This window comes from Pseudonocardia kongjuensis (genome assembly GCF_039526905.1).
Taxonomy (GTDB): domain Bacteria; phylum Actinomycetota; class Actinomycetes; order Mycobacteriales; family Pseudonocardiaceae; genus Pseudonocardia; species Pseudonocardia kongjuensis.
In genome coordinates, this window is record NZ_BAAAJK010000021.1 from 1 (window position 1) to 51602 (window position 51602).

Annotated in this window: 48 protein-coding genes, 3 tRNA genes and 1 riboswitch; of the genes, 28 read left to right on the top strand and 23 right to left on the bottom strand. The window is 74.0% G+C overall.

All coding sequences use genetic code 11. The features are described from left to right. Positions 1-1097: 1097 nt before the first annotated feature. The 3 genes from ABD160_RS19570 to hrpA form a co-directional block, all read right to left on the bottom strand. On the bottom strand, positions 1098-2300 hold the full coding sequence (locus tag ABD160_RS19570; protein ID WP_344024520.1) for an acyl-CoA dehydrogenase family protein: 1203 nt from the start codon (positions 2298-2300) through the stop codon (positions 1098-1100). A gap of 91 nt (positions 2301-2391) precedes the next feature. Beyond that, positions 2392-2793: a VOC family protein gene (locus ABD160_RS19575; protein WP_344024522.1), complete on the bottom strand. Its 402-nt coding sequence runs from the start codon at positions 2791-2793 to the stop codon at positions 2392-2394. A gap of 44 nt (positions 2794-2837) precedes the next feature. Then, entirely contained in the window at positions 2838-6620 is a 3783-nt protein-coding gene (gene hrpA / locus ABD160_RS19580) for an ATP-dependent RNA helicase HrpA (protein ID WP_344024526.1), read from the bottom strand. 650 nt (positions 6621-7270) lie between these two features. Here hrpA and ABD160_RS19585 point away from each other — a divergent pair. Then, complete coding sequence (locus tag ABD160_RS19585) at positions 7271-8158, top strand: alpha/beta fold hydrolase (protein WP_344024528.1); 888 nt, start codon at positions 7271-7273, stop codon at positions 8156-8158. 206 nt (positions 8159-8364) lie between these two features. On the opposite strand, the gene ABD160_RS19590 is transcribed toward ABD160_RS19585, so the two are convergent. The 4 genes from ABD160_RS19590 to ABD160_RS19605 all read right to left on the bottom strand — a co-directional run bounded on the left by ABD160_RS19590 (position 8365) and on the right by ABD160_RS19605 (position 12366). Beyond that, the gene (locus ABD160_RS19590) at positions 8365-9975 is read right to left on the bottom strand and encodes a GAF domain-containing sensor histidine kinase (protein ID WP_344024530.1); all 1611 of its coding nucleotides are present in this window, start codon (positions 9973-9975) and stop codon (positions 8365-8367) included. Continuing rightward, positions 9975-10697 (bottom strand): response regulator transcription factor, encoded by a 723-nt coding sequence (locus ABD160_RS19595; RefSeq protein ID WP_344024532.1) that lies wholly within the window; start codon positions 10695-10697, stop codon positions 9975-9977. The genes ABD160_RS19590 and ABD160_RS19595 overlap by 1 nt, the downstream gene beginning before the upstream one ends. Before the next feature lie 63 nt (positions 10698-10760). Continuing rightward, on the bottom strand, positions 10761-11588 hold the full coding sequence (locus tag ABD160_RS19600; RefSeq protein ID WP_344024534.1) for a serine hydrolase domain-containing protein: 828 nt from the start codon (positions 11586-11588) through the stop codon (positions 10761-10763). Between the two features lie 97 nt (positions 11589-11685). Continuing rightward, entirely contained in the window at positions 11686-12366 is a 681-nt protein-coding gene (locus tag ABD160_RS19605; protein WP_344024536.1) for an SDR family NAD(P)-dependent oxidoreductase, read from the bottom strand. A gap of 194 nt (positions 12367-12560) precedes the next feature. Between ABD160_RS19605 and ABD160_RS19610 the strand changes: the two genes are divergently transcribed. Continuing rightward, positions 12561-13562 (top strand): MmpS family transport accessory protein, encoded by a 1002-nt coding sequence (locus tag ABD160_RS19610; RefSeq protein ID WP_344024537.1) that lies wholly within the window; start codon positions 12561-12563, stop codon positions 13560-13562. 374 nt (positions 13563-13936) lie between these two features. Further along, entirely contained in the window at positions 13937-14581 is a 645-nt protein-coding gene (locus ABD160_RS19615) for a VC0807 family protein (RefSeq protein WP_344024539.1), read from the top strand. A 33-nt stretch (positions 14582-14614) separates the two neighbouring features. On the opposite strand, the gene ABD160_RS19620 is transcribed toward ABD160_RS19615, so the two are convergent. From ABD160_RS19620 to ABD160_RS19640, 5 genes are all read right to left on the bottom strand, one after another. Continuing rightward, positions 14615-15814 carry an MFS transporter gene (locus ABD160_RS19620; protein ID WP_344024541.1) on the bottom strand — a complete coding sequence of 400 codons (1200 nt, stop codon included), beginning with the start codon at positions 15812-15814 and terminating at the stop codon, positions 14615-14617. Between the two features lie 47 nt (positions 15815-15861). After that, entirely contained in the window at positions 15862-17496 is a 1635-nt protein-coding gene (locus ABD160_RS19625) for an acyl--CoA ligase family protein (RefSeq protein ID WP_344024543.1), read from the bottom strand. 87 nt (positions 17497-17583) lie between these two features. Next, positions 17584-17775 carry a ferredoxin gene (locus ABD160_RS19630; protein WP_344024545.1) on the bottom strand — a complete coding sequence of 64 codons (192 nt, stop codon included), beginning with the start codon at positions 17773-17775 and terminating at the stop codon, positions 17584-17586. A 107-nt stretch (positions 17776-17882) separates the two neighbouring features. Next, the gene (locus tag ABD160_RS19635; protein WP_344024547.1) at positions 17883-18167 is read right to left on the bottom strand and encodes a hypothetical protein; all 285 of its coding nucleotides are present in this window, start codon (positions 18165-18167) and stop codon (positions 17883-17885) included. Positions 18168-18312: 145 nt separating this feature from the next. Continuing rightward, entirely contained in the window at positions 18313-20202 is a 1890-nt protein-coding gene (locus ABD160_RS19640) for an AMP-binding protein (RefSeq protein WP_344024549.1), read from the bottom strand. A gap of 274 nt (positions 20203-20476) precedes the next feature. On the opposite strand from ABD160_RS19640, the gene ABD160_RS19645 reads away from it, so the two are divergent. From ABD160_RS19645 to ABD160_RS19665, 5 genes are all read left to right on the top strand, one after another. Continuing rightward, on the top strand, positions 20477-21745 hold the full coding sequence (locus tag ABD160_RS19645) for a GDSL-type esterase/lipase family protein (RefSeq protein WP_344024551.1): 1269 nt from the start codon (positions 20477-20479) through the stop codon (positions 21743-21745). A gap of 205 nt (positions 21746-21950) precedes the next feature. Beyond that, positions 21951-22169: a hypothetical protein gene (locus ABD160_RS19650; RefSeq protein ID WP_344024553.1), complete on the top strand. Its 219-nt coding sequence runs from the start codon at positions 21951-21953 to the stop codon at positions 22167-22169. A 203-nt stretch (positions 22170-22372) separates the two neighbouring features. Continuing rightward, positions 22373-22445: transfer RNA gene (locus ABD160_RS19655), tRNA-Glu, on the top strand. Positions 22446-22460: 15 nt separating this feature from the next. After that, a tRNA-Asp gene (locus tag ABD160_RS19660) sits at positions 22461-22534 on the top strand. A 37-nt stretch (positions 22535-22571) separates the two neighbouring features. Continuing rightward, positions 22572-22645: transfer RNA gene (locus ABD160_RS19665), tRNA-Phe, on the top strand. Positions 22646-22723: 78 nt separating this feature from the next. On the opposite strand, the gene ABD160_RS19670 is transcribed toward ABD160_RS19665, so the two are convergent. Then, positions 22724-23200, bottom strand: coding sequence for a type II toxin-antitoxin system VapC family toxin (locus tag ABD160_RS19670; protein ID WP_344024555.1), 477 nt, complete (start codon positions 23198-23200; stop codon positions 22724-22726). Beyond that, entirely contained in the window at positions 23109-23357 is a 249-nt protein-coding gene (locus ABD160_RS19675) for a hypothetical protein (RefSeq protein ID WP_344024619.1), read from the bottom strand. Before ABD160_RS19675 ends, ABD160_RS19670 begins: the two co-directional genes overlap by 92 nt. A 538-nt stretch (positions 23358-23895) precedes the next feature. Between ABD160_RS19675 and ABD160_RS19680 the strand changes: the two genes are divergently transcribed. The 10 genes from ABD160_RS19680 (at position 23896) to ABD160_RS19725 (ending at position 35294) form a co-directional block, all read left to right on the top strand. Further along, positions 23896-24672, top strand: a complete 777-nt coding sequence (locus tag ABD160_RS19680; RefSeq protein ID WP_344024557.1) for an IclR family transcriptional regulator — start codon at positions 23896-23898, stop codon at positions 24670-24672. A gap of 119 nt (positions 24673-24791) precedes the next feature. After that, on the top strand, positions 24792-25733 hold the full coding sequence (locus ABD160_RS19685; RefSeq protein WP_344024559.1) for an NAD(P)-dependent oxidoreductase: 942 nt from the start codon (positions 24792-24794) through the stop codon (positions 25731-25733). Positions 25734-25821: 88 nt separating this feature from the next. Then, on the top strand, positions 25822-27336 hold the full coding sequence (locus tag ABD160_RS19690) for an ABC transporter substrate-binding protein (protein WP_344024561.1): 1515 nt from the start codon (positions 25822-25824) through the stop codon (positions 27334-27336). Then, a complete protein-coding gene (locus tag ABD160_RS19695) occupies positions 27333-28271 on the top strand; it encodes an ABC transporter permease (protein WP_344024563.1) in 939 nt (312 codons plus the stop codon). Before ABD160_RS19690 ends, ABD160_RS19695 begins: the two co-directional genes overlap by 4 nt. Further along, on the top strand, positions 28268-30286 hold the full coding sequence (locus tag ABD160_RS19700; protein WP_344024565.1) for a dipeptide/oligopeptide/nickel ABC transporter permease/ATP-binding protein: 2019 nt from the start codon (positions 28268-28270) through the stop codon (positions 30284-30286). The genes ABD160_RS19695 and ABD160_RS19700 overlap by 4 nt, the downstream gene beginning before the upstream one ends. Then, entirely contained in the window at positions 30283-31335 is a 1053-nt protein-coding gene (locus ABD160_RS19705; protein WP_344024567.1) for an oligopeptide/dipeptide ABC transporter ATP-binding protein, read from the top strand. Before ABD160_RS19700 ends, ABD160_RS19705 begins: the two co-directional genes overlap by 4 nt. A 41-nt stretch (positions 31336-31376) precedes the next feature. Beyond that, positions 31377-32204 carry an RraA family protein gene (locus ABD160_RS19710; RefSeq protein ID WP_344024569.1) on the top strand — a complete coding sequence of 276 codons (828 nt, stop codon included), beginning with the start codon at positions 31377-31379 and terminating at the stop codon, positions 32202-32204. 56 nt (positions 32205-32260) lie between these two features. Further along, positions 32261-33547, top strand: coding sequence for a mandelate racemase/muconate lactonizing enzyme family protein (locus ABD160_RS19715; RefSeq protein ID WP_344024571.1), 1287 nt, complete (start codon positions 32261-32263; stop codon positions 33545-33547). Between the two features lie 32 nt (positions 33548-33579). Then, a complete protein-coding gene (locus ABD160_RS19720) occupies positions 33580-34407 on the top strand; it encodes a hydroxypyruvate isomerase family protein (protein WP_344024573.1) in 828 nt (275 codons plus the stop codon). Further along, complete coding sequence (locus ABD160_RS19725; RefSeq protein WP_344024575.1) at positions 34404-35294, top strand: 2-hydroxy-3-oxopropionate reductase; 891 nt, start codon at positions 34404-34406, stop codon at positions 35292-35294. The genes ABD160_RS19720 and ABD160_RS19725 overlap by 4 nt, the downstream gene beginning before the upstream one ends. A gap of 91 nt (positions 35295-35385) precedes the next feature. On the opposite strand, the gene ABD160_RS19730 is transcribed toward ABD160_RS19725, so the two are convergent. Beyond that, the gene (locus ABD160_RS19730) at positions 35386-36015 is read right to left on the bottom strand and encodes a TetR/AcrR family transcriptional regulator (RefSeq protein WP_344024577.1); all 630 of its coding nucleotides are present in this window, start codon (positions 36013-36015) and stop codon (positions 35386-35388) included. 96 nt (positions 36016-36111) lie between these two features. Between ABD160_RS19730 and ABD160_RS19735 the strand changes: the two genes are divergently transcribed. Then, positions 36112-36939 carry an SDR family NAD(P)-dependent oxidoreductase gene (locus ABD160_RS19735; protein ID WP_344024579.1) on the top strand — a complete coding sequence of 276 codons (828 nt, stop codon included), beginning with the start codon at positions 36112-36114 and terminating at the stop codon, positions 36937-36939. A 70-nt stretch (positions 36940-37009) separates the two neighbouring features. Here the strand turns inward: ABD160_RS19735 and ABD160_RS19740 are convergent, their stop codons facing one another. The 3 genes from ABD160_RS19740 to ABD160_RS19750 all read right to left on the bottom strand — a co-directional run bounded on the left by ABD160_RS19740 (position 37010) and on the right by ABD160_RS19750 (position 38306). After that, positions 37010-37384, bottom strand: a complete 375-nt coding sequence (locus tag ABD160_RS19740) for a fluoride efflux transporter FluC (protein ID WP_344024581.1) — start codon at positions 37382-37384, stop codon at positions 37010-37012. Then, positions 37372-37788, bottom strand: a complete 417-nt coding sequence (gene crcB, locus ABD160_RS19745; protein WP_344024584.1) for a fluoride efflux transporter CrcB — start codon at positions 37786-37788, stop codon at positions 37372-37374. The genes ABD160_RS19740 and crcB overlap by 13 nt, the downstream gene beginning before the upstream one ends. A gap of 11 nt (positions 37789-37799) precedes the next feature. Continuing rightward, a riboswitch (Fluoride riboswitch) is annotated at positions 37800-37862 on the bottom strand. A gap of 24 nt (positions 37863-37886) precedes the next feature. Beyond that, positions 37887-38306, bottom strand: coding sequence for a MarR family winged helix-turn-helix transcriptional regulator (locus tag ABD160_RS19750; protein WP_344024586.1), 420 nt, complete (start codon positions 38304-38306; stop codon positions 37887-37889). Positions 38307-38379: 73 nt separating this feature from the next. Between ABD160_RS19750 and ABD160_RS19755 the strand changes: the two genes are divergently transcribed. After that, complete coding sequence (locus ABD160_RS19755) at positions 38380-38865, top strand: MarR family winged helix-turn-helix transcriptional regulator (protein WP_344024588.1); 486 nt, start codon at positions 38380-38382, stop codon at positions 38863-38865. Here ABD160_RS19755 and ABD160_RS19760 read toward each other — a convergent pair. The 4 genes from ABD160_RS19760 to ABD160_RS19775 form a co-directional block, all read right to left on the bottom strand. Continuing rightward, on the bottom strand, positions 38837-39793 hold the full coding sequence (locus ABD160_RS19760) for a hypothetical protein (protein ID WP_344024591.1): 957 nt from the start codon (positions 39791-39793) through the stop codon (positions 38837-38839). The genes ABD160_RS19755 and ABD160_RS19760 overlap by 29 nt on opposite strands. A gap of 57 nt (positions 39794-39850) precedes the next feature. Continuing rightward, positions 39851-40483, bottom strand: coding sequence for a MerR family transcriptional regulator (locus ABD160_RS19765; RefSeq protein WP_344024594.1), 633 nt, complete (start codon positions 40481-40483; stop codon positions 39851-39853). Positions 40484-40493: 10 nt separating this feature from the next. Continuing rightward, the gene (locus ABD160_RS19770; protein WP_344024596.1) at positions 40494-41045 is read right to left on the bottom strand and encodes an ATP-dependent Clp protease proteolytic subunit; all 552 of its coding nucleotides are present in this window, start codon (positions 41043-41045) and stop codon (positions 40494-40496) included. Between the two features lie 82 nt (positions 41046-41127). After that, on the bottom strand, positions 41128-42219 hold the full coding sequence (locus ABD160_RS19775) for a sigma-70 family RNA polymerase sigma factor (RefSeq protein ID WP_344024598.1): 1092 nt from the start codon (positions 42217-42219) through the stop codon (positions 41128-41130). A 207-nt stretch (positions 42220-42426) separates the two neighbouring features. Between ABD160_RS19775 and mftR the strand changes: the two genes are divergently transcribed. Further along, the gene (gene mftR / locus ABD160_RS19780) at positions 42427-43065 is read left to right on the top strand and encodes a mycofactocin system transcriptional regulator (protein WP_344024600.1); all 639 of its coding nucleotides are present in this window, start codon (positions 42427-42429) and stop codon (positions 43063-43065) included. Between the two features lie 73 nt (positions 43066-43138). Here mftR and ABD160_RS19785 read toward each other — a convergent pair whose 3' ends face one another. Beyond that, positions 43139-43822, bottom strand: coding sequence for a hypothetical protein (locus tag ABD160_RS19785; protein WP_344024602.1), 684 nt, complete (start codon positions 43820-43822; stop codon positions 43139-43141). 668 nt (positions 43823-44490) lie between these two features. On the opposite strand from ABD160_RS19785, the gene ABD160_RS19790 reads away from it, so the two are divergent. The 7 genes from ABD160_RS19790 (at position 44491) to lon (ending at position 51528) form a co-directional block, all read left to right on the top strand. Further along, on the top strand, positions 44491-44694 hold the full coding sequence (locus ABD160_RS19790) for a cold-shock protein (protein ID WP_068796724.1): 204 nt from the start codon (positions 44491-44493) through the stop codon (positions 44692-44694). A gap of 351 nt (positions 44695-45045) precedes the next feature. Beyond that, positions 45046-45555 (top strand): bifunctional DNA primase/polymerase, encoded by a 510-nt coding sequence (locus ABD160_RS19795; protein ID WP_344024608.1) that lies wholly within the window; start codon positions 45046-45048, stop codon positions 45553-45555. A gap of 328 nt (positions 45556-45883) precedes the next feature. After that, on the top strand, positions 45884-47230 hold the full coding sequence (locus tag ABD160_RS19800; RefSeq protein WP_425563637.1) for a DUF445 domain-containing protein: 1347 nt from the start codon (positions 45884-45886) through the stop codon (positions 47228-47230). Between the two features lie 155 nt (positions 47231-47385). Beyond that, positions 47386-47922 carry a helix-turn-helix domain-containing protein gene (locus tag ABD160_RS19805; RefSeq protein WP_344024609.1) on the top strand — a complete coding sequence of 179 codons (537 nt, stop codon included), beginning with the start codon at positions 47386-47388 and terminating at the stop codon, positions 47920-47922. A 5-nt stretch (positions 47923-47927) separates the two neighbouring features. After that, the gene (locus ABD160_RS19810; protein ID WP_344024611.1) at positions 47928-48656 is read left to right on the top strand and encodes a hypothetical protein; all 729 of its coding nucleotides are present in this window, start codon (positions 47928-47930) and stop codon (positions 48654-48656) included. 165 nt (positions 48657-48821) lie between these two features. Then, positions 48822-49130: a DUF2516 family protein gene (locus tag ABD160_RS19815; RefSeq protein ID WP_344024613.1), complete on the top strand. Its 309-nt coding sequence runs from the start codon at positions 48822-48824 to the stop codon at positions 49128-49130. A 67-nt stretch (positions 49131-49197) separates the two neighbouring features. After that, positions 49198-51528 carry an endopeptidase La gene (lon, locus tag ABD160_RS19820; protein WP_344024615.1) on the top strand — a complete coding sequence of 777 codons (2331 nt, stop codon included), beginning with the start codon at positions 49198-49200 and terminating at the stop codon, positions 51526-51528. Positions 51529-51602 lie beyond the last annotated feature (74 nt).

Below are 51602 nucleotides of genomic sequence, written 5' to 3' on the forward strand. Positions count from 1 at the left end.
CCGCGCGCCGCGCCGGACCGCGCCGCGCCGGACCGCGCCGCGCCGGGCCGTGTCGCCGACCCGCGCCGTGTCGGGGCCGGGCCGCGCCACCCTGCCCGTGTCGCCCTGCCGCGCGTCGCGCCGCCCGATGCCGCGCACCGCCTGGCGCGGCGGCGTGTCGCGCGACGCAGTTCGGAGTCCCGCGGCGCTCCACGTCGCACACCTTGCTTCGCCGAGATGCAGATCAGCGGGCCGGGGAGATCAACAATTCCCGCTGAGCTGCATCTCGGCGGGGTACGGGGTGTGGTGGGGCTGGACGGGGCGGTGAGCGACGGCGGCGCGGGGTCGGACGGTGCCACGCTGAGCAGATCAAGGCGGCGCTCCGGTGTGGCGCTCTACCGCCGCGGCGCTGTGCCGCGCGAACCGTGCGGCTCTGCGCCGTACTGCGCTGCACCGTGCACGCAGCGCTGTGCCGAGCCGGCGGCGCGCGCTGAGCCGCGCTGAGCCGGGCCGAGCGGGGCCGAGCCGCGCCGTACCGACCCGGGCCGAGTCGAGCCGCGCAGTGCCGAGCCGCGCAGTGCCGAGCCGCGCAGTGCCGCGCCGACCCGGGCCGGGCTGGGCCGCGCCGAGCCCTGCTGTGTCGAGCCGGGCGCGCCGTGTCGAGCCGCGCCGAGCCCGCCGAGCCGCGCGGAGCCCGCCGAGCCGGGCGCACCGACCCGGGCCGGGCAGTGCCGCGCCGAGCCGAGCCGAGCCGAGCCGAGCCGTGCAGTGTCGAGCCGCGCCGAGCCGAGCGCGCCGGGCCGCGCCACCCCGCACCCCGTGCCCCGCCGAGATGCAGATCAGCGGGCCGGGGAGATCAACAATTCCCGCTGAGCTGCATCTCGGCGGGGCACGGGGTGCGGGGTGCGGAAGGGGCGCGGAAAGGCCGGGGTGGGACGGGGCAGGGCGAGGTGCGGAGGGGCGAGGTGCGGAGGGGCGGGGCGCGGAGAGGCCGGGGTGGGACAGGGCAGGGCAAGGCGAGGTGCGGAGGGGCGAGGTGCGGAGGGGCGGGGTGCGGAGGGGCGGGGTGCGGAGGGGCGGGGTGCGGAGGGGCGGGGTGCGGAGGGGCGGGGCGGGCGTCAGGCGAAGGCGCCGATGCCGGTGATGTCCCGCCCGACGATCAGCGTCTGGATCGTCTCGGTGCCCTCGAAGGTGTGGATCGCCTCGATGTCCGCCCAGTGCCGGACGACGTGGTGCTCCAGCAGGATCCCGTTGCCGCCGAGCAGGTCGCGGGCCTCGGCGAGGATGGTGCGGGCGGTCCGGGTGTTGTGCATCTTGGCCAGCCCGGCGACGGTCGGGGAGAGTTTCCCGGCCTCGGCGAGCCGGGCCGTCTGCATGCAGTACAGCTGCATCCCGGTGAGATCGGCGAGCATCCGGACGAGGCGCTGCTGCACGATCTGGAACCCGGCGAGCGGCTTGCCGAACTGCTCGCGTTCCTTCGCGTAGCGCAGCGCGGCGTCGTAGCCGGCGGTGGCGTGCCCGAGCGCCATCCAGGCGCAGGTGCTGCGGGTGGTGGCGAGCACGGCGGCGCAGTCGGCGAAGGTGCGGGCCCCGGCCAGCCGGTTCTCGTCGGGCACCCGGACGCCGTCGAGGGTGATGTCGGCCTGCCACAGCGCGCGCAGCGACACCTTGCCGGGGATGACGGTCGCCGAGTAGCCCTCGGCCGGGGTCTCGACGACGAAGCCGAGCACGTTGCCGGAGTCAGTGTCCCGGGCCCAGACGATCACCAGGTCGGCGACGGTGCCGTTGCCGATCCAGCGCTTGGTGCCGCGCAGCACCCAGCCGTCGCCGTCCCGGGTGGCGGTGGTCGCCAGGGCGACCGAGTCCGATCCGTGCTCCGGTTCGGTCAGCGCGAACGCGCCGAGCTTGTCCATCGTCGACATCGACGGCAGCCAGCGCTGTTGCTGCTCCTCGGAGCCGCACATCGCGATCGCCTTCATCGCCAGCCCGGCGTGCACGCCGAGGAAGGTGCCCAGTGAGCCGTCGCCGCGGTGCAGCTCCATGTGCACCAGGCCGAGCGCGAGCGGGCTCATCCCGGCGGCGCCGTAGCCGGTGATGTCCTCGCCGACGATCCCCAGCTCGGGCAGCCTGCGGAACAGGTGCCAGGGCAGCTCGGCGCGCTCCCAGTAGTCGTTGATGTCGTGCAGCACCTCGGTGTCGACGAACCTGCGGGTGTCGGCGAACCGCTGCCACTGCTCGTCGGTGAACTGGTCGCGCACCGAGAAGAAGTCGGTCCCCAGTGCCTCGCCGAGCTCGGTGTACGGGGTGGTCGGTGCGGACATGGTGCGCGGCCCCCTCGCCGTCGGAGTCGGCATCGATCCTCACACCGCCGCCGCGGGCCCGCTCGGTGACGCGCCGGGCCGCCCGCCCCGATCAGGCCTTCACGAGGCAGAACGGATGGCCGATCGGATCGAGGAAGACCCGGAAGCTGTCCGGTGCGGGCTGGACCTCGTGCCGGCGCGCCCCGATCGCGAGCACGGCCGCCTCGCCCGCGTCGAGATCGGGAACGTCGAAGTCGGCATGACCGCGCTGCGGGCGCTCCTGGCCCGGCCACTCCGGCGGACTGAACCCGCCCTCGGCGATCTGCTGGAACGCCAGCGTGGGGCCGGCGCCGCCGGAGTCGAGCTCGACCCAGTCGGCGTCGGTCTGCTCGGCGATCGGCCAGCCCGTCAGTCGTGAGTAGAACCGGGCCAGTTCGAGCGGATCGGGGCAGTCGAGGGCGAACAGTGCGAACCTGGCGATCGGCGGGCCGGTGCCCGCGGGACTGGTGCTCATACCGGGCAGTGTGCCGCCGACCCCCGACAGAATCCGCCGGATTCTCAGGCCGGCGGGGGCAGCTCGTCGATCGCGCGCTCGACCCGCTGCACGGAGACCGGGTAGCGGGTCCGCATCGGGTGCGCGTACAGCGACACCCGCAGCTCCTCGATCATCCAGCCGATCTCGCGCAGCCGCGGCGAGGGCTCGGTGCCCGCGGGCAGGGCGGCGAGCAGACCCCGGTACTCGGCCTCGACCGGCGCCAGCTCCGCGGTCCACCGGGCGTCCCGGCCGGGATCGGCGCGCAGCTTCTCCAGCCGCAGCTCCAGGGCCTGCAGGTACCGCTTGACGTCGCCGAGCCGGACGGCCCCGGCGTCGGTGACGAAGCCGGGCCGGACCAGCCGGTCCATGATCGCGGTCGCGTCGGCGACCCCGTCCCGGGTGGCCGGGCCGCGCATGTCGGCGAGCGCCGCACCCACCCGGTGCCAGACCTCCAGGACGCCGCGGACGGCGTCGAGCACCTGCAGGGTCGTCGCGGGCAGCCGCATCCGCAGCAGCTCGGCGAGCCGGAGGTACTGCGCCTCGTCGAACGGGTCGCCGCCGCCCCGGCCGATCAGGTGATCGGCGGCGGCCGTGGTGCAGTCGTCGAGCAGCGCGTCGAGCGAGCCGTGCGGGTTGCGGGACAGCGCGAGCCGCGCCCGGTTGTCCAGCCCGCGCTGCACCTGGCGCCCCGGGTTCGGGGTGGCGAGCAGCAGCAGCCGGCGCACCCCGCGGTGGTGCGCGGGATCGCGTTCGGCGGCGGTGGCGTAGACCCGGACCTCGGCGGTGGTGCCGCGGTCGCGCAGCCCCGGATAGCCGGTGACGACGTGCGCGCCGCGCCGGATCGGCAGCTCCCGGGGCAGCCCGCCGATCGTCCAGGAGGTCAGCCCGGTCGCCTCGATCCCGGTGCCCGCCGCGGCCAGCTCCGCGCGCACCTTCGGTGCCAGCTCGCGGCGCAGCCGGTCCAGGTCGGTCCCGCGGGCCAGCTCGACGTCGTTCTCGTCAAGAATCCGGAAAGTGACGGTGAGGTGGTCGGGGAGCCGTTCCAGCTCCCAGTCGTCCCGCCGGATCTCGACGTTGCGCATCCGGCCCAGCTCGCGCTCCAGGCCGTCGAGCAGCGGTTCGTCGGTGTGCCCGCGCAGCCGGCCGAGCACGGCGCGGGCATGGTCGGGTGCCGGGGAGAAGTTGCGGCGCAGGTTCCGCGGCAGGGTCCGGATGAGCGCGGTGACCAGCTCCTCCCGCAGTCCGGGGACCTGCCAGGTGAACGGCGTCGGGTCGACCTGATGCAGCGCCGCCACCGGGACGTCGACGGTCACGCCGTCGGTGTGGTGACCCGGCTCGAACGCGTACGACAGCGGCAGCGACAGCCCGCCCGCGGCCACGTGGTCGGGGTACTGCCCGCGATCGACCTCGCGCGCGGCCTCGGTGGCGAGCAGGTCCTCGGAGTAGTCGAGCAGGCCGGGGCTGCGCTGCGACTCCTCGGACCACCAGCGGTCGAAGTGCTTGCCGGACACCACCGAGGCGGGCACCCGCTCGTCGTAGAACGCGAACAGGGTGTCCTCGTCGACCACCAGGTCGCGGCGGCGGGCGCGGTGCTCGAGCTCCTCGGCGTCGTCGAGCAGCTCGCGGTTGGCGTGGAAGAACCCGTGCCGGGTCTCCCAGTCGCCCTCGACGAGGGCGTGCCGGAGGAACAGGTCGCGGCTCACCTCGGGATCCACCCGCCCGTAGGCGACGGTCCGATCGGCGACCAGCGGCAGCCCGTGCAGCGTGACCCGCTCGGTCGCCACGGCGCTGCCCCGCTTGCGTGACCAGCGCGGTTCCGAATACGTCTTCTTGACGAGATGTCCGGCGAGCGGCTCGACCCACTCCGGCTTCACCGGTGCGACCGTGCGCGCCCACAGCCGGGTCGTCTCGACGAGCTCGGCGGCCATCACCCAGCGCGGCGGCTTCTTCGCGAGCCCGGAGCCGGGCCAGATCGCGAACTTCGCGCCGCGCGCGCCGAGGTAGTCCTTCGGGCCCTTGCGGTCCTTCTTGGCGGCGGCCCTGCCGGTCCCGGACTTCTCGGCGAGCGGGTCCTGCATGCCGACCTGGGACAGCAGCCCGGCCAGCAGCGACTGGTGGATGACGTCGGCGCGCCCGGTCCAGTCGGGATCGGAGTCGGCGCGGTCCATCCCGGCGCTGCGGGCGGCCTGGCGGAGCTGGCCGTGCAGGTCCCACCACTCGCGCACCCGCAGGTAGTGCAGGAAGTCCTCGCGCAGCTCGCGGCGGAACCGGTTGCCCGACAGCGCGTCGCGTCGTTCCCCGAGGTGGTCCCAGAGCCGCAGGAAGGCGAGGAAGTCCGAGCCGTCGACGGCGAACCGGCGGTGCTTGTCGTCGGCGGCCTGCCGCTGCTCGGTGGGCCGCTCCCGCGGGTCCTGCACGGACAGTGCCGCGGCGATGACGAGCACCTCGCGCAGGCAGCCGTTGCGGTGCGCCTCGACCAGCATCCGGCCCAGCCGCGGATCGACCGGCAGCCGGGACAGCGAGTGCCCGACCGCGGTCAGCGAGCGCCGGTCGGGCCGCAGCGCGCCGAGCTCGTGCAGCAGGTCCAGGCCGTCGGCGACGGCGCGCCGGTCCGGCGGTTCGACGAACGGGAACTCGGAGATCTCGCCCAGGTCCAGCGCGATCATCTGCAGCACGACCGACGCCAGGTTGGTGCGCAGGATCTCCGGATCGGTGAACTCGGGGCGGGCGTCGAAGTCGTCGGCGGAGTACAGCCGGATCGCGATGCCGTCGCTGGTCCGGCCGCAGCGGCCGGACCGCTGGTTCGCCGACGCCTGGGAGATCTTCTCGATCGGCAGCCGCTGCACCTTGAGCCGGCGCGAGTAGCGGGAGATGCGCGCGGTCCCGGTGTCGACGACGTAGCGGACGCCCGGGACGGTCAGCGAGGTCTCGGCGACGTTGGTCGCGAGCACCACCCGGTTGCCGGTGTGCGGCTGCCAGACCCGCTGCTGCTCGGCCGTCGACAGCCGGGCGTAGAGCGGCAGGATCTCGGTGCCCGGCAGGTTGCGCCGTTCCAGGGCCTCGGCCGCATCGCGGATCTCGCGCTCACCGGGGAGGAAGACCAGCACGTCGCCCGGGCCCTCACGCTGCAGCTCGACGACCGCGTCGCCGATCGCGTCGTCCAGCTGCCGGTCGGGATCGGCGTCCGGGTCGTCCGGGTCGACGACGGGGCGGTAGCGCACCTCGACCGGGTAGGTGCGGCCGGAGACCTCGACGATCGGCGCGGGCTCCTGCTCGCCGCCGAAGTGCCGGGCGAACCGCTCCGGGTCGATCGTCGCCGAGGTGATGATCACCTTGAGGTCCGGCCTGCGGGGCAGCAGCCGGGTCAGGTAACCGAGGATGAAGTCGATGTTGAGGCTGCGCTCGTGCGCCTCGTCGATGATCAGCGTGTCGTACCGGCGCAGGTCCTTGTCGCCGGCCAGCTCGGCCAGCAGGATGCCGTCGGTCATCAGCTTGACCATGGTGTCGTCGCCGACCTGGTCGGTGAACCGGACCTTCCAGCCGACCGTGCTACCGAGCTCGACGCCCAGCTCCTCGGCGATCCGGGCGGCCACCGTGCGCGCGGCGAGCCGGCGCGGCTGGGTGTGGCCGATCATGCCGTGCACCCCGCGGCCGAGCTCCAGGCAGATCTTCGGGAGCTGTGTCGTCTTCCCGGAGCCGGTCTCGCCGGCCACGATCACGACCTGGTTGTCCCGGATGGCCTCGGCGATGTCCGCGCGCCGCGCGGACACCGGCAGCGTCGCGGGATAGCTGACGGGCGGCGCCACACGTGGGCGGTCGCCGCGGTCGGGACCGCCGCGACCACCCACGTGGGTGGGGCCGGGCGCCGTGACGGCAGCGCTCCGGCCCCGTGGCCCGCGGCGGCGCGGTCGGCGCTGCTGCTCACGGGCCGGACGGCCGCGCGCGGCGCCCTCCGTCCCGGGGGCGGCCTGCGCTGCGGCCTCGTCATCGATCGTCAGGTTGCTGATGTCGGTCTTCCGGTCCGCGGAGTCCCGGCGGGGACGGCGCGGACGCGGGGGCCTGCCGCTCCCGCGTGCGGGACGGTCGTCGGCGGACGGGGCGGGTTCGCTGGACATCGTTCACTCAGTGTGCCTGCTCGCCCGGGACCGGGCGGACGCCGACCATGGTGATCGGGCTCGCAGCGAGGAGCAATCGGATTTCGGAGGGATGGATGAGGTGTCCGAACCGGACGCCGGTCGCCTCGCGGCGAGTGGCGCACCGCGGCTCCTGCCGGACGGTATTCCGCGGCGGCTGTTCTCTGTTGCGGCCCGGGGACTCGGCGTCGCCCGGCTCGGACAGTCGTTCCAACAGGCGGGTGCGCCGGATCATTCCCGGCCGAGCCCATGCCTGGTTCGGAGCTTCCCGACCGATTCGTGACCGGATACGCTCTTCTGGTCATCCCGTCACGAGGAGTGTCATGACCTTGGTCCCGGCGGGCAGCGCGGCCACCACGATCGACCTCGACGGCGGGCGGGTCCGGCTGCTGCGCTCGACGGCGCGGCCCGGCCCAGGGCCCGCCGGGACGCCGCTGCTGCTGGTGCACGGCGGGGGAACCGACAACTCGGCGATCTCCTGGTTCCACGCGTTCGAGGCGTTCGGAGCCGACCGTCAGGTGATCGCCCTCGACCTCCCCGGGTTCGGCGGGACCAGCGGGATCGAGCCGGCCGGCGATCCGCGGGAGACCGCCGATCTGACCGCCCGGGTGGCCGGCCGCCTCGGACTGACCCGGGTGGTCGCCGTGGGGGTGTCGATGGGCGGCGACGTCGCGCTCAACCTGGCGCTGCGCCACCCGGGGCTGGTCGAGGCGCTCGTGCTGGTCGGGCCGGGCGGGCTGGTCCCGGTCCTGCGCAACCGGCGCACCCAGATCGCGGCCTGGCTCCCCGCGCAGCTGCCCGAACCGGTCCTGCTCGCCGCGGCCCGGATGTCGACGCCGTTCGTCCGGGCCGCGCTCCGCAGCGTCGTCGCCGATCCGGACGCGCTGCCGCCGCAGGTGGTGCGGGAGTTCCTGCGGGAGGCCCGGCGACCGGACGGCTTCCTCGGGTACCTGCGCTACAACCGTGCCACCCTCGGGCCCCGGTCGATGCGCAACGACCTGCAACCGGTCGTCGGCCGAATCGAGGTGCCCGCCCTGTTCTTCCACGGCGCCGACGACCGGTGGGTCGATCCGGAGGGGTCCCGGCGGGCGGCTGCGCAGATGGCCCGGGCCCGGCTGGTCCTGGTCCCCGGGTGCGGGCACTGGGCCCAGCTGGAGGCGGCCGGACGGTTCGTCGCCGAGGTCCGGGAGCTGCTCGCGATCGGACACTGAGCCCGCGGATGACGGAGAAGGTGTCCGAACCGGACGCCGGTCGCCTCGCGGCGAGTGGCGCACCGCGGCTCCTGCCGGACGGTATTCCGCGGCGGCTGTTATCCATTGCGGCCCGGGGACTCGTGTCGCCCGGCTCGGACAGTCGTTCCAACAGGCGGGGCCGCCGGTTCATTCCCGGGGGGTGCCGGCACGCCGGGCGGCAGCGCTCAGGGCCGATCGGCGGCCGGCCGCGCCGGGGCGGGCAGCGTGACCACCGCGGTCGTCCCGGTGCCGACCACCGAGTCGAGGGTGAGCGAGCCGCCCATCGCCTCGACCAGGCCGCGGGCCAGCGGCAGGCCGAGCCCGACCCCCTCGTCGCCGGGCTCGTCGCGGTCCAGCCGGTCGAACGCGACGAACAGCCGGTCGGCGGTGCCGTCCGGGATGCCGCGACCGGAGTCCGCGACGACGAGCCGGACCGTCGTCCCGGACGTCACCGTGACCGACACCCGGCCACCGGGCCGGTTGTAGCGGATGCCGTTCCCGACGAGGTTGATCAGCACCTGGCGCAGCCGCCGGGGATCGGCCCGGGCCGTCACCGGGCCGCGGCCGTCGTGCTGCAGGGTCACGCCGCGCTCGTCGGCCATCGGCCGCAGCAGGTCCAGCACCTCGTCGGCGAGCGGCCGCAGATCGAGATCGACCGGATGGGTGGGCAGTGCGCCCGCCTCGATCCGCGCGACGTCGAGTACGTCGTCGACCAGCGACAGGATGTGCGTGGTCGCCCCGGAGATGTGTTCGAGCGCCGCGGCGCGGCGCTCCACCGGCAGATCGAGGGTGCCGAGCAGCTCGGCGAACCCGGAGATCGCCTGCAGCGGGGTGCGCAGCTCGTGGCCGAGGGCGGCGACGAACCGGGACTTGGCGTGGCTCGCCGCCTCGGCGGCGGCGCGGGCCACCTCGGCCTCGTGCCGGGCCTGCCGCTCGCGCAGCGCCGCGCGCCGCTGGGTCAGGTCGAGCACGGCGACCGACAGCTGCACCGGCCGGCCGTCCGGGCCGCGGATCTCCGACGCCGTGACCGCCAGCTCCAGCTCCGTGCCGTCCGGCCGGTGCGCCCTGGCCTCGCCGCCGGGGACCGGGACCAGGACGTCGTCGACGGTCTCGCCGCGCACGTCGCGGCCCAGCAGCTCGGTCAGCGCCCGGTTGGCCTCGGTGACGGTGCCGTCGGGTGCGGCCAGGGCCATCCCGGTGGCGTTGTCGGCGAACGCCCGCCGGAACCGCTCCTCGCTCTCGGTCAGCGCGCCGTACAGCCCGGCGTGCTCGATCGCGACCGACGCGAGATGGGTGAGCCGCCCGACCAGGCGCTCCTCGCGGGCGGACGGCCGGTGCGTCCGGTCGCGGTAGACGGCGAACGTGCCGAGCACCCCGCCCCGCCCGGTGATCGGGGACGACCAGCAGGACCGCAGGCCGTACGGGACGGCGAGCTCGCGGTACCCGCGCCAGCGCGGGTCGGTGCCGATGTCCTCGGCGACGACCGGGCTGCCCAGGTAGGCGGCGGCCCCGCAGGAGCCCGCGTCGGCGCCGATCGCCATCCCGTCGATCCGCGAGGAGTACTCGGGGGGCAGCGAGGGGGCGGCGCCGTGCCGCAGCCGGGTGCGGGCCTCGTCGAGCAGCAGCACCGAGCACCGGGCGCCGGGGACGAGCGATTCCAGCGCGGTCGTGATGCCGCCGAGCACCTCGGGCAGCGCGGTGCCCGCCGCGATCTGCTCCAGCAGCTCGGTCTGCCGCTGCAGCAGCGCGACCGTGTCGGCGTGGTCGAGATCGAAGGCGGCGTCGGTGACGGTCATCAGCTCTCCAGCCGGTAACCGACGCCGCGGACCGTGCGCAGGATCCGGTCCCCGCCGGGGAGCTTGTGCCGCAACCGGTGCACGTGCTCGGTCACGGTGGCCTCGCTGCGCCAGTCGGGTGCCGCGTCCCACACCTGCTCCAGCAGCTGGGCGCGGCTGAACACCTGCCGCGGGTGCCGGGCGAGGAACGCCAGGAGATCGAACTCGCGGGCGGTCAGCTCCACCGGGTCGCCGTCGACGGTGACCTCGCGGGTCGGCTCGTCGACCCGCAGCCCGCCCGCCCGGGCCGCCGCGCCGCCGGGCCGCACCGGCGCGGAGCGGCGCAGCACCGAGCGCACCCGCGCCGCGAGCTCGCCGGGGGAGAACGGCTTGACCAGGTAGTCGTCGGCGCCGAGATCGAGGCCGACGATCCGGTCGGTCTCGCCGCTGCGCCCGGACAGCACGATCACCGGGAGCGCGGCGCCGCCGGTGGCGGCGTCGTCGCGGCGGACCCGGCGCAGCACGTCCAGACCGCCGACGCCGGGCAGCGACAGGTCCAGGACGACGAGATCCGGCCGGGCGGAGGCGATCCGGTCGAGCGCGGCGGCGCCGTCCGGCGCGGTGACGACGGCGAACCCGTCCGCCTCCAGCTGCCAGCTGACCAGGGTGCGGACCCGCTCGTCGTCGTCGACGACGAGCACGGTCGACGAGGCCACCGCCGCACCCGCCGACCACGCCGTCATCCGGCGATCGTCCCGCGCGGGCTGTGACCTGCGCAACCGGCCCGGACGGCCGGTTGCGTGCGGTCAGGACCGGTGCGCGGCGAGGACGCCGTCGGTCCAGACCGGCCAGGCGTCCACGGCCCACTCGCCGAAGTCGCGATCGGTGAGGGCGACGGCGGCGAGGCCGGCGTCCGGGTCCACCCACAGGAAGGTGCCGGACTGTCCGAAGTGGCCGAACGTGCGGGGCGAGGACGTGGTGCCGGTCCAGTGCGGGGACTTCCCGTCCCGGATCTCGAAGCCGAGCCCCCAGTCGTTCGGCTTCTGCCTGCCGTAGCCGGGCAGCAGCCCGTCCAGACCCGGGTACGCGACGGTCGTCGCCTCGGCGACGGTGCGCGGGTCCAGCAGCCGGGGCGCCTGCAGCTCCGCGGCGAACCGGGACAGGTCGCGCGCGGTGGAGACGGCCCCGGCCCCCGCCGCGCCCTCCAGCCGGGTCCCGCTCAGCCCGAGCGGCTCGCAGACGGCCTGGTGCAGGTAGTCGGCGAACCCGATGCCGGTCGCCCCGGCCACGGCGTCCGCGAGCACCGCGAACCCGGTGTTCGAGTAGATCCGGCGCTCGCCGGGAGCGGCCTGCACCCGGTCGGTGTCGAAGGCCAGTCCGGAGGTGTGCGCGATCAGGTGCCGGACGGTGGAGCCCTCGGGGCCCGCCGGGTCGTCCCAGTCGAGGGCGCCCTCCTCGACGGCGACCAGCACGGCGTAGGCGGACAGCGGCTTGGTCACCGAGGCGAGCGCGAACTCGCGGTCGGTCTCGCCCGCGTCGGCGAGCACGCTGCCGTCCGCGGCGACGACGGACGCGGCGGCGTGGTCGACCGGCCAGTCGAGGATCCGGCGCACCGCCGGGCCGAGTCCGGTCACGACGGGGGGAGCGGTCGGGTGGCCATGCGCCCATCCTCGCAGCCGGATCCGGCGCGCGCCGTCGTGCCCGCCGGACGCCGGCCGGTGCCGTGCCGGATCAGGAGTCGCCGTGGACCGGGATCAGGGCGCCGGAGACCGGGGCGGCGTCCGGGCCGGCGAGGAACGCGATCACCCGGGCGATGGCGGCCGGGGTGACCGCGCGGGCGACCGCGTCGTCGCTCATCCACTGCCGGTTGGCCGGGGTGTCGATCACCGACGGCAGTACCGCGTTGACCCGGATCCGCTGCGGCCGCAGCTCGTCGGCGAGCAGCTCGGTGAGCCGGTGCACGGCGGCCTTGCTGGTCCCGTGCACCAGCTGGGCCGGTCCGGTCGCGCCGGCCTTCGCGCCGACGGTGACGATCGCGCCGCCGCCCGCGTCGGCGATCCGCGGGGCCGCGGCCTGCGCCGCCCAGACCACCGAGGCGTAGTTGGTGTCGAACAGCCCGTGCAGGGTGTCCGGGTCGGCGTCGGCGAGGCCGCCCGCGGCGTAGCCGCCGGCCACCGCGACCAGCGTGCCGATGGTGCCGGGGAGCTCGTCGATCCGGGCGAACGCCTCGCCGACGGCGCCGCGGTCGGTGAGATCGACGCCGATCGGATGGACGCCGTCGGCGGCGATCCGGTCCAGAGCGGGCCCCGGCCGGCCCAGCGCGGCGACCCGGTGCCCGCGGGACCGGAACTCCTCGACGACGGCGCGGCCCAGTGCCCCGGCGGCGCCGGTGACGACAACGGTGTGGCTCATCCGGGAATCGTGGCACCCGGTGGCCGGACGGGCACGGTCCGGCGGCGATGCGACCGTCCGGCGTCCGTTGCACGCTGCCACCCAGCAGCGTGTGGTCCCCCGATCGGGTGATCGAGGCCCGAACTGGTCGTCAACTTTGTTGAGACGGACGGGTTCGGTGACACGGCCGCCGGAAGTCGCTCGACAGGCATGGCGTGACCACCTCGCAGAACCCCTCCGGCGCCCCGGCCCAGCCCGGCCCGCCGCAGCAGGACCCCCGCCACGCCGCCCAGGGCCGGTACCCGCAGCAGCAGTACGGTCCGGACCCGCGACAGACCGGACCGCAGCAGTGGGCCGGACACCAGCAGGGCCCGCAGTACGGCCCGCCCGGCCAGCCCGGACAGCCCGGCCAGTACTACGACGGCCACCCGCAGGTCCCGTTCGGTGGCCCGCCGTTCGGCAGCACCCGCCCCGGCGCCCCGATCCCGCCGGCCGGGACCGAGGTGTGGCCGACGGCCGCCCAGCGCTCCGCCGTCCCCCAGCAGCGGGGCGGACCCGCCCCGCGGGTCCCGGTCGAGCTGCCGCGCAACGGCTTCGGCACCACCGCGCTGGTGCTCGGCATCCTCGGGCTGCTGTTCTCGCTGATCCCGTTCGTCGGGGTGATCGCCTGGCCGCTGGTGATCCTGGGCCTGGTCTTCGGCGTGCTGGGGATCGTGCGGGTGAGCCGCGGGAAGGCGAACAACCGGGGCGTTGCGATCAGCGGGACCGTGCTGTCGGCGCTGGGGCTGCTGGTGTGCATCCTCTACGCCTCGGCCTTCGCGTCGGTGGCGTCGGACATCTCGACGGCCGCCCCGGCCGCACCGGCGGTGACCGCACCCGCGGCCGACGAGGCCCCCGCCGCCGCCGCGGCGCCGGTCGAGGCCGGCGCCGGGGACGTGATCACCTACGAGGTCAGCGGTACCGGTGGCGCCGGCAGCATCACCTACATGAAGGACGAGAACTTCGGCCAGGAGCAGGCGAACGGGGTCGCGCTGCCGTGGACCAAGGACATCACCTTCGACAGCGGTGTCCTGTCCTTCCAGCCGCTGTCGCTGGTCGCGCAGTCCGACTCGGGCGGCAGCGACGAGATCACCTGCCGGATCCTGCGCAACGGCGAGGAGATCACCTCCTCGACCAGCTCCGGCCCCTACGCAGTGGTCAGCTGCTCCGCGAGCTGACCGCCCCACGCGCGCCGATCCGCGCGCAGCGGTGCCGCCCGACCGGCGGCACCCGGTGGTCACGCACGAGCGCGGCCCGGTGCACGACGAGGCCCTCCCCGGATGTCCGGGGAGGGCCTCGGTCGTCCTCGACCGGCCCGGGGCAGCGCTGGACGGATGGGCACACGTGCGGGAGCGACACCCTACGACCAGACCTATCAAAAGTGACATGTCAGTATTGACAGGTCATGCGCGACAGGTGATGCTCGTCCGCATGGTGACCACCGACCGTCCGGCCGACCTTCGGGCCACCTCGCCCCGGCCCTCGACGACATGACCGCCCACGATCAGTCGGTCACCGGAGCGGTGCCGCCCGACACGGGTGGACCGACGTGGTGAACGTCGCGGACGACCCGCCCACCACCGACCGCTCAGGCGCGCCCGGGTCGCTGGTCATGCTGCGCGGGTTGCTGCTCGACGTCGGGCTCCCGGTGGCCGGCTACTACGTGCTGCACCTGCTCGGTGCCGACGACTGGACGGCGCTGCTCGTCGCGTCCGGGCTCGCGGCCACGAGGGTGGCCTGGTCCGCGATGCGCAGTCGCACCCTCAACGTGTTCGCCCTGATCATGCTGCTGGTGTGCGGCATCGGCTTCGTGCTGGCGCTGTCCACCGGGGACCCGCGCACGCTGCTGCTGCGCACGTCGTTCATCACCGCCGCGGTGGGCCTGGTGTTCCTGGTGACCGCGGCCCGCGGGCGCCGCCCACTCACCCTGGCCGCGATGCAGAGCTTCGCCCCCGCACACGCCGCGCAGGCCGCCCACGAGTACGCGACCAGCCCGGCGGCCCGCCGCGGCCACCGGGTCCTGTCCACGGTCTGGGGCGTCGGCCTGCTGATCGAGGCGCTCGCCCGGATACCGCTGGTCTATCTGCTCCCGATCCCGGTCGCCGTCGGGCTCACCGAGGCGCTCACGGTGACCGTGGTGGTGGGGATAGCGGCATGGAACGCCTGGTACGGCCGCCGCCTGCGCAGCGACGGGTGAGCGCGGCCCGGGGGCGGCCCCCGAGGCCGGGGCTCACGCCCGGCCGGCGGCGCGGCGGGCGTGCGACAGCAGCATCTGCCGTCCGACGAGCATCAGCACGGCCGACACCAGCATCACGCCGGCGTTGACCGACCAGGCGACCGGGAAGCCCTCGTGGGTGGCGAGCCAGCCGAACAGGATCGGCCCGGCGAAGCCGCCGGCGTACACCCCGAGCTGCACGATCGACGTCGCGGCAGCGGGCGCGGAGGGGTTCAGCCGGACCACCGCGAACTGCAGCAGCCCCGGCCAGGCCCAGCCGAGCCCGAAGGCCAGCACGACCCCGACGACCAGCGCCGGGGTGCCGGGCACGGCCAGCAGCACGAACCCGATCGCGCCCGCGGCGAGGCTGCCCGCGACGACGGCGACGTGCCCGCCGGTGCGCCGGTCGGCCAGCCAGCCGTGCAGCATCCGGATGGTGAGCCCGACGATGCTGCCCATCGTCAGCATTAGGCCGGCCAGGCCGGGATCGATGCCCCGGTCCACGGCGGAGGCGACCAGGAAGATGCCCAGCGCGGTCGCGGTCCCGGCGGCCAGGCCGGCCGCCACGCCGATCACGGCGAGCGCCCCGGTCGCCCGGTCGCCCTTCACCGGGCGGGCGGCGGGGGTGGCGTCGACGCGGGGGCAGGCGGCGAGCGCGGCCAGCGCGAGCACCGCGCCGATCGCGTACGCCCAGCGCCAGCCGATGGTGAGCGCGACGACGGGCACGGCGAGGCCGGCGAGCAGCGTCGCGGCCGGGATCGCCGCCTGCTTGACGCCGAACGACAGGCCCATCCGGTGCGCGGGCACCGTCCGGGCCAGCGTCAGGTTCGACGACAGCTGGCCCATCACGTTGCACCACGCGCCGCACAGCAGCAGCGCGACCAGCGACCAGTACGAGCGGGCGCCGACCGCCATCGCGGCCATCAGCACCGCGGCGCCGGCCACCGCGATCCGGCTGGTCACCCGGGAGCCGACCCGCTCGACGACCATCCCGACCGGCAGCGAGAACAGCGCGCTCACGCCGAAGTAGAGCGCGACCACCAGGCCGAGGCCGGCCGGGTCGAACCCGAGATCGGCGGAGAGCTGGACGGCCAGCGCGCCGGTGAGGAACACCGGCAGCACCGACACGGTCGTCACGGTGACGGCGCCGGCGGCCACCCGGAACGCGGACGGCCCGGCGGGGGCGGCCACCGGCAGCCTGCTCGCGACACTCACTTGAGCAATGCTAACCGATTGACCGTTCCGCCTCGAACGAACGTGACCTAACCCTGGATGCGGGAGGCCCCGCCGCGCGCGGCCCACTCCTTCTCGCGCAGCTCGAACTTCTGCACCTTGCCGGTCGAGGTCTTGGGCAGCTCGTCGACGATGTCGACGTGCTTGGGGGCCTTGTACCGGGCGATCCGCGACTTCACGTGCTCGATCAGCTCGGCGGGCTCGGCGGTCCGGCCCGGCTTGAGCACCGCGAACGCCTTGCAGACCTCGCCCCACTTCTCGTCCGGGACGCCGACCACCGCCGCCTCCAGCACCGCGTCGTGCGAGACGATCGCCTGCTCCACCTCGACGGTGGAGATGTTCTCGCCGCCGGAGATCACCACGTCCTTGGCGCGGTCGCGCAGCTCCACGTAGCCGTCCGGGTGCACCACGCCCAGGTCCCCGGAGTGGAACCAGCCGCCCGCGAACGCTTCGGCCGTCTTCTCCGGATCCAGGTAGTAGCCCTTCATGACGTTGTTGCCGCGCATCACGATCTCGCCCATCGTGGCGCCGTCGCGCGGGACGTCGTTCATCTGCTCGTCGACCACCCGGACCCGGTCCGCGCAGACCATCCCGACCCCCTGCCGGGCCTGCAGCCGGGCGCGCTCCTCGCCGTCGAGCGCGTCCCACTCCCGCTGGTACTGGTTCACCGTGTAGGGCCCGTAGGTCTCGGTGAGGCCGTAGACGTGCACGATCCGGAAGCCCATCCGCTCCATCTGCAGGATCGTCGTCGGCGACGGCGGCGCACCCGCCGTCGTCACCACCAGCTGGTAGTCGAGGGTGACCGCCTCCGGCGAGTTCATGATCGTCGTGACGACCGTGGGCGCCCCGTTGAGGTGGGTCACGCCGTGCTCGGTGATCAGCCGCCAGATCGTGTCGCCGCGGACCTCGCGCAGGCAGACGTGGGTGCCGCCGATCGCCGTCACCGCCCACGGCGTGCACCAGCCGTTGCAGTGGAACATCGGCAGCGTCCACAGGTACACGGTGTCCGCGGAGTGCGACGAGTGCACGATCTCGCCGAACGAGTTCAGGTACGCGCCGCGGTGGTGGTACTCGACGCCCTTGGGGTTGCCGGTCGTCCCCGACGTGTAGTTGATCGTGATGGTCGACCGCTCGTCGTCGACCGCCCACGGCAGCGGATCGTCCGAGCCGCGGGCGAGCAGGTCGGCGTAGGACAGGCCGGACCCGACGCCGTCGCCCGGCGCCGCCGGATCGGTCACCGTGACGATCTCGCGGACCGTCCGCAGCTCGCCGGCGACCGGGCGCACCGTCTCGTACAGCACGTTGTCGACGACCAGCACCGTCGCGCCCGAGTGGTCGAGGATGTAGCGGACCTCCTCGGTGGAGAGCCGCGTGTTGATCGCGACCAGGATCGCGCCGGCCAGCGGCACCGCGAAGTGCGCGACCAGCATCTCCGGCACGTTCGGCAGCAGGTACGCCACCCGGTCGCCCGGCCCGACGCCGGACGCGCGCAGCCCCTGCGCCACCCGCGTCGCCTCCGCCGCGAACTCGGCGTAGCTGTGCCTGCGGTCGCCGTAGACGATCGCCGTCCGGTCGGCGAACACGTCCGCCGACCGGGCGAGGAAGGCGAGCGGGGTCAGCGGCGTCGTCCAGACGTCGGCGGTGGCGTTCTCCGGGTGCGTCACGGGCGGCTCCTTCGCAGGCGGTGCTCTGCTGCGATCCTCGCCGCCGAGCCCGGGCGCGGCAACTGCCGGACGGCCGGGGTGCGGCCGTCAGCCCTCGACGGTGATGGCCGCCTTCGGGCAGCTCCGCGCCGCCTCCTCGACCTGCGGCCGCAGGGCCTCGGCCGGGTTCTCGTCGAGGATGTAGAGGTAGTCGTCGTCCCGCACCTCGAACACCTCCGGGGCGACACCCATGCACACCGCGTTGCTCTCGCAGCGGTCGAAATCCACGATGACCTTCATGCCGTCCATGGTGCCCCCGGACGGCGTCGCGTGCACGACTGAGGATGCCCTGACCTGCGGTTATGCTGTCCTGACCTGAGTCGGCGGGACCGTGCCGCAGCGGTCGCTCAGTGCCCGGCGGCGGTGTGCGCCGGCACCGGCGCGGGGGCCGGCGCGGGGTTCGCCCGCGCCTCGCGCGCCGGTTCCGACGTCCGGGTGGCGGGCGGGAGGCCGAGCATCGCCGGCGCGCTCGCGGCGGTCGCCGCGGTCGTCGCGGGCAGGGTGCCGACCGGCTCCGGGGTGCCGGCGGGCGGCCGGTCCGCGGGGGACTCCAGCAGCGCGGCGACCCCGAGGACGAGGCCGACGGTGAGCGGGCCGGCCAGCGCGGCGAGCCGCATGCGGGTGCCGTCCATGACGAACCTCCACGTCGATCGACGACCGCGTGGGGGGCGGGGGAGCGGGTGCGGCCGTCGTCAGGTGATCGGCCTACGTGGCCGGGCCGTTACCGGCCCGGTCCGGTGAGGTCAAGGACGGCCCGCGTGGACCACCTGAACGGGGTCACTCCCGCCGGAGGATCGGGCGGAGCGTGTCCAGCACCGACGCGTCGTCGATGGTGGACGGGACCGCCTCGTCGGCGCCGTCGGCGATGCCGCGCATCGTCTTGCGGAGGATCTTCCCGGACCGGGTCTTGGGCAGGGCCGGGACGATCGCCACGTCCTTCAGCGAGGCCACCGCGCCGATCTGGTCGCGGACCAGCTGCACCAGCTCGGCGCGCAGCCGCTCCTCGTAGCCCTCGGCCGCGGCGTCGACACCGGACTTGAGCACCACGAACCCGCGCGGGATCTGGCCCTTCATGGTGTCCGCGACGCCGATCACCGCGCACTCGGCGACGTCGGCGTGCGAGGCGAGGACCTCCTCCATCCCGCCGGTGGACAGCCGGTGCCCGGCGACGTTGATCACGTCGTCGGTACGGCCCATCACGAAGATGTAGCCGTCGGCGTCGATGTGCCCGCCGTCGCCGGTGAGGTAGTAGCCGTCGAACGCCTTCATGTAGGAGTTCACGTAGCGCTCGTCGTCGTTCCACAGGGTCGGGAACGCGCCCGGCGGCAGCGGCAGCCGGGCCACGATCGCGCCGTCGGCGCCGGGCTCGGCCGGCGCGCCCTTCTCGTCGAGCACCCGGATGTCCCAGCCCGGCATCGGCCGGGTCGGCGAGCCGGGCTTGATCTCCAGCAGCTCGACGCCCGCCGGGTTCGCCGCGATCGGCCAGCCGGTCTCGGTCTGCCACCAGTGGTCGATCACCGGGATGCCGAGCAGCTCCGAGGCCCAGCGGTAGGTCTCCGGGTCGAGCCGCTCACCGGCCAGGAACAGGTACTTCAACGACGAGATGTCGTGCCGGGTGGTGAACGCGCCCTGCGGGTCCTCCTTCTTGATCGCCCGGAACGCGGTCGGCGCGGTGAACAGCGACGTCACCCGGTTCTCGGCGACCACCCGCCAGAACTGCCCGGCGTCCGGCGTGCCGACCGGCTTGCCCTCGTAGAGCACGGTCGTCGCGCCCGCCAGCAGCGGCCCGTAGACGATGTAGGAGTGGCCGACGACCCAGCCCACGTCGGACGCGGTGAAGATCGTCTCCCCGGCGCCGACGTCGTAGATGTTGGGCATCGACCAGGCCAGCGCGGTGGCGTAGCCGCCGGAGTCGCGCACCACGCCCTTGGGCTTGCCGGTGGTGCCGGAGGTGTAGAGCACGTAGAGCGGGTCGGTGCTGCGCACCGGCACCGGATCGGCCGGCGTGGCCTTCGCGGCGGCCTCGGCCCAGTCGACGTCGATCGGCCCCAGCGCCGCGGTGGCCTGCTCGCGCTGCAGGATCACGGTCGCGTCCGGCTTGCGGTCGGACAGCTCGATCGCCTTGTCCAGCAGCGGCTTGTACTCGATGACCCGCTTGCCCTCGATCCCGCAGGACGCCGACACGACGACCTTCGGGCCGGCGTCGTCGATCCGGACCGCGAGCTCCTTGGCGGCGAACCCGCCGAACACGACCGAGTGCACCGCGCCGAGCCGGGCACAGGCCAGCATCGCGATCGCCGCCTCCGGGACCATCGGCATGTAGATGACCACCCGGTCGCCGCGGGTGACGCCCAGGTCGCGCAGCACGCCCGCGAACGTCGCGACCTCGTCGCGCAGCTCCGCGTAGCTGTAGCTGCGCCGGCTGCCGGTGACCGGCGAGTCGTACACCAGCGCGGTGCGGTCGCCGTGCCCGGCGTCGACGTGCCGGTCCAGCGCGTTGTGCGCGACGTTCAGCTCGCCGTCGGGGAACCAGCGGTAGAAGGGCGGGTTCGAGTCGTCGAGCGCGGTGCCGGGGGCGACGTGCCAGTCCAGCGCCTCCGCGGCACGGAGCCAGAAGCCCGCCGGGTCCTCGACGCTGGAACGGAAGATCTCCTCGTAGCCGGCCACGCGACCCGCCCTCCCTCTGCTGCCCCGGCGACCCGCACCGGCCACCGTCCGTGGGGCACGACACTAGAAGCTGCCCCTGACAATCCGCAGCCTCGCGCATCCGGGTGCCGTGCACGCCCACCCGAACGGAGAGTCCGCTCGGCGGCCCCGTTCGGCCGGTCGTCGCAGAGTGACCGGCAATCTACGTAACGTGATCGGGTGACGGGTCGACACAGCGCGTGCGGGACCCGGCCGGCTGCACCGGCGGGATCGGAACGGACGGAGGCGGACGCGCGTGCGGCGTGACGGTCGGTGGCACCTCCCGGCGGCGTTCGCGGTGCTGGCACTGCTCGTCGCGGGCCTCACGTTCGCCGGCTGCGGCCGGGTGCTGCCCGCCGCGGCGGGCGCGGCGGGCTGCGGCCCCGGCTGGGTGGCCGGCTGGCACGCGGCGCAGCAGGCGGTGCCGGGCGACCAGCTCGCCGGGCGGACGCTGCGGATGGTCGTGCGGCCGCAGACGTCCGGGGACGGGCTGCGGCTGCGGCTGTCCAACCGGCACGGCGACGGCCCGCTGCACGTCGGCGCGGTCACCGTCGGCCGGGCGGGCGACGGCGCCGGCACGACGGGCCCGCGTCCGGTGTCGACCGCCGGGCGCCCCGACGTCCGGCTGGAGCCCGGCGCGGACGTGCTGACCGATCCGCTGCCGGTCCCGGTCGAGCGGGACGTGCCGCTGACGGTGAGCCTCTACCTGGCCGAGGTCCCGGCGACGATCAGCTCGCACCCGGTCGCGATGCGCACCGCGTGGCTGTCCGGGCCGGGGGACCGGTCGGGGCAGCCGCAGCCGGACGGCTTCGGCACCACGCTGCAGTCGTGGCCGGTGCTGGCCGGGATCGACGTCCTGGTGCCGCGCCCGGCCGACGGGGTGCTGGTGATCGGCGACTCGCTGGTGGACGGGGTGGGCAGCACGCCCGACGCCGACGACCGCTTCCCCGACCGGCTGGCCGCCCGGCTGGCGTCCGAGCGGACGGCGACGCCGGTGCTCAACGCGGGCCTGTCCCGCAACCGGCTGCTGCAGGACGATCCGCCGGCCGGCGGGGACGCGCCGGGCACCCGGTTCGACGTCGACGTGGCGCCGCTGGCCGGGATCCGGGACGTGATCCTGCTCATCGGGACCAACGACCTCGCCGCCGGAGCCGGTGCCGACGAGCTCGCGGCGGGCCTGCGGGCGTTCGCCGACCGGGGCCGGGAGGCCGGCCTGCGGGTGTTCCTCACCACGATCCCGCCGTCGACGAGCGGCGGCCGGGACGCCGCCCCGGTCGTCGCGGCCCGGGACCGGATCAACGAACGCATCCGCACCGAGGGCCCGCACTGGGCCGACGGGGTGATCGATGCGGCCGCGACGCTCGCCGATCCGGGTGATCCGACGCGGCTGCGTCCGGAGTACGACTCCGGCGACGGCCTGCACCCGTCGCCGGCCGGATACCGGGCGCTGGCGGCAGCGGTGCCGGTCGGGGCCCTGTCCGGGGCGCCGGCCGGGGACCGGTGCCCGGCCTCGGCGTCCGGCTGAACGCCGGGCCCGGATCAGCGCGGGCGGTGACCGTCCCGTCACCCGGGAAGGGGCGTGCAGGGCACCCGCACGATCGGTAACGTCTTGGTCACGGCCACAGCACGTGGCGGTACCGGCGAGACCCGGCACCGCGGCGCGACCCACGGACGGAACCCGGGGGTGTGCCAGGGACACGGGACGCCCTGACTGCCTACGGGGAGGCGTCATGAGCATCGGTGCGAAACGCAGTACCGACGACGAGACCGGATCCATCCCGGCGCCGCGGAACGCGGCCGACGCGTTCAAGGTGTCCGACGACCAGGTCCAGAAGGCCCGGCTCGTCGTGGCGAAGAACTCCGCCGACTCGGGTGACCTGCGCGAGCTGCTCGACATGCTCGGCCTGATCTCCTCCAACCCCGACCAGCCGCCCCCCGTAGCGCGGTGACGGCGGCGCCGCACACCCGTTCGCGGCGCCGCACACCCGTTGCAGCGGGTGTGCCGCGGGGCGGAGGGGTGTGCGGGCTCCTGACCGGCCAGGACGCCGCGATCAGGGGGGTGGTTGCAGGCGCGGTCGGGGCGGTGTCGTATGGTTTCACCGCTCCCAACGGACAGCCGTTGAGGGAAGGTTGAGCCTCCACGGTCATCCAAGCCCCCATCGTCTAGCGGCCTAGGACTCCGCCCTTTCAAGGCGGCAGCGCGGGTTCGAATCCCGTTGGGGGTACGGTTACATCAGCAAGGCCCAGTGGCGCAGTTGGTTAGCGCGTCGCCCTGTCACGGCGAAGGTCGCGGGTTCGAGTCCCGTCTGGGTCGCTCCACTCTCTGGATCCCCGGTTCATCCGGGGGCCGGGGCCAGGTAGCTCAGTTGGTACGAGCGTCCGCCTGAAAAGCGGAAGGTCGGCGGTTCGACCCCGCCCCTGGCCACACTCTCTCACCAGCGGGTTCTCCGATCGGCATCGTCCCGATCTCCCTGGTTGACGGTGACCGTGAGGCAGTGGACGGTCACGGCAGCAGCGTGAACGCCTCGATGTGGGCCGGGCGTGCGGCGGCGAAGTGGCGCCGGTCTGTGGTCAGGATCGTGGTGATCGAGAGCCTCTCGGCGATGGCGATCACGCTGGCGTCGGAACCTCCGAGCGGAAAGTCCGCGTAGCGCTCCACCAGATCGGCCATCCGAGCGAAGTCGGAGACGGCGAGATCGGCGACGACGAGGCTGCCGTCGCTGAAGGAACGTAGGAACGCTGCTTCCGCCTCCGCGCCGAACCTGTGGCGGGCGATCATGTAGCAGACCTCGGCCACGATGGTGCTCGGGACGAGCAGCGGACCCGGCAGCGTGGGCAGTAGTTCCGAGCAGCGGTGATCAGCGGGCCTGCGTCGACGACGATCTCGCTCAGGACTCGCGCCCCATGCCGTCGCGGATCTCGTCCTTCGCCCGCTCGCTGAGATCGCCGTGACCAGTTGCGACGCTGCCCAGCCACCCAAGGTGGCGGCGGGGGGTGGACGGTGCGGCTCCGCCTTCGATCACCTCGAAGCGGACTCGGTCTCCCGTGTGCAGAGGGAGGCCCAAGCGCTCGGCAACCTCCGCCAGCTCCGGTGCGACCACGAACTCGTGCTGCTCGCCTGCGGCAGGCATGCTCATCGCGGACACCTCCTTGATTCTCCCAGTGTCGCATCTGCGGCCCAGAGCGTCCCGAACATCAATCCTGACGGCAATCCTGACGGCAACGCACCCGGCGCAGCCGGTCGCAGCGGGTCCGGTCCTGGCCGACACGGTGGCCGAGTGAGTGGAGCGCAGGGCTCGTGGTGCCTGAAAGGTGGAAGGTCGGCGGTTCGACCCCGCCTCTGGCCACACTCTCTCACCAGCGGGTTCTCCGCAGATGTCCTCCAGTTCGTGCCGCGTGACGTCGCCGCGGGCGTCGGTTGTCCCGCATCCGAGCCGGGTCCCGAGCGATGGTGATGTACCCCTTACCGGGATACCGGCCCCGCTCTGGGTGGTGGCTGCAGCCCGCGGAGCCCCTCGCGTGCGCGTCCCGCATCACCCACGGGCGTGTTGCGCAGAATGAAACAGTGATGCACTGGTAGACACAGCGGTAGTGTCGTTGCGCGGTGTGGCGAGTCGAGAGCGGGAGAGGCGGGTGCGAATGGGCCCGGATTCAGCGGCGGGACCGGGAGATCTTGTGGCGCAGGAGCGGCCCGATCCACCGGCGAACGTCCTGCAGCGCGGGCTGCTCGTGCTGGAGGCGGTGGCCCGCTCGGTCAACCGCAAGGGCGTCGGTGTCACGGCGATCTCGGCCGAGACCGGTCTCGACAAGTCGACGGCCTCGCGGCTGCTGGCCCAGCTGCGCGACGCGGGGTACGTGCGCCAGGACGGATACCGCCGCTACCGGCTGACCGCCAAGCTCAGCGAGCTCGGTGCCGGCTTCTCCGAGGTCGAGGACCTGCGCATCGTCGCCCGCCCGCATCTCGAGGCGATGCACGAGCGGTTCGACGAGGAGATCCACCTCGCCGTGCTCGACGGCGGCCTGATGACCTTCATCGACTACATCGGGTCGTCCCAGCTGGTGCGCTCGCACCTGACCGGCCGGCAGCGCCCGGTGCACGAGACGGCGGCCGGCCTGGCGATCCTCGCGCACCTGCCGCACGAGACGAGGGTGGCGGTGCTTCGCCAGTCGGCCGAGGGCGTCGGGCAGGTCCTGTCCGACGAGGAGGTGCAGGCCACGATCGCCGTGCTCGACGACGCGCGCGAACGCGGCTGGGCCGGTTACGACCGGTCGGACGACGTCATCCGCTTCGCCAGCCCGGTGTTCACCGCCGACGGCGAGCCGGTCGCCGCCGTGTGCATCTCGGGGCCGAGTTTCCGGCTGCAGCCCCGGGCCGACGTCGTCGCCGCCGCGGTGATCGAGGCGGCCGCCGCCACCTCGCGGGACCTCGGCGCGGAAAGACTCACTCAGTAAAGGCTCACTGAGTAAGACGCTGTTGCGTTCAATGAGATGAGTTTGTAGTGTCCTGATCGGCCGCCGACGACGGTGGTGATCCGGTCGGGTGCTGCACCCGCGCCTAGTGAGGAGCGCCGATGTCGCTCGGCAGCGCACGCGAAGTGGGTGTCGCACCACCGCTCCCGGTGGCGGTCGCGCCGACCGCCCCGGAGGTGCTGGTCCGTGCCATCGAGGACGGCGGGGGCCGCTACGAGCCGGACCCGGCCCGGGCCCGGGCGCTGCAGTGGCTCGGCAAGGACGCCCCCGCGCTGCGCCGGCTCCTCGCCGGATCGCCGGGGATCGAGTGGGTGCAGCTCGGCGGAGCCGGCGTGGACACCTGGGCCGCGGAGGGCGTGTTCGCCGACGACCGCACCTGGACCTGCGCCAAGGGCGCCTACTCGGAGCCCGTCGCCGAGCACGCACTCGCCCTCACGCTCGCCCTCCTGCGTTCGCTCCCCACCAGGGTGCGCGCCACCTCCTGGGGCGAGCAGCTCGCCCGCACCCTCTACGACTCGCACGTGGTCATCGTCGGTGGGTCCGGCGGGATCGGACGTGAGCTGATCCGGTTGCTGGTCGCCTTCCGGGCGCGCGTCACGGTCGTGCGGCGAACCCCGGCCGGCGAGGGCGAGCACCGGTTCGAGGACCTGCCCGCCGTCCTCCCCGGCGCCGATGTCGTCGTCGTCGCCTGTGCGCTGACGCCGCAGACCCGCAACCTCATCGACGAGGCGGCGCTGCGGGCGATGCCGCCGCACGCGGTACTCGTGAACGTCGCCCGCGGGCCGGTCGTCGACACCGATGCCCTGGTTCGGGCACTGGATTCCGGAACGATTGCCGGCGCCGGTCTCGACGTCACCGAACCCGAGCCGCTCCCGCCCGGTCATCCGCTGTGGGGCCGGTCCGACTGCCTCATCACCCCGCACAGCGCCGACACCCCGGAGATGATCCGCCCGCTGCTGGCCGGTCGTCTGCGGGAGAACGTCGCCCGCAAGGTCCGTGGTGACCCGCTGGTCGGCGTCGTCGACGCCGATTCCGGTTACTGAGCAACGCATCCCCAGCCCACATCCCGGCCGCAACGAAGCGGAGGTCACCGTGAACAGTCCCGAACGTCCTGCACGTCGTCGCACCGGAGTGCGTCGGACCGCAGTCACCCTGGCAGCAACCCTCGTTCTCGCCGCATGCGGCGGTGGCGGTGGCGGTGCGGCCACCGACACCCTGTCGATCGGCTACTCCTTCGCCACCGAGACCTTCGACCCGGTCTACGCCATCGCCGGCGCCCAGGGCAGCGCGCACATCGACGCGCTCTACGGCTCGCTGCTGGAGCGTGACGCCGACCAGGAGCTCACCGGCGGCCTGGCGGAGGCCTGGGAGTGGACCGATCCGACCACCCTCGTCCTGCAGATCCGCGAGGGCGTGACGTTCACCGACGGCGAGGTCTTCGACGCCGAGGCCGTGAAGACCTACTTCGACTACTTCCGCGAGGCACCCAACGCCCCCTACGGCCGGCTGGACGCCGTCGAGGAGGTCGTCGTCGAGGCCCCGCACACCGTCCGGCTCGATCTGAGCAGGCCCGACCCGACCCTGCTGCACTCCCTCGTCGGACACGCCGGCTCGGTGCCCAGCCCGCGGGCGATCGAGGCGGGCGACCTGGAGATCAACCCGGTCGGGGCCGGTCCCTACACGCTCGACGAGAGCCGGACCACGCTGGACAGCGTCTACACCTACCGGAAGAACCCGGACTACTGGAACGCGGAGGCGTTCGAGTTCGACACCCTCGAGCTGCGCATCTACACCGACGCCAACGCCATGTACAACGCGCTGGTCTCCGGCCAGGCCGACGTCGGCTACGGCGACGTGTCCAACGTGGCCGCCGCCGAGGGCACCGACCTGGCGATCCACTCGCAGCCGCACAACGCGAACGGCATCCAGATCTTCGATCTCGCCGGCGAGGAGTTCCCGCAGCTGGCCGACGTGCGGGTCCGTCAGGCGATGCAGATGGCCGTCGACCGGCAGGCGATCATCGACACCACCTTCCAGGGCCGCGGCACCCCCAGCGTGCTGACCTTCACCCCCGGCTCCGGCCCGGGTTACGACGAGTCCCTGCTGGACCGCTGGCCCTACGACCCGGACGAGGCGCGCCGCCTGCTCGCCGAGGCCGGCCAGGCCGACGGTTTCGCGTTCGAGGTGGTCACCCTGCCCAAGGACCAGCCGATGGCGGAGGCCGTGGCGGGCTACCTGTCCGCGGTCGGGATCACCATGAACCTCGTCGTGCGCCCGCCCGGCGAGACCGCGAACACCGACATCGGCGCCTACGCCGCGGCCGCCGCGGCGCGCGGACTCTCCGACGGCTACGCGACGCCCGCCCTGCTGTACCTGGGCCCGGTCAAGGCCTCCAACCAGCGCGGCTACGAGGTGCCCGAGATCCGCGAGCTGTACGACGCGATGCTCCTCGCCGAGGGGGAGGAGCAGGACCAGCTGATGCGCGACATCGCCCGGGTCTCGGTCGAGGGCGCCTACAGCATCCAGGTCGGCTACGTGGACTCGATGACCTACTACGACCCGGCGGTGCTCGACGGTGTGCACGTCCTCCCGAGCCACGGCGGGCCGTACCTCCTGGGCGGTCTGCGACGCGCGGACGCCCCGTGATCCGGTACGCCGCGCGGCGGGTCCTCTACTCCGTCCCGATGCTGTTCGGCATCGCGTCGCTGGTGTTCGTCCTGCTCAACGCGCTCCCGAACGACATCGCGGAGCGGCGGGCCGGCGACGAGGCGTCGCCGGAGGCGATCGCCGCGATCCGGGCGGATCTCGGCCTGGACCGGCCGCTGCTCGAGCGGTACGCGGAATGGGTCGGCGCAGTGCTCACCGGTGACCTCGGGGTGTCCTGGCACAACGGTCAGTCGGTGCTCACCGGGATCGTCCAGACCGCGCCGATCACCCTGTCGATGGTGGTGCTGTCGCTGGTCGTCGCCCTCGCGATCGGCGTCCCCATCGGGGTGCTGGCGGCGACCCGCGGCGGCCTCGTGGACCGGGGTCTGGTGGGGGCGACCGTCGTGGCCATGGCGGTGCCGAACTTCTGGCTGGCGTTGCTGCTGGTCCTGCTCTTCGGCCTGTCGCTGGGCTGGTTCCCGGCCACCGGCTACGTCGACCTGGCCGCGTCACCGGGTCAGTGGCTGAGCCACCTCGTGCTGCCGGTGGCGGCGGTCGCCACCGTGTCGATCTCGGTCATCGCCCGGCAGACGAGATCGGCGATGCTGGAGAACCTGGACCGGGACTACGTCCGGACCCTGCGCGCGGCCGGGGTCGGCGAGCGGTCCGTGGTCTACCGGCACGCGCTGAAGAACGCGGCCACCCCGGTACTGACGACGTTCGGCATCCAGTTCGTGGCGCTGTCCGGCGGCTCGATCATCGTCGAGCAGGTCTTCGCGGTGCCGGGCCTGGGACAGCACACGCTGACCGCGCTGGCCCGCGGCGACGTGCCGGTGGTGCTCGGGATCCTCGTCCTGACCGCCGCGGCCGTCGTCGTGATCAACCTGGCGGTCGATCTGATGAACGCCGCGGTGAACCCGAGGGTGAGGCTATGAGCACCGACGTCACCGGCGCCGCGCCCGCCGGCGGGGAGCCCGGCGGCGGGCCACCCGCCCGCCGGACCACCCGCATCACCTGGCTGCTGCGCCGCCCCGGGATCCTCGCCTGCTTGGCCTGGATCGGGCTCGTCTTCGTGGCCAGCAGCGTCGCCCGGCTCTTCTCGCTCGGCGACCCGCTGGCCCAGGACCTCGCCAACTCGCTGGCCGGGCCGAGCGCCGAGCACCCGCTGGGCACCGACCAGCTCGGGCGCGACGTGCTGGACCGGCTGCTGTTCGGCGGCTGGGAGACCCTGCTCAGCGCCTGGCTGGCGGTCGTGATCGCGGTCGTGCTCGGCACCGCGCTCGGCCTGCTCGCCGGTTACGCGGGCGGGATCGTGGACACCGTCGTCAACTGGCTGCAGGACATCCTGATCACCCTGCCCACGATCCTGGTGCTGCTCGCCGTCGCCACCGTGCTGGGCAACGACATCTGGGCCGCGATGACGGTGCTCGGCATCCTGATGTCGGCGACCTTCATCCGGCTGGTCCGCTCCCTGACCCGGTCGGTGCGCGAGGAGCTCTACGTCGACGCGGCCCGGGTCTCCGGGCTGTCGAACGCGCGGATCCTGGGTCGCCACATCCTGCCCAACACGGTCGGCCCGGTGTTCATCCAGGGCTCGGCGGCCCTCGGGACCGCGGTCGTGGTCCAGGCCGGGCTGGGCTTCCTCGGCCTGGGTGCCCCGCCGCCGTACCCGAGCTGGGGCGGCATGATCTCCGAGGCGGCCGGCTCGATCAGCCTGCAACCGTGGCTGCTCCTCCCGTCCGGCCTGATGATCGTGCTGACGGTGCTCGCGCTGAACCTGCTCGGCGACTACCTGCGCGACGAGATGTACGCGGCCCGGCGCGGACGCGGTGACGCGGCGCAGCGTTCGCGCTCGCACCGGCGCGCGGCCCAGGCCCTGGCCCGCCGCGAGGTCGCGGAGCCGCCGCCCACGCGCACCGAGGACGACGACACCGTGCTGAGGGTGCGGGACCTGCGGGTGTCGTTCCCCCGCGACGACGGGTTCGTCGACGTCGTGACCGGCGTCGACCTGGACATCGCCGCCGGCGAGGCGGTCGGCCTCGTCGGCGAGTCGGGCTGCGGGAAGACCATGACCGGGCTGAGCCTGCTCGGCCTGGTGCCCGCGCCGGGGGTGGTCAGCGGCCACGTCGAGATCGACGGGCGCCGGGTCGCCACCCACGACGGCTCCTTCGCCGCCCGCCGCGGACGGGACGTCGCGCTGATCTCCCAGGAACCGATGGTGGCCCTCGATCCCGTCTTCACCGTCGGCAGCCTGCTGGACGAGGTCCTGCGCGGCCACGGGTTCGACCGTGCCGGTGCCCGGGCCCGGTCCGCGGAGCTGCTGGAGCTGGTCGGCATCCCGCGGGTCGAGGCCGTCCTGCGGTCCTACCCGCACCAGCTGTCCGGCGGGATGGCCCAGCGGGTGTCCATCGCCGTGGCACTGGCCGGGGAACCGCGCCTGCTCATCGCCGACGAGCCGACCACCGCGCTCGACGTGACCGTCCAGGCGGAGATCCTCGAGCTGCTGCGCCGGCTGCAGACCGAGCTCGGCATGGCACTGCTGTTCATCACCCACGATCTCGGCGTCGTCGCCGACATCTGTACCCGCACCGTCGTCATGTACGCCGGTGAGGTCGTCGAGTCCGGGCCCGTCGAGGACCTGTTCGACGGGCCGCTGCATCCGTACACGGCCGCGCTGCTCGCCGCGACCCCGCAGGTGGACGGCGCGCACGATCCGGTCGGCATCCCCGGGGTCGTCCCGCCGCCCGGCCGCTGGCCCCGGCACTGCCGCTTCGCCGGTCGCTGCGCCTTCGCGACCGAGCGGTGCCGGTCCGGTCCGGCACCCCTGCGGTCCGCCGGCCCGCACCGCCTGCACCGCTGCGTTCGCTCGGAGGAACTGCACGCCGAGCGGCGCGGCGCGCCGATCCCGTCCGAGCCGGGCTCCGCCCCGGCGGAGGTGAGCTCGTCATGACATCCGATCCGCTGCTGGACATCCGTGATCTCAGCGTCGACTACCGGATCTCCCGGCGCGAGACGCTGCGCGCCGTGCGGGACGTCCACCTGGACGTGCACGCGGGCGAGACCGTCGGGTTGGTCGGCGAGTCCGGCTCCGGCAAGTCGACGATCGGCCGGGCGGTGCTCGGCCTGACGCCCCCGAGCACCGGTTCGATCCGGTTCGACGGTCAGGAGATCGCCGGGCTCCGGGGGCGGCGCCGGGCCCGGCTGGCCCGGGACCTGCAGGTCGTGTTCCAGGACCCGTTGAGCTCGCTGAACCCGTCGCTGAAGGTCGGGGACCTGCTCCAGGAGCCGATCCGCGTGGTGCGGCGGGTCTCGCGCAGCGAGGCGGCGGGCATCGTCGGCGACCTGCTGGAACGGGTGTCGCTGCCGCAGGACGCGGCCGGCCGCTATCCCGGGTCCTTCTCCGGCGGGCAGCGCCAACGGATCGCGATCGCCCGGGCGCTGTCGATCGACGCCCGGCTGATCGTCTGCGACGAGTCGGTCAGCGCGCTGGACGTCTCCACCCAGGCGTCGATCCTGGCGTTGCTCCGGCGCCTGCAGCGCGAGCTCGGCGTGGCCTACCTGTTCGTGTCGCACGACATCGCGGTGGTGCGCAACATCTCGCAGCGGGTCGTCGTGCTCTACAAGGGCGCGGTCATGGAACGTGGCCGCACCGCCGAGATCGTCGACCGGCCGTACCACCCGTACACGCGGACGCTGCTCGACGCGGTGCCGATCCCCGATCCGCGGGGGCAGCGGGAGCGCCGGGCCCGGCGGCTGGCGGCGCGTGGGCAGCGGCCGGGCGGGCCATCACCGGACCTGGCCGGACAGGGGTGCCCGTTCGCGGGCCGCTGCGCCTTCGTCGACGAGGTCTGCCGGACGCGCACCCCGGCCCCGGTCGCCGTCACGTCCCGGGAGATCGCCTGCCATCTGTACGACCCGGCCTCGGGCCATCCCCGGGCCGCCGGGATCGCGGGGGCGACCGACCCCCTCGCCCGGCTCTCGGCACCGATCGCGGGATGACCCCGCCGGCAGGTCCAGGCACAAGGAGGAAGAGGACAACGATGCAGATCCAGCTCGACCCCGGTGGCGTGGTGGCACTGACGCCCGAGTGGACCGGCGACCGCGACGACAACGGGCGCCCGCTCGTCGGCGACGACGTGATCGACCGGCTCCGCGGCATCTCCACCGAGCAGGTGTGGAAACCGATGAAGCAGGCCGGCTACGAGCGGCAGTTCGTCGGGCACTGGTGCCAGACGAGGCCCGGACAGCAGCTGATCGGACGCGCGGTCACCGCCCAGTACGTGCCGCACCGGCCGGACTTCGACGCCGTCGTCCTGGAGCTGGCGCGGGCCCGCGGTTGGGCGGCCGACGGGATCGTCAAGCAGAACTGGTGGGCCGTGGAGGCCGTCGTCGCCGGTGACGTCATGGTCGTGGACATGTTCGGCAAGATCGAACACGGCACCTTCATCGGCGACAACCTGGCGACCGCGCTGGCCAGCCGGACCGCCGGCGGCGGCGCCGTCATCGACGGCGGCATCCGGGACGAGGCAGGCATCGCCGAGCTCGAGTCGACCAACGTGTTCCACCGGGGTGCGCACCCGAGCGGCATCGCCGACGTGACGATGGCCGGTCTGAACATCCCGGTGCGGGTCGGCGGGGTGACGGTGCTGCCGGGCGACGTCGTCATCGGCACGCCGACCGGCGTCATCTTCATCCCGCCGCACCTGGCCGAGCAGGTCGCCCGGCACAGCGAGGACACCCGGCTGCGCGACGCGTTCGGCAAGTCCCGCCTGGCCGAGCGGGTGTACACGAGCGCGCAGATCGACATCGGCACCTGGGACGACGAGATCCAGGCCGACTTCGACACCTGGCGGCTGACCCGCCGGTGAGCGGGCCGTCACGGCTCCCGACATCCCCCACACCGCGAACACACGAGAGGACCCCCATGACCGAGGTCGGCCTCGAAGACCGGATCAACACCCGGACCCGTTCCAGCGAGCTGCGGATCACCGACCTGCGCGTCGCCAAGCTGGACGGCGTGCCGATGAAGCACACGATCATCCGCCTGGACACGAACCAGGGGATCACCGGCTGGGGCGAGGTGCGGGACCAGGCGAGCGCGACCTACGCGCTCATGCTGAAGTCCCGGCTGGTCGGGGAGAACCCCTGCAACATCGAGAAGGTCTTCCGCAAGATCCGCCAGTTCGGCGGGCACGGCAGGCAGGGCGGCGGCGTCTCCGGCATCGAGATGGCGCTGATGGACCTGGCGGGCAAGGCCTACGACGTCCCCGCCTACATGCTGGCCGGCGGAAAGTACCGCGACGAGATCCTCGTCTACGCCGACACCCCGTCCCGCCGGAGCGCCGAGGAGATGGGGCAGGTCCTGCTCGAGCGCATGGACCGCGGGTTCAAGATGCTCAAGATGGACGTGGGCCTGTCGCTGCTCATGGACATCCCGGGGGCGGTCGTGGCCAGCGACGCGCAGCGTGCCCGCCGGCCGAAGGACCGGCCCTTCACCATGCACCCGTTCACCGGGGTGCACATCACGAAGTCGGGTGTCGACCATCTCGTCGACTACGTCGCGCAGGTGCGGGAGATGATCGGCTACGAGATGCCGGTCGCGGTCGACCACTTCGGCTACATGGACGTCGAGTCGGCGATCCGGCTCGGCCGCGGCCTGGAGCCGTTCGGGCTGGAGTGGCTCGAGGACCTGATCCCGTGGCAGTACACCGAGCAGTGGCGCCAGATCACGGACGCCATCGCCGTCCCGACCTGCACCGGCGAGGACATCTACCTCGCCGAGAACTTCAAGCCGCTGCTGGACCGCCAGGCGATCCGGGTCGCCCACCCGGACCCGGCGAGTGCCGGCGGCATCCTGGAGACCAAGCGGATCGCCGACCTCGCCCAGACCTACGGCGTGCCGACGGCGCTGCACCTGGCGGCCACCCCGATCGCGACGATGGCGTGTGTCGCGATCGGCGCGGCGTCGGAGACGTTCTACGCCCTGGAACACCACGCGGCGGACGTCCCCGAGTGGAACCACCTCGTGACCGGCCTGCCCGACCCGATCATCCAGAACGGGCACATCAAGGTCCCGGAGACCCCCGGGCTCGGGTTCGGCGACATCGACGAGGAGGCGTTCAAGGCGGCGCTGGATCCCCGGGATCCCGCATTCTTCGAGGAGACGACGATCTGGGACGACGAAGCGAGCTACGACCGCCAGTGGGGCTGACGCAGGCGCCCCGGCCAGCACAAGGAGCAGCAGTGCCCATCACCCTCCCCCTCCCGGCCACCGTCAACTGCTCGATCGTCCTCGCCGGCCTGCCGCTGCTGGACCGTCCGGCGGCGGCCGCCGCGGCCGGGTTCGACGCGGTCGAGTTCTGGTGGCCGTTCGACCGGCCGGTCCCCGCCGACCGCGAGATCGAGGAGTTCGTGACCGCCGTGTCCGACGCCGGCGTCACGCTGACCGGGCTCAACTTCGCCGCGGGTGACATGGCGGCGGGCGAGCGCGGCATCCTGTCCGACCCGCGGCGGACGGGCGAGTTCGCCGACAACGTCGCGGTCGCGGTCGGAATCGGCGAGCGGCTCGGCACGACCGGGTTCAACGCGCTGTACGGCAACCGGATCGACGGCGTCGCGGTGCAGGAGCAGGACGAGTTGGCGGCCGGGAACCTGGCGCTGGCCGGGCGGGCGGCCGGCCGGATCGGCGCGGTGGCGCTGGTGGAGCCGGTCAGCGGGATCGACGCCTACCCGCTGCGGACCGCCGCGGACGCCGTCGCCGTCCTGGACCGGGTGGGCTCGGACGACGTGCGGCTGCTGCTCGACGTGTTCCATCTGGCGGTGAACGGCGACGACCCGGCCGCCGCGATCTCCGCGTACGGCGACCGGATCGGTCACGTTCAGGTCGCCGACGCGCCCGGCCGCGGCGAGCCCGGCACCGGCGACCTGCCGGTCGCCGCGCTGCTGGAGCAGGTCGCGGCCACCGGGTACCGCGGCCGGATCGGTCTGGAGTACAAGTCGACCACCGACGACCCGTTCGGCTGGCTCGCCCGGCCCGCCGGCACGACCACCCCGACCGGAGGCACCGCATGACCACGATCGGCTTCATCGGACTCGGCATCATGGGCGGCCCGATGGCCCGCCACCTGGTGGCGGCCGGTCACGAGGTGACCGGCTTCAACCGCAGCCCGGAGAAGACCCGCCCGCTGGTCGACGCCGGTGGCCGCGCCGCGGGATCGGTCGCCGAGGCGGTCGACGGCGCCGACGTCGTCGCGCTGATGCTGCCCGACTCGCCCGACGTGGAGGCGGTGCTCGACGGCGAGGACGGCGTGTTCGCCACGGCGAAGCCGGGCACGCTGGTGATCGACTTCTCGACGATCCGGCCGGACGTCGCCCGCGACCTCGCGGAGCGGGCCGCGGCGCGCGGTCTGCGGATGATCGACGCCCCGGTCTCGGGCGGGCAGGCCGGCGCCGAGAACGCCACCCTGTCGATCATGGTCGGCGGGAAGGCCGACGACGTCGGGGCGGCCCGGCCGCTGCTCGACGCCGTCGGGCGCACCGTCGTGCACGTCGGGCCGATCGGTTCGGGGCAGACCGTGAAGGCCGCCAACCAGCTGATCGTCGCGGGCAACATCGCGCTGCTGGCCGAGGCCCTGGTGTTCCTGCAGGCGCACGGCGCGGACCTGCCCGCCGCGGTCGAGGTGCTCGGCGGCGGCCTCGCCGGCTCGGCGGTGCTGACCCAGAAGGCGCAGAAGATGCTCGACGCCGACTACACGCCGGGCTTCCGGATCGACCTGCACCACAAGGACATGGGCATCGTCGCCGACGCGGCCCGGGCGGCCGGTGTGGTGACCCCGGTCGGTGCGCTGGTGGCCCAGCTGGTCGCCGCGACCCGGGCGGCCGGGGACGGTGGATCGGACCACTCGGCCCTGCACCGCACCATCGCCGGATTGAGCGGGGAGGCGACCGGCCGGCCGTGACGGCCGGCCCGGTGCGGCCTGGTGCGGCCCGGTGCGGGCGCCGCCGGTGCGCGGCCGGAGGTGGCCGCGGTCCGGGGGGTGCGGGTCGGCGTCAGGCGGGCGGGTCGGCGTCAGGCGGGCCGAGGTCGCCCGCCAGTACGGCCCGCACGCACCGGTCGTAGAGGGCGAGCCAGTCGTCGGCCGGTGAACCGGTCACCCAGATCCGGCCGGCCGCGTCGCAGCAGCTGAACGACGCGGCGATCACCGCCCGCGCCACCAGCTCGGCGTCGTCGTGGCCGGCCCGCCCGATCCGGTCGGTGACCAGCGGGACGAGCGCGTCCTGCCAGCGCTGCCGTTTCACCAGGTAGCTGGCCAGCAGCGCCGGCGTGCCGAGGATGAGCCTGCTCAGCACGAACGCCTCGTCCGGCGTGTGGTTCGCCGTGGTGACGGCGATCCAGCCGGCGCGCAGCGCGTCCCACGGCCCGGTGCGCGGCAGCTCCTCGGCGACGACCCGGGCGAACATCTCCCCGAGCTCGTCCTGCGCGCCGCAGACCAGGTCCTCCTTCGCGCCGAAGTAGCGGAACAGGGACCGCTGCGAGATCCCGGCCTGCTCGGCGATCTGCGCCATCGTCGTCGCCTCGTAGCCCTGCTCGACGAACAGCGGGATCGCGGTGTCGAGGATGCTGCGCACCGCCAGCTCGCGGGACCGGTCCCGCAGCGTCGGTCGGGCGGGCGTCTGCATGGGGCCGAATCTACTTCCCGGTGCCGGGGCCGAGGCGATCTCCTCTCGCAGCACGAGAGTGTGGCAGTCACTGTCAGATAGGCATAGACTGCCGACATGGCTGTTGATGTCAGTACGCACACCGTCCTCGTCACCGGTGCCAGCTCCGGGATCGGCCGTGCCTTCGCGACGGCGCTGGCCGGGCGCGGGGCCGATCTGGTCCTCGTCGCCCGGCGGGCCGACCGGCTGGAGGCGCTCGCCGCCGAGCTGCGCGCCGGCACCGGTGTCGCGGTCACCGTCGTGCCGTTCGACCTGTCCGCGCCCGGGGTCGGCCCCGGATTGCGGGACGCCGTCGCGGCCCGCGGCGCCGGCGTCACGGCGGTGATCAACAACGCCGGCTTCGGGACGTTCGGCATGTTCGGCGGGGAGGACCAGGACCGGCTCGACCGGGAGATCGCGGTCGACGTCGCCGCACCCGTCGCGATCGCGCGGGCGTTCCTGCCGCAGGTGCAGGCCGCCCGCGGGTTCCTGATCAACGTCGCGAGCATGGCGGCGTACAACCCCACCCCGCGGATGGCCGTCTACGGCGCGGCGAAGGCGTTCGTGCTCAGCTTCACCGAGTCGCTGTGGGCGGAGCTGCGCGGCACCGGCGTGACGGTCTTCGCGCTCTCCCCGGGCGCCACCGCCACCGAGTTCAACGACGTCGTCGGCACCGAGGACGCCACCTCCGGGGCACGCAAGCGCACCGCCGAGGACGTCGTCGGGACCGCGCTGCGCCATCTCGCCCGGCGCGACCCCGGGCCCAGCGTGATCGACGGCCGGGTCAACCGGCTCAGCTCGCTCGCCGCCCGCTTCCTCCCCCGACGGGCGATGGTGTCGGTGGTGGCCCGGATCACCGACCCGGGGCGGCGGGGATCCGCACCGCAGCCGGTCCCGGCCGGATAGCCCGGCGCCGTCGTCGCCGTCGGTGTCGAAGACAGCCCGGTCGTGCGGCCGACCGCCGGCCGGGACCGGGTCACAGCACCAGTCCGGCCAGCGCCCAGCCGGCGGCCGCGGCGAGGATCCCGGACGCGACGCTGCCCGCCAGGTAGGCCACCGCGGTCGGCGTGGCCCGACGCTCGGCGAGCGCGACGAGCTCGTACCCGAAGGTGCTGTAGGTGGTCAGCGCCCCGCAGAAGCCGGTCCCGAGCAGCGGGCCGAGCCCCGGTGGGAGCGCACCCGCGGCACCGACCAGCGCGCCGAGCAGCAGCGAGCCGGCGACGTTCACCGCGAACGTCGCCCACGGGAACACCGGATCGAGCCGGGCCCGCACCACCGCGTCGGCCAGGTGGCGCAGCGGCGCACCGACCGCGGCACCCACGCCGACCAGCAGGACGGTCAGCGCGTCCATCGGGCACCGCCGATCCGGCGGGTCAGCGCCACGGCGAGCGCGCAGGCCGCCACCGCGACGACCGGTGACGCCAGCGCGTAGCCCAGCGCGAGCCCGTAGTGGCCGTGCCCGGCGAGCTGCACCGTCTCCACCGACCAGGCGGAGAACGTCGTGAAGCCGCCCAGGACGCCGACCCCGAGCAGCGGACGCAGCAGCGGGTTCGGCCGGTCCGCCCCGGCGAGCACGGTGTAGAGGACGCCGATCAGCAGGCAGCCGCTGACGTTGATCCAGAACGTGGTCCACGGCCAGCCGCCGGGTGCGGCCGGGAACGCGACGCCCAGCAGGTAGCGGATCTCGGCGCCGACCACGCCACCCACCGCGACCGCCATCGGGACCCGGGAACCGGTCGTCCGCACACGCCTCACCCACCCACGATCGTCGGGTAGGAGCCATCAGCGCGCGGGCGCGGTTGTCGGCGAGCCCCATCGCCGTCCGGTCCACGATAGCCCCGCCGGGCCTGCGGTCAGCCGGTGGCGAGCGCGGCCCGGGCCCGGGACAGCACGGTGTGCAGCACGTCGCCGGCCACGGTCAGGTCGGCGGGCGGCAGATCCCCCCACAGCTGCGCGGTGATCCGGCCGGTGGCCGCGACGATCCGCTCGCGCAGCGCGATCCCCTCCGCGGTCGCGGCGGGCCCGCCGTCTCCGCTGCTGCCGGTCCGGACCAGGCCGGCCGCGGCCAGCTCGTCGAGCCGGGCCTCGGCGGTCGCCCGGTCCACCTGCAGCGCGCCCGCGATGCGGCCGGTGGCATCGGGCCCGCCGGCGACGGTCAGCGTCAGCGCGATCCAGCGGTGCTCGTCGAGCCCGGTCCCGGCCAGCTCGCGGAGCAGCAGCGCGTTGAGTGCCTTCTCGGTGCGGCCGAGCAGCTGGGTGCCGAAGGCGGTCATCGGTGCCTCCTGAATCGTTGGTCCGACTAACGGTAATTCGTGAGTCGGACCAACGCAACGGTAGGCTCGTGGGATGGCGGACGACGGACGGCTGGACGGTCTCGCGAGCCGGTTGCTGGGGCTCACCGCCCGGCACGCGGAACGGGTGGTCGGCGCGGAGCTGGCCGGGGCCGGCGCGCACCGGTGGCACTACGCGGTGCTGGCGACGCTCGCCGACCACGGCCCGGCCAGTCAGGCCGGGCTCGGCGCGCGCACCGGCATCCACGCCAGCGACCTGGTCGGGCTGATCGGCGAGCTGGCCGGGCGCGGGGAGGTCACCCGCGCCCCCGATCCGGCCGACCGGCGGCGCAACGTCGTCGAGCTGACCGACGCCGGCCGGGAGCGGCTGCACCGGCTCGACGCCGTCCTGGCCGGCGCCCAGGACGAGCTGCTCGCCCCGCTCTCCCCGGGCCGGCGGGCCGAGCTGGTGCGGCTGCTGCGGACGCTGGTCGAGCACCACGGCCATCCCGAGCCGGCCGACCGGGACCGGATCAGCGGCCGTCCCTCCCGGACCGGCTGACCGGCACCGCCTGCCGCCGCAGCGCGAGCACCGCCCCGGCGACCACGCCGATGACCAGCACCCCGAACGCGGCGGCCGTCCACGCGTCGGGGGCGAGCAGCGGTTGCCCGCGCAGTGCCTGCCAGGTGAGCAGAGCAAGGAGCGCGGCGTAGCCCGCCGTCGCCGTCGCGACGAGATCGCGCCGGACCCGGGGATCGGCCAGCACGGCGACCCGGGCGGCGGCGAGCTCCAGGCCGATCAGCAGCAGCGGCAGGAGCTGCAGCGCGTGCATCCCGACGAAGTGCGGGATCCGCAGATCCCCGCCGACGGTGCTCCAGCCGACGACGGCCAGGCCGGGCCCGCCGTCGGGCGGGCCGACGGTGTGCGCGCCGACGATCCCCTGGAAGTCGCTGAGCTGGTCCGGCGTCGGGCCGGTCATCAGGAACCCGAGCGCCATCCCGACCAGCGCGATCACCGCCCCGGCCCGGATGGCCAGCGACCGCGCCGGATCGAGGCCGCGGAGCCCGAACAGTGCGGCGGTCAGCCAGAGCGTGACCAGCCAGGCCACCACGATCGAGCCGCCCATGACCGCCCACAGCGTGGAGTCCAGCGGCGTCGTCATGTTGAAGTGGCTGGTCGTCCCGCGCCCGGCCTGCACGACGAGCACGACCATCTCGATCGCCAGCGCCACCGCGGCGACGGTGCCCGCCGCGAACGCCAACGGCGCCCGTCCACGCCGCTCCCGCAGCTGCGCGTACAGCCACGCCCAGGTCACGCAGAAGATCGCGATGGACACGGCGAACTTGACCGGCTTGAGCCAGATCGGGGCGCCGAGCAGCACGCGGGGGTCGACCAGCATCCCGACCAGCCCGAGCGGGACCAGTGCGACGCAGGCCAGGCCGACGATCATCAGCGGGCGGTGCCAGGCGAGTGCGGTGCGCAGCGACATCGTGACCTCCGGAGCGACAGTACGGATACTGTAACTATCGGATAGTCACACTGTCCATCAGATGCCGGCGGCGGGGTAGCGGCTCGACGAGTGGCTCTCCTGCGCGATCCGGCGCAGCGCGGCGATCAGCGCGTCGCCCAGCACCGTCGCCACCAGTGCGGTCTCCGCGACGCCCTCCCGGTCGGCGACCCGCCCGACGGCATCCAGGTCCGCCTCGCCGATCCGGTCGGCCGCCTCCGCCCATCGCTGCAGGGTGTCCGCGTCCGGCGGGTGGCCGAGCTCGTGCATCCGGGCGAGCACGCTGCGGGCCCCGGCGAGCGCGGGCGCCCGGTCCGAGACCCGCCAGCCGAGGTGCGCGGTGAGGGCGCGCACGTCGGCCTCCGCGCGCTCGGCGAACGCGCCGCCGCCGTCGCCGGTCCCGGTGACCGCGTACACGGTGCGCCCGAGCATCCGGTGCAGCCCGGTGTCCGGGTCGTCGACGGCGGCCAGCACGTCCCGGACGACGGCGATGGGCAGCCCGCCGACCTCGACGAGTGCCCGGATCAGCCGGAGCCGCCGCAGGTGCGACTCGTCGTAGCGGGCCTGGTTGGGCGAGGTGGTCTCGCCGCGGTGCAGCAGGCCCTCGCGGAGGTAGTACTTGATGGTCGCGACCGGGACCTCGGACGACCGGGACAGCTCTGACACGCGCACCTGCGGAAGCTTAGCTATCCGATCCGCGGACGTGATCGGCGAGCCCGAACGTCACCGCCTCGGTCGCGCTCAGCCAGCGCGACCGGGCGTCGTCGGGCAGCGGCGCGCCGCAGTACCGCTCGGTGAGCGCGTCGATCTCCTCCCGCCGGTGGGCCAGATGATCCGCGCGGACCCGGACGTCGCCCGGATGCGCGCCCCGGACCTGCCCCGCCGCGTCCCAGGCCGAGGGCAGCAGCGCGGCGTGCGGCAGCGCGTACCGCTTGCCGGGAGTGCCGGCCGCGACCAGGAACGGCACCGGCCCGGCGATCGAGCCCACCGCGACGGTGACCACGTCGACGCCGAGGGTCCGGATCGTGTCGTGCACGGCCATCGCGGCCACCGGGGAGCCGCCGGGGGAGAGCAGGTGCAGGGTGACGTCGCGCCGCGGGTCCTCCGCGGCGAGCAGCAGCAGCCGGGCGCACGTCTCCGCGGCGACCTCGTCGTCGAGCTCGCGGGACAGCAGCACGATCCGGGCGCCGAGGAGCCGCTCGGCGGGATCGGACGGGGCGGACAGGAACGGCATCGGGACCTCCGGACTCGGGCCCGTCGCCGATCGGCGGGCCCGTCCGCGACGCTAGGCCCGCCCGGTGCGCCCCGGCCGCCGATTACGCCGTCGGCGGAACGGTTCCTCCCCCCGCGATCCCGGCCGTCTTCGGCTCCCACAGCTCCGGCCGGTCCGCCAGCGCGAGCGGCAGCCCGAAGTAGGCGAACAGTTCGGTGTTGAGGAAGATGCTCAGCCCGGTGACGGCGCCGCCCTCGATCCGCAGCGCGGTGATGCCCCACGCCTGGAACTCGCCGTTCGGCCCGGAGGGCTTCCACTGGGCGAACCCGACCGTGCCGTTGATCTCCACCGGGGCGACCCGCGATCCGCGGCAGGCCTGGCCGGGGCCGGTCGCCATCCAGGCGACCACGTCGTCCCGGCCGCGGAACCACAGCTCCAGCGGCGGCATGTTCTGCTCGACGTCGGCGTGCAGCAGCGCGGTCAGCGCCTCCATGTCGAACGCCTCGAACGCCGCCATGTAGCGCATCAGCAGCTCGGTCTGCGCCGGATCGACGACCGGGGTGGTGCCCGGTGCGGCCTCGGAGACGCCCTGGTCGGCCAGCGTCGCGCGGGCCCGCTGCAGGGCGCTGTTCACCGACGCGACCGAGGTGTCGAGCAGCTCGGCGACCTCGGCGGCGCGCCAGCAGAGCACCTCGCGCAGGATCAGGACGACCCGCTGGCGGGCGGGCAGGTGCTGCAGCGCCGCGACGAAGGCGAGCCGGATCGTCTCCTTCGCGATCGCCTTGTCGGCCGGGTCGCCCGCCGGGGTGGAGACCCGCGCGTCCGGCATCGGCTCCAGCCACTCGGAGTCCGGGAGCGGCTCGCGCAGCGACCCGGCCACCGGCGCCCCCGGGCCGCCGAGGTCCATCGGCACGGCCCGCCGCTTGCGGCCGTTCAGCGCGTCGATGCAGACGTTCGTGGCGATCCGGTACAGCCAGGACCGCAGCGAGGACCGCCCGTCGAACCTGGCCAGGCCCTTCCAGGCGCGGACCATGGTGTCCTGCACCGCGTCCTCCGCCTCGAAGGCGGACCCGAGCATCCGGTAGCAGTAGCCGGTCAGCTCCCGCCGGTAGTCCTCGATCTGCTGGTCGAGCGGTCTCGGATCGGTCTCCTCGGCGCTTCCCGCGTTGCTGCCTGCCCTGGCGGGTGCGGTCATCGGTTCCCCCTCGCGACGTCCCCGGACGGGGTGGGCCGGGGCGGTCCCGGTCCGTGTCGAGGCGAGTGTGCTCCTGCCCACCGACAGTGTGGAGGCCCTTTCCGGCGAACGGCGCCCCCGAGCGGTGTCCGAACGTGCGGTGCGGGAGCCGTGGGATGATCGGTGCAGCGTTGGTGTGGACGGGCGGGAGGCGCGGGGATGTCGGCGTTGACCGGGAACAGCCGGGACGACACGGACGGTTCCGGCGGGGTGTCGCCGCTGCGGAGGGCCGGTCGGCGGCCGGTCACCTCCCGGTACGAGATCGAGCACATCGCCCTCGAGATGTTCAGCGACCACGGCTTCGAGCACACCACGGTCGACGACGTCGCGATCGCGGCCGGGATCGGCCGGCGCACCTTCTTCCGCTACTACGCCTCGAAGAACGACGTCGCCTGGGGAGCGTTCGACGAGCAGCTGGTCCGGATGCGCGCGGTCCTCGCCGCCCAGCCGGCCGATCTGCCGGTGCTCGAGGGCATCCGGCGGGCGGTGCTGGAGTTCAACCACGTCGAGCCGGCCGAGCAGCCGTGGCACCGCAGACGGCTGCGGCTGATCCTCGGCACGCCCGCGCTGCAGGCCCATTCCACGCTGCGCTACGCCGCGTGGCGTGAGGTGGTGGCCGATCACGTCGCCCAGCGCCGGGGCGAGCCGGCGTCGGCCCTCGTCCCGCAGAGCGTCGGGCACGCCTGCCTGGGGGTCTGCCTCGCCGCCTACGAGCGCTGGCTCGCCGACGACGGCACCGAGCTGTCCGAGCTGCTCGACAGCGTCTTCCGGTCGCTGATCGGGGGCTGGTCCGCCGACCTGGGGTGACCGCACGCCCCGACGGCGTCCCCCGGGGCCCGGGGGACGCCGTCGAACGGCAGTGGATCGCCGGCGGATCGACTCAGCGGGCGCTGCCGAACAGCCGCTCCCACAGGCTCGGGGTGGCGGTGGCCCCCGGCGCGGCCTCGGGACCGGCGTCGGCCTCCTCCGGCGCGCCCGGGACCGCCGGGACGGCCGGATCGGCGGGCGCAGCCGGGACGCCCGGGACGGCCGGCGCGGCCGGGACGCCCGGAACGGCCGGGGCCGCCGGGACCGCGGGGGCGGCGGGCACAGCGGGCGCGGCAGGCGCAGCGGGCACGGCGGGCACAGCGGGCTCGACCGGCGGCTCCGGGACCTCCTGGGCCGGGACCTCCCCGGCCACGGCGTCCTCCGCCGGGGCGGCCGGGACCGCGGGAACGGCCGGTGCCGCAGGAACGGCCGGGGCGGCCGGCAGCGCGGGGGCGGCGGGAACGGCCGGTGCGGCGGGCACCGCCGGGACCGCGGGCGCGGCCGGGACCGGTGCCTCGGCCGGCACCTGTACGTCGGCCGGCACCGCCGGCACCGCGGGGGTGACCGGGGCCGGATCGACCGGGACCGGCGCGGTGGTCCCACCACCGAACAGGGTGTTGAACAACCGGTCCAGCGGGCCGTCGCCGGCGGACTGTTCCGGCGCGGCGGCCGTGAGGGCGACCGGCTGGGCGGAGGCACGCGTGGGCTCGGCCGCGCCGGCCGCGCCGGCGCCGTACACACCCAGGGTGCCGATCATGAGGGTCAGGGCGACGGAAGCGGTGACTCGGGATCGCACGTTCTCTCCAGTTCGCGGGCTGTTGCTGTGCTGAGGGACGGCGCAGAGCTTGTAGTCACCGGCCGTCGTCCACCAGTGACCCGTTCGTGGCCACACCCGCCACGGGAGTCCCGGCGGTCACACAGCGAGCGGATCGGACTGCAATGCGCCCGGAACGGGCGACCCCGGACGGGGTGCCGGAGCGCCCGCGGCCGGATCGGACCCCGTCCGGTCACCCGGTCCGGGGGGTCGACGGCCCGGCTGCTCACCCGTCGGCGTGGAATGGCGTTCGTGCTCACCCGTTCGGGACGCAGGTGACCGGGTGTGCCCGGAAATCCGGGACACCGTCACGCATCGTGTCGCCCGGTGCGACGGGTGGGACGTCGGAGACGTGCGGGGAGCGTGTGGTGTGCGGCTGGTGTCCCGAGGGTGTCCCGCGGGGCCCGCCCGGCGGATCGGCACCGGGTGGTCCGGGCCGTGATAGCCTGCGCGCGGTTGCAGTCGTTCTTCCCCGATCGCCGTGAAGCGTCCGTGTGAAGTTGTGACGGTGGGCTTCGCCGGTGATGCGGATGTGTCTCCGACGTGGCCCGCGCGACCTCCGGCCCTCGCAGTGAGGGACCGGAACCGCTCCATCTGAGAAGGACACAGCTATGCCGCAGGGCACCGTCAAGTGGTTCAACGCCGAGAAGGGCTTCGGCTTCATCGCCACCGACGACGAGGGACCGGACGTTTTCGTCCACTACTCCGCGATCGAGGCCAACGGCTTCCGGAGCCTGGAGGAGAACCAGCGGGTCGACTTCCAGGCCAGCCAGGGCAAGAAGGGCCCGCAGGCCGACTCGGTCCGCGTGATCTGATCTTCCTTGCGGGGCACGTCCCCGCTCGTGTGTGAACCGGCGGCGCCGGCACCCCTCGGGTGCCGGCGCCGTCGCACGTTCCGGGTGCCGCTCCGGCGGACGGCACGGCGACCGGTGTGGCGGCGGGCGTCGCCCGGGTTGCCACCGCCCGTCCGATCGCTCGGGCCGGTCACCTGCCGTTCACCGGCGCCCTCGCCGCCGTGCGGTCGGGGTGAACCCGCTCGTCTCGCCGTCGCGCGTGCTCGCCGCGGACCACTCGCGAGCACGTCACTCTTACCCGCATCCTGGTGTTGCACTTCACAGATGCGGCACCACGGTGGTGCCGCGGCAAGCGGAAGGAAGTGGATCCCGATGTCCTGGTGGGACAGCTACCGAGCCGTCTACGGCGCGGAGCTGCGGGCTGCCGCACGCGAGTACGTCGACCACGGCTGGCCCCTCGTGCCGGGGCCGGGAGCCGAGGTGCTGCTCGCCACCGGCGAGTCGATCGACGTCATCGAGGTGCCCGCCGAGGTCGGCCGCAGGGTCTGCCGCACGCTGCGGGAGGCCGGTGAGGTCGTGCCCGTCGCGGCGACCCCGCAGGGCACCTGGTGGTTCCCGATGACGCCGCGGCACGCGCTGCCCGCAGAGCTCAGCCTGCACACCGACGTCGTGCTGCACACCGACGGCATCGGCGTGGTCGCCCCGCCGACCGAGCGGCCGGACGGCTGGGTCCAGTGGCGCGTCGCGCCGGCGCGGGTCGGGTACCGGGTGCCCGACGCGTCCGTCGTCGTCGAGGCGGTCGTCGATGCCATCCGTTCGCACGGCACGGCCGGCGCCGATGCGGAGCAGACCCCCGCGACCGGGGTCGCCCTGCGGCGCTGACCGCACCCGGTACGGACCGGCCTGATCACCTGCCGGCCCGTACCTCCGGCGCACCGTCCGCCCGAACCCGTCCCGTTGCCGCCCGGTGTCATGCCGGGTGCCGGGGCCGGCCGGACGCTGCGCGCCGGTAGTGGCGCCCGGGGGAGCACTTCTCCCCCGCGCGCGGAGCCCGCACCGCGGGCGCCGCCGAGCAGCCGCTCCACCGGCCTCGGCCGGGTCCGGCGGGGACAGCCCCCGGACCCGGCCGGCCCCACCCCCGGGTATTCCCCGAGATCGCCCCCGGTGTACCCCGAGTCCGGCTGTCGGTGCCGCGGGGCACTATGGGGACGTGCAGACCTCGAGCGCGCCGGAGCGCCCCGCCCCGGCTCCGACCTCGCCGCGGGACCGGAACGTCGGGTCGGTGCCCTCGGCGCCGCTCGGCGGCTTCGGGCCCGGCGACGAGCAGAAGCGGCGTGACCTGCGCCGGATGAAGGCCGTCGCGACCGGGTTCCTGGTCGGGGCCACGATCGTCTTCTTCATCGCCAAGTACCTGGAGTCCGTCCAGGGGCTGCCCTGGGCGGCGTACGTGCGGGCCAGCGCCGAGGCGGGCATGGTCGGCGCACTGGCCGACTGGTTCGCCGTCACCGCGCTGTTCCGGCATCCGCTGCGGATCCCGATCCCGCACACCGCGATCATCCCGCGCAAGAAGGACATGATCGGTGACAGCCTCGGCGACTTCGTCGGCGAGAACTTCCTGTCCGAGGCGGTCGTCCGGGACAAGCTGGAGCGGGTCGGCGTCGCCGAGCAGGTGGGGCTCTGGATCGGCGAGCAGCGCAACGCCGACCGGGTCACCACCGAGCTGGTGACCGCCGCCCGCGCCGTGGTCACCGTGCTGCGCGACGAGGACGTGCAGAACGTCATCGAGACGGTCGCCGTCCGCAAGCTGATGGAGATCCCGGTCGGCCCGCCGCTGGGCAAGGCACTGGAGGGCGTGCTGACCGACGGCGCGCACCGCCGCCTGGTCGATCTCGTCTGCGACCGGGCCTACGACTGGGTCGCCGACAACCAGGAGATGGTGCTGCGGGTCGTGCACGAGCGGGCGCCGTCGTGGACCCCCCGGTTCGTCGACGACATGGTGGCCGACAAGCTCTTCGCCGAGATCCGCGGCTACGCCTGGGGCGTCAAGACCGACCCGGAGCACCCGCTGCGGCACGCCGTGGACCGCTATCTCGCCGAGTTCGCGCGCGACCTGCAGAGCGACCCGGCCACGATGGACCGGGCCGAGCAGGTCAAGCGCCAGGTCGTCGAGCACCCCGAGGTGCAGCACTTCATCGGGCGGGCCTGGACGGTCGTCAAGGGCATGGTGCTCGACGCCGCCGACGACCCGTCCAACGAGCTGCGGCTGCGGGTCCGGGACGGGCTGATGGCGTTCGGCAGGCGGCTCGGCCGCGACGCCGAGCTGAGCGGCAAGCTCGACGGCTGGATGGCCGACGCCGCCTGCTACGTCGTCCGGCACTACCGGTCCCAGATCACCACGCTGATCACCGAGACGGTCGCGAAGTGGGACGCCGAGGAGACCTCCCGCAAGATCGAGCTCCAGGTGGGCCGGGACCTGCAGTGGATCCGGATCAACGGCACCGTCGTCGGTGCGCTGGCCGGGCTGGTCATCCACACCGTCGGCGAGCTCGTGTTCTGAGCCCGCTCGGCGTCATTCCGGCGTCATCCCGTTGCCATCGGGTAGTCACGAACGTGTCGCACGCCACGTGACCAGCGCTAGCACTCCGCTTGCAGGAGCTAGCACCGGCGCGTAGCGTCGGTGACGGCAACGAGGAGAGATCGGAGGTGGCGCCGATGGGCACCAGACCGGACCCCGCACCGGGACCGGCCGGTGGGTCCAGGCCCTCCACCGAACCGTCCGAGCGCGTCGGCCAGGCTGTCGAACAGGTCGGCCAGGTCGTCGGCCAGGCACAGCAGGTGGTCGGGCACGCGGTGGAGGACATCGGGTCCTACATCCGCGCCCAGCGCGAGGCCGCACAGGTCTCGATGCGCCAGCTGGCCCGCACGGCGGGGGTGAGCAACCCCTACCTGAGCCAGGTCGAGCGCGGACTGCGCAAGCCGTCCGCGGAGATCCTGCAGCAGCTCGCCAAGGGCCTGCGGATCTCGGCCGAGGCGCTGTACGTGCGCGCCGGGATCCTCGAGGAGAGGCCCGCCGGCAAGGTCACCGACGCCGTGCTCACCGATCCGACCCTCACCGAGCGGCAGAAGCGCGTGCTGCTCGATGTCTACGAGTCGTTCCGCAGGGAGAACGGTCTCACCGGCAGCGCCGCCGGCAGCACTACCGACGGCGCCGCCAGCGCTGCCGACACACCGACAGAGACGAGGAAGTGATCACCATGGCCGTGAACCTCCCGACCAGTGCCGACGTGAAGAAGCTGCGCGAGCAGACCGCCGAGCAGGCCGAGGTCGTCCGCACCCCGCTGCTCGCCGTGCTGGGCGCCGGCGACTACGCCTACACCACCGTGACCAAGGCCGTCGCCGACGTCCGGTCCACCGCGACCAAGCGGGCCGAGGAGGTCCAGGGTCGCGTGCAGGAGCTGCCGGAGGACCTCAAGGAGCTGCGCGGCAAGCTCAGCTCCGAGAACCTGCGCAAGCAGGTCGAGGAGTTCCGCGCCCAGGCCGAGGACGTCTACGTCGGCTTCGCCCAGCGCGGCGAGAAGGCCTGGGGCAAGATCCGCAAGCAGCCGCAGGTCAAGCAGGCCTTCGCGACCGTCGAGGACCTCACCGAGAAGTTCGACGCGCGGGTCGACGAGTTCGTCGACGAGACCCACGACGCCGCCGAGAAGGCCCTGGAGACGGTGACCACGCAGACCCGCTCGGTCGGCGAGAAGGTCGCGCGTCGCACCCAGGCCGTGGCCGGCCAGGCCGCCGAGGCCGTCACCGAGGTCTCCAAGGACGCCGCCGAGGCGATCGAGGAGGCGGGGGACGAGGTCGCCGGCACCACCCGGTCCACCACCCGCAAGGCCGCGGCGAAGACCGACCCGAAGACCAACACCGGTGCGCGCACCGCGGCGGCCCGCAAGCCGGCCACCCGGCGCAGCACCACCGGCACCACCAAGAAGTGACACCCGCCGGACGTCCCGCCCGGTGCGCAGTACCGACCGCCCCCGCCGGCCTCCCGCCGGCGGGGGCGGTCCGCCGTCCGGCCCCGGTGCGGCCGAGGGGTGCGCGACGCATCGCCGACGCGGAGCCCGCGTGACCGGCGACCGGACTGCCCGTACTCTGGCCGCGTGGAACTGCTGTACGTCCTCGACCAGTGGATCGTCTTCGCCCTGAAGATCGTCGCGCTCCCGGTGGGTGGCTACGCGTTCCTGCACGCCCTGCGTCAGCGCGCCGACGCCTTCACCGCGGCCGGGAAGCTCACCAAGAACGCCTGGCTGGGCATCACCGGCGTCGGCCTGCTGCTGCTGATCATCACCGGCGGCCCGATGTACGGCGGCGCGATGTTCTGGCTGGCGGCGATGGTGGCCGTGCTGGTCTACATCGTCGACGTCAAGCCCGCGGTGGTCGAGGTGCAGGGCGGCGGCCCACGCTGGTGAGGCGTCCCGCGCGTTCGCCGTGAGCGGACAGCGGATGGGGTGCAACGGTGTAAGCGTTGGCACGGTCATGAGTGATGTGCTGACCCTCCCCGTCCTGCCCCTCGACGACGCGGTCGTGCTGCCCGGCATGGTCGTCCCGGTCCGCCTCGACGCTCCCGACACGCGCGCCGCCGTGGACGCGGCCGGCGCAGGCGGGCGGGAGAACGACGACGGGAGACGGGTGCTCGTCGTCCCCCGGATCGACGGCCGCTACGGCTCCGTCGGCGTCGTCGCCGTGCTCGAGCAGATCGGCAGGCTCCCCAACGGCGACCAGGCCGCCGTCGTGCGCGGCGAGCGCCGCGCCCGGATCGGCAGCGGCGTCGGCGGGCCCGGTGCCGCGCTGTGGGTGGAGGCCGAGCCGCTGACCGAGGCCGAGCCGACCGGGCGCACCCACGAGCTCGCCAAGGAGTACAAGGCGCTGGTCGTCGGCATCCTGCAGCAGCGGGGCGCCTGGCAGGTCATCGACTCGGTGCAGCAGACCTCCGATCCCGGCCTGCTCGCCGACCTGGCCGGATGGGCGTCCTGGCTGGACGTCGCGCACAAGGCCGAGCTGCTCGCCGAGACCGACGTGACCGTGCGGCTGGAGAAGCTCCTGGAGTGGACGAAGGAGCACGTCGCCGAGCAGGAGGTCTCCGAGAAGATCTCGAACGACGTCCGCGAGGGCATGGAGCGCCAGCAGCGCGAGTTCCTGCTGCGCCAGCAGCTCGCCGCGATCCGCAAGGAGCTCGGCGAGGGCGACCCGGACGCCGCCGACGACGACTACCGCGCCAAGGTCGAGGCCGCCGACCTGCCGGAGAACGTCCGCAAGGCCGCGCTGACCGAGGTCGGCAAGCTGGAGCGGGCCTCCGACCAGAGCCCCGAGTCCGGATGGATCCGGACCTGGCTCGACACCGTCCTCGACATCCCGTGGACCACCACCACGACCGACTCCGACGACCTCGTCGAGGCGCGCCGGATCCTGGACGCCGACCACGCCGGCCTCGACGACGTCAAGGAGCGGCTGATCGAGTTCCTGGCCGTCCGGTCCCGGCGTACCCGCAAGGGCCTGGACACCGTGGGCGGGCGCGGCTCCGGCGCCGTGCTGTCCCTGGTCGGCCCGCCCGGCGTCGGCAAGACGTCGCTGGGGGAGTCGGTGGCCCGCTCGCTCGGCCGGAAGTTCGTCCGGGTCGCGCTCGGCGGCGTCCGGGACGAGGCGGAGATCCGCGGGCACCGGCGCACCTACGTCGGCGCGCTGCCCGGCCGCATCGTCCGGGCCATCCGGGAGGCCGGGTCGATGAACCCGGTCGTGCTGCTCGACGAGATCGACAAGGTCGGCAGCGACTTCCGGGGTGACCCGACCGCGGCCCTGCTGGAGGTGCTGGACCCGGCGCAGAACCACACGTTCCGGGACCACTACCTGGAGGTCGATCTCGACCTGTCGAACGTGCTGTTCCTGGCCACCGCGAACGACGGCTCGGCGATCCCCGGGCCGCTCGCCGACCGGATGGAGGTCGTGACGCTCGACGGCTACACCGAGCCGGAGAAGGTCGCGATCGCCCGTGACCACCTGCTCCCGCGGCAGATCACCTCGGCCGGGCTGGAGCCGGACGACGTCGAGTTCACCGACGTCGCGCTGTCCATGATCGCCGCCGAGTACACCCGGGAGGCCGGCGTCCGCCAGCTGGAGCGCGGCCTGGCGAAGGTGCTCCGGAAGGTCGCCGTCGAGCTGGACGGCGGCGCCGAGGGCCCGGTCACGGTCGACGCCAACTCGCTCGTCGGCTACCTCGGCCGGCCGAGGTTCACGCCGGAGACCGCGGAGCGCACCTCGGTCCCCGGGGTCGCGACCGGACTGGCCGTCACCGGTGCCGGTGGGGACGTGCTGTTCATCGAGGCGACCGCGATGGACGGCGAGCCCGGCCTGCAGATCACCGGGCAGCTCGGTGAGGTGATGACCGAGTCCGTCTCGATCGCGCTGTCCTACCTGCGGTCGAAGGGGCTCGCCGGGGACCTGGCGCAGCGCAAGCTGCACGTGCACGTCCCGGCCGGCGCCGTCCCGAAGGACGGCCCGTCCGCGGGCGTCACGATGACCACGGCGCTCGCCTCGCTCGCCTCCGGGCGGCCGGTCCGCAGCTCGGTCGGGATGACCGGCGAGGTCACCCTGCAGGGCAAGGTCCTGCCGATCGGCGGGGTGAAGCAGAAGCTGCTCGCCGCGCACCGGGCCGGGCTGACCGACGTGATCATCCCGAAGCGCAACGAGCCCGACCTGGACGACGTGCCGGAGTCGGTGCGCGGTGAGCTGCGGGTGCACCCGGTCGCCGACGTCGCCGAGGTCCTGGAGATCGCCCTGGAGCCGGTGGTCGCGGAGCAGCGCGCCGCCTGACCCGCGCCCGAGCGCCCGTCCCGCACCCGCGGGGCGGGCGCTCTGCGTCTCGCGGCCCCCCCCGCGCCCCGCCC

What these genes read in the sequence shown, in the direction of transcription:
- ABD160_RS19570 (WP_344024520.1), bottom strand. Translation starts at nt 2,300, where the DNA reads ATGTCCGCACCGACCACCCCGTACACCGAGCTCGGCGAGGCACTGGGG.
- ABD160_RS19575 (WP_344024522.1), bottom strand. Translation starts at nt 2,793, where the DNA reads ATGAGCACCAGTCCCGCGGGCACCGGCCCGCCGATCGCCAGGTTCGCA.
- ABD160_RS19585 (WP_344024528.1), top strand. Translation starts at nt 7,271, where the DNA reads ATGACCTTGGTCCCGGCGGGCAGCGCGGCCACCACGATCGACCTCGAC.
- ABD160_RS19590 (WP_344024530.1), bottom strand. Translation starts at nt 9,975, where the DNA reads ATGACCGTCACCGACGCCGCCTTCGATCTCGACCACGCCGACACGGTC.
- ABD160_RS19595 (WP_344024532.1), bottom strand. Translation starts at nt 10,697, where the DNA reads ATGACGGCGTGGTCGGCGGGTGCGGCGGTGGCCTCGTCGACCGTGCTC.
- ABD160_RS19605 (WP_344024536.1), bottom strand. Translation starts at nt 12,366, where the DNA reads ATGAGCCACACCGTTGTCGTCACCGGCGCCGCCGGGGCACTGGGCCGC.
- ABD160_RS19630 (WP_344024545.1), bottom strand. Translation starts at nt 17,775, where the DNA reads ATGAAGGTCATCGTGGATTTCGACCGCTGCGAGAGCAACGCGGTGTGC.
- ABD160_RS19635 (WP_344024547.1), bottom strand. Translation starts at nt 18,167, where the DNA reads ATGGACGGCACCCGCATGCGGCTCGCCGCGCTGGCCGGCCCGCTCACC.
- ABD160_RS19650 (WP_344024553.1), top strand. Translation starts at nt 21,951, where the DNA reads ATGAGCATCGGTGCGAAACGCAGTACCGACGACGAGACCGGATCCATC.
- ABD160_RS19675 (WP_344024619.1), bottom strand. Translation starts at nt 23,357, where the DNA reads ATGAGCATGCCTGCCGCAGGCGAGCAGCACGAGTTCGTGGTCGCACCG.
- ABD160_RS19685 (WP_344024559.1), top strand. Translation starts at nt 24,792, where the DNA reads ATGTCGCTCGGCAGCGCACGCGAAGTGGGTGTCGCACCACCGCTCCCG.
- ABD160_RS19700 (WP_344024565.1), top strand. Translation starts at nt 28,268, where the DNA reads ATGAGCACCGACGTCACCGGCGCCGCGCCCGCCGGCGGGGAGCCCGGC.
- ABD160_RS19705 (WP_344024567.1), top strand. Translation starts at nt 30,283, where the DNA reads ATGACATCCGATCCGCTGCTGGACATCCGTGATCTCAGCGTCGACTAC.
- ABD160_RS19710 (WP_344024569.1), top strand. Translation starts at nt 31,377, where the DNA reads ATGCAGATCCAGCTCGACCCCGGTGGCGTGGTGGCACTGACGCCCGAG.
- ABD160_RS19715 (WP_344024571.1), top strand. Translation starts at nt 32,261, where the DNA reads ATGACCGAGGTCGGCCTCGAAGACCGGATCAACACCCGGACCCGTTCC.
- ABD160_RS19725 (WP_344024575.1), top strand. Translation starts at nt 34,404, where the DNA reads ATGACCACGATCGGCTTCATCGGACTCGGCATCATGGGCGGCCCGATG.
- ABD160_RS19730 (WP_344024577.1), bottom strand. Translation starts at nt 36,015, where the DNA reads ATGCAGACGCCCGCCCGACCGACGCTGCGGGACCGGTCCCGCGAGCTG.
- ABD160_RS19735 (WP_344024579.1), top strand. Translation starts at nt 36,112, where the DNA reads ATGGCTGTTGATGTCAGTACGCACACCGTCCTCGTCACCGGTGCCAGC.
- ABD160_RS19740 (WP_344024581.1), bottom strand. Translation starts at nt 37,384, where the DNA reads ATGGACGCGCTGACCGTCCTGCTGGTCGGCGTGGGTGCCGCGGTCGGT.
- ABD160_RS19750 (WP_344024586.1), bottom strand. Translation starts at nt 38,306, where the DNA reads ATGACCGCCTTCGGCACCCAGCTGCTCGGCCGCACCGAGAAGGCACTC.
- ABD160_RS19755 (WP_344024588.1), top strand. Translation starts at nt 38,380, where the DNA reads ATGGCGGACGACGGACGGCTGGACGGTCTCGCGAGCCGGTTGCTGGGG.
- ABD160_RS19760 (WP_344024591.1), bottom strand. Translation starts at nt 39,793, where the DNA reads ATGTCGCTGCGCACCGCACTCGCCTGGCACCGCCCGCTGATGATCGTC.
- ABD160_RS19770 (WP_344024596.1), bottom strand. Translation starts at nt 41,045, where the DNA reads ATGCCGTTCCTGTCCGCCCCGTCCGATCCCGCCGAGCGGCTCCTCGGC.
- ABD160_RS19775 (WP_344024598.1), bottom strand. Translation starts at nt 42,219, where the DNA reads ATGACCGCACCCGCCAGGGCAGGCAGCAACGCGGGAAGCGCCGAGGAG.
- ABD160_RS19785 (WP_344024602.1), bottom strand. Translation starts at nt 43,822, where the DNA reads ATGATCGGCACCCTGGGTGTGTACGGCGCCGGCGCGGCCGGCGCGGCC.
- ABD160_RS19790 (WP_068796724.1), top strand. Translation starts at nt 44,491, where the DNA reads ATGCCGCAGGGCACCGTCAAGTGGTTCAACGCCGAGAAGGGCTTCGGC.
- ABD160_RS19795 (WP_344024608.1), top strand. Translation starts at nt 45,046, where the DNA reads ATGTCCTGGTGGGACAGCTACCGAGCCGTCTACGGCGCGGAGCTGCGG.
- ABD160_RS19805 (WP_344024609.1), top strand. Translation starts at nt 47,386, where the DNA reads ATGGGCACCAGACCGGACCCCGCACCGGGACCGGCCGGTGGGTCCAGG.
- ABD160_RS19810 (WP_344024611.1), top strand. Translation starts at nt 47,928, where the DNA reads ATGGCCGTGAACCTCCCGACCAGTGCCGACGTGAAGAAGCTGCGCGAG.
- lon (WP_344024615.1), top strand. Translation starts at nt 49,198, where the DNA reads ATGAGTGATGTGCTGACCCTCCCCGTCCTGCCCCTCGACGACGCGGTC.